The organism is Pseudomonas sp. F-14 TE3482 (assembly GCF_053629455.1).
On record NZ_JBRJII010000001.1, the window covers coordinates 1236065 to 1293019 of the forward strand.

The window sequence follows — 56955 nt, forward strand, 5'->3', positions numbered from 1 at the left end:
CGGAGCGTGGCCATCGAATCCAGTATCTGAAGCAGTGGTATTGGGAAGGCGTCCAGGATCTTTTATCGGACACTTTGCGTTCACGGCTGGCCAGGTACCTGCCGGGCGTGGCGGGTCCGCTGCCTATACCTGCACCGCCAGCTCTCGATTTGCCGGACCTCGGCCAGCGGGCCGAAACCCGGGTCGATGGCGTGGTGTATATCAGCGTGTTCGACCCCAAGGATGGCCGCAGCAATTGGCCGCGATTGATCTCGGCGTTTTGTTGGGCGTTTCGTGAGACGTCGGACGCCACGCTGGTGTTGAGAATCACCCAGGCCGATCTTGCGGCTTATTACGTCGAAGTACTCACCGTGCTCAGGCAGCTCTCACCGTTTGCCTGTCGAGTGCTGGTATTGCATGGCGAACTGGATGAGTCGCAATCGGCACGGCTTTACCAGGCTGCGAGCTTCTACGTGAATGCCTCACATTGCGAGGGGGTGTGTCTTCCAGTGATGGAGTTCATGGCCCGCGGCACGCCGGCCATCGCGCCGGATCACAGTGCCATGGAGGACTACATCGACGAAACCGTGGCGTTTGTGGTCAAGTCCAGTGCCGAGCCTGCGGCCTGGCCTCAGGATGTCCGCACGCTTTATCGCACCCGGCAATATCGGCCGGATTGGGGCTCGCTGAAAATCGCGTTCCAGCAAAGTTACGCGATGGCCAAGGAACACCCACAGGCCTACGAGGCCATGTCGGGCGCTGCCATCGCGCGCATGCACGATTACTGTCTGGTCACTTCCTGGCAACCACGCCTTCTGGCATTTCTCGGACGGCCGATGGTGGGCGAGGTAGAAACGGCCTCGGCCGTCAACGTGGCGGATAACGCATCATGCTGATCCTGATTTATTCGGAAACCAATCAGAGCACCATCACCCAGAATCTTGGTCGTGCTGAATACAGTTACTATTTCGTACTCAAGGAATTTCGCCCGGTGCTCGAACGACTGGGCACGGTGCTGGAAGTCACCAACCCCGATGAGGAGGTCGACCGCCTTTACGGTGAATGCCTGGCCCGGAATGAAGAATGTGTGTTTCTGTCGTTCTCGCCTCCCCACCGCACTGCCACTCACTATGCGTGCCCGACCGTTCCGGTGTTTGCATGGGAATTCAGCACCATTCCGGACGAAAGCTGGTACGACGATCCGCGCAACGATTGGCGCAATGTTCTGGCGTCGACAGGTGCGGCGATCACCCATTCCAGCTACACGGTCAATGCGGTGCGCAATGCCATGGGCGCCGATTACCCCATCACTGCGATACCGTCTCCGGTGTGGGACCGGTTCTGTGCGCGGGGACGGCAATTGGAGCGACGGCCGCTGGCGGGTCAGGTCAGACTCAAGCTCAAGGGGCTGTTGGTCGATAGCCGGGCAGTCGATCTGCGGGCTTATGCTCCAGCGCCGTTGCGCACAGGCAGGGGCATTGATTTCAAGGCTCCGGCTGGCGAGCGAGAGCTGATGCTCGACGGCGTTGTCTACACGTCGGTGTTCAACCCCTGCGATGGCCGTAAAAATTGGGAGGATATGCTCAGCGCTTTTTGCGCCACATTCCGTGATGTGGAAGACGCGACGCTGGTTTTGAAGCTGACCCATTTCGATGCCGAGCAGGCGCTGAGCGGTCTGCTGCCCAAGCTGTACCAGAATCAGCCCTATCGTTGCCGGATCGTGTTGATCTACGGGTATCTGGCGGACCCCGATTACGAGCAGTTGGTGCAGGCAACCCGCTATGTGGTGAACACGTCGTATGGTGAGGGGCAGTGTCTGCCGCTGATGGAGTTCATGTCCTGCGGCAAACCCGCGGTGGCACCGTCGAACACGGCGATGGGTGACTACGTCGATGCCGATAACACCTTCATCATCGAGTCGACAGAAGAGCTGACCAACTGGCCTCATGATCCACGCTCTGCTTACCGCACGTTACGCTATACCGCCAATTGGGAGTCGCTGTGCCAGGCCTATCAGGCCAGTTATGACGTGGCCCGACACGACGACGACCGCTACGCGACCATGTCGGCCCATGCCATAGACCGGCTGGAGGCATTCTGCAGCCAGGACCGTACTTACACGCGGTTGAAAGCATTCATCGCCGATGTACTGGAACGCCACAAAGTTCACGGCAAACCTGTTGATCGCGTGGCGGCCCAACTCCAGCGCAAGGATGAGATTGCCGTGCAAGCGGCGAACGTCTTCGAAGGCGCTGCCTCGCCCCGCGACTGCGGCTTGCGCGATGCGGTACTTGATGGTTGGTTTCTCAACGACAGCGGTGAGCTGCTCAAGGGCTTCGCTATCACGGCGCACGACACGTTCCTGGATGTGGGGTGTGGCGAGGGTGGTTCAACGCTGTTTGCCGTGCGTCAGGGCGCTTCAGTGATATTCACCGACAGCGAGCTGGACAAGGTCCAGGACCTTGCCCGACGCGTCAGGGCGGAATCTGGCATAGCCAGCCTTGGATTGGTCAGTAACAGTCTGCCGCTACCGTTGCGCGACGGCTGCGCGAGCAAGATTGTCTGCACTGAAGTGCTTGAGCATGTCGATGAGCCCGAGCAGTTCATGGCTGAGCTGGTGCGCATGGGACGCCCGGGTGCGCAATATTTGATCAGTGTTCCGGATCCGGTGGGTGAGCACTTGCAAAAAGGCATCGCGCCGCCGAGTTACTACCAGTCGCCCAACCATATCCAGATCTTTTCCCGTGAGCGCTTTACCGAGCTTGTCGAGAACGCAGGACTGGTCATCGAGCACCGTCAATCCAGCGGTTTTTTCTGGGTCATGGGCATGATTTTTTTCTGGGCCAGCGAACGCGCCGGGGGCAACGATCTCAGTGGTGCCGTTCGTGACCGGATTCACGCGCCATACCCCCCTCTGATGGAGAGCTGGGCGAGAACCTGGCAAGACCTGCTGGCGCAACCCAACGGTCTGGCGATCAAGCAGATGCTTGATCAGTTCATGCCCAAGAGTCAGGTGATCATCGCCCGCAAACCGGTGGAGGCTGAGGCAACGTCCAGGAGGACGGCATGAGCAACAAACGGATCATGGATATCGAGTTGTTGCGGGGCATTGCGGTGCTTGGTGTGTTGTTCCATCACCTGCAAATCAACTTGTTCCCGTCGCCACTGCTGCAGACCATCAATGTCTATGGGCAATTGTGGTGGGGCGTGGATCTGTTTTTTGCCATCTCTGGATTCGTCATCGCGCGCAATCTGATACCGGCGTTGCAAGGCTGCAATACGCGCCAGGATTACTGGTGGCAGATTCGCAACTTCTGGCTGCGCCGAGCTTTTCGTTTGTTGCCTTCAGCGTGGTTGTGGTTGACGTTGACGCTGCTGGCCTGTGTGTTTCTCAACCGCTCCGGCGCGTTCGGTTCGCTCCATGCCAATGTGCAGGCCACCCTGGCCGGGCTGGCGCAATACGCTAATTTCCGTTTCGCCGACAGTTTCCTTCACTACGAATACGGTGCCAGTTTCGTTTACTGGAGCCTGTCTCTGGAGGAGCAGTTCTACCTATTGTTTCCGTTGATGATTCTGCTCTGCCGCAAGTACCTGGCTTGGGCGCTGTTGGCGCTGGTGGCGGTGCAGCTATTAACGTCGCGCACGCCGATGTTGATGGTGGTGCGAACCGATGCACTGGCCCTCGGCGTGTTGTTGGCCATGTGGAGTGTGCAACCTGGATATCGGCGCTGGGAACCGACGTTCTTGCGTCGGCCGTGGGTTGGCGTCTCGGTGCTGGCGGTCATTGTCGCGCTGCTGAGTATGCTGGCGACCGATCGTTTTCAACCTACCCATTACCGTGTCGGCGTTATCGCGGTGTTCAGTGCGGTGCTGGTTTGGGTAGCGTCCTACAACCGTGATTACCTGATACCCCGTGGATTGCTGAAAAATCTGATGACTTGGGTCGGCAGCCGTTCCTACGGGATTTACCTGATCCACATCCCGGCCTACTTTCTGGTGCGCGAATTTACCTTTCGCTTGCAGGCGGCCGGTCTGCCCAGCCCGGCCGGCGAGCCGATCCTGATGTTGCTCATCGCTTGCGGGCTGATCGTCCTATTGAGTGAATTCAACTACCGCTTCATTGAAATGCCCCTGCGTAATCGCGGCGCCTCGCTGGTGCAACATTTGGGCGCGTCCCGAACCGCCATCCCATCCTCTGGAGCCACCTCATGCTGAGCCTTTTGAAGAAACTCACGGGCACCTCCGCTGCTGCACAGCCGCTGACGCCAGTACCGTCGGTCCCGGACAAAGTCGACCCGTTCATGCTCGGCCTGCACGACGCGACGCTCAGCGGCTGGTTCAACCAGCAAACTAACGAGCTGTTTACCGGTTTCCCGGTCAGCCCCGAGGACACGCTGCTGGATGTGGGCTGTGGTGACGGGGGCAACGTGCATTTCTGCGGCATGCGCGGGGCGAAGATCATCATTGCCGACATCGACGCCGCCAAGGTCGAAGCGACTCGTCAGCGCCTGAGCGACACGCCGGCACGGGGCGTCGAGTGCCACGTCACGGACTGCAATCCGCTGCCGATTGCCGACGCGACCGCGACCCGGGTGGTGTCCACCGAGGTTATCGAGCACGTCGACGATCCGGCGCAGTTCCTCGCCGAACTGGTGCGGGTCGGCAAGCCCGGGGCGCTGTATTTGCTCAGTGTTCCGCACCCCAGTTCCGAAGATCTGCAAAAAGACATCGCCGCGCCGGAGTATTTCCAGAAGCCCAACCACATCCGCATCATCAGCGAAGAGCAGTTCAAGGCGATGGTCAGCGATGCCGGCCTGGAAGTCATCAGCCACAGCCAGTACGGGTTCTATTGGTCGATGTGGATGTTGTTGTTCTGGGAGGCCAAGGTCGATTTCAGCAACGCCGACCATCCGCTGCTCAACCATTGGGCCGACACCTGGCAAGCCGTTCTGTCCTCGCCACGGGGAGCGCAGATTAAACAGGCGCTGGATGCGGTAGTGGCGAAAAGTCAGGTGATCATTGCCCGCAAGCCAATGGCTGAGTAGGCTGCCGGGAATTCGTATTCGATCAATTGTGGCGAGGGAGCTTGCTCCCGTTGGGCTGCGAAGCAGCCCCTTCATTTCATCAGACACACCTATGGGCTGCATTTGCGACTGCTGCGCAGCCGAGCGGGAGCAAGCTCCCTCGCCACAGAGGATGAGGGCTCATTGTGTTTTTCATTCGCCTGTCGGCCTTGCTTGCCGCATTGCTGTTGCTCAACGGTTGCGAGCGACCGGACGCGCCGCCGCTCGATCAGCAACTCTACGTCTGGCAACGCCAATGGACGCCGGCCCATGACGCCGCGTTGCGCGACAGCCGCGCCGAATTCTCGACCTTGCGTGTACTGGCCTTGCAGGCGTTTGCGCAGGCCGGCTGGAGCCGGGCGCGGATCGATCCGGCGCTGCTCAAGCGTGATGGTCGACCGCTGATAGCGGTGATTCGTCTGGATGGCCAGCTCAAGGGGCTGGATCAGGACGAGGTCACGGCGCACATCCAGCAGGTGCTCAGCGATTGGCAAGGGCAGGGGTTGATCCTCTCCGGCGTGGAAATCGACCACGATGCGGGCAACGCTCGGCTACCGGCCTACCGCGAATTCCTCACGCATTTGCGCGCCGCTCTGCCCGCTTCCTTGCCACTGAGCATCACCGCGTTGCCGGCCTGGCTCGACAGCCCTGAATTGCCGGCGCTGCTGGCGACGGTCGACAGCAGCGTCTTGCAGGTGCACGCGGTGAGCGATCCACGGCGTGGCTTGTTCGACCCGGATCAGGCACGGCAGTGGGCCAAAGCCTGGAGCAGTATCACCTCGAAACCGTTTTATCTGGCGCTACCGGCTTATGGCGTGGCGTTGTTGCCAGGGGCCAGTGGCGCGCCGGTCGTGGAAAGCGAAGTGCCCATCGAGCGGGGCGGCAAACGCCGGGAGTTACTGGCGGATCCGCTGCAACTGAGCAAACTCGGCGCCGAGTTGCGCGCCGATCCACCGGCTCATCTGGCCGGGCTGATCTGGTTTCGCCTGCCGCTGGCCAATGATCGCAGGGCCTGGAGCCTGACGACGCTCATCGCCGTGGCGCGCGGCGATACGCTCGACAGCCGCGTGGGGCTGAAGCTCTCGGCGCAGGACGGCCTCTACGACATCAGCGTCAGCAACCAAGGCAACCTCGACAGCGCCTGGCCCGAACGCCTGACATTGGCGGTGCAGGGCTGCGATGGCGCCGATGCATTGGCCGGTTATGCATTGCAACAGCGCCCGGATCTGCTTACCTTCACCCGCCTGCGCGAGGGGCGAATCCCGGCCGGCGGGCAGCGCGCCATTGGTTGGGCACGCTGCGCAACTATTGATCAAGGAGGTTCGAATGTTCACCCGTAACTGGCCCCGCCATGTGCTTTGCCTGAGCCTCAGCCTGCCGTTGGGTTCGGCGTTGGCCTGCGGGCCGGACTTCCCCATGCGCCTGCTGGACAACCGTGGCCAGTCGCTGGCGGAACTGCCGGAAGGCAACTTCAACTTCGAGATCAGTCGCCTCGGGCATGCCATCGCGGGACTGAAAAATGTCACGGCTGCCACCAATATTCCGGGGGACGGTTACGGCGATGGACCGGATTACACGGGTCAGCGCAACACCGCCGAACAGGCCGGTTTGACACCTGAGCAGCAAGCGCTGGTGCAACAGCTGCGTAGCCTGACCGATGCCCGTCAGGTTGAAGAGCAAGGCGCGAGCCTGCCGGCCGAGCACATGTTCTATCTGGCGGGCGCGGTGGCGTTCAACGCGGGTGACCATGGTTTGGCCGCTGAATATTTTCAGAAAGTGCTGGCGCTGCCGGCGGATCAACGCGCGTTGCGCAGTACCTGGGCGGCTTACTCGTTGGGGCGGACACTGTTTGCCATGAGTTCAGAGGCGGGCGCAGGTCCTGACCTGTTGGCTCAATCCCGAAAGGCTTTCGAGCAAACTCGTCAGCTGAGTATCGACGGCTTCAGCGACCCGCTGGAACTGGGTGTTGCCAGCCTCGGCGAAGAAGCGCGAGTGGCCCGCACCGCTGGCGATTGGGACAGCGCCATCGAACTCTACGCCACGCAGAACCTCCACGGTTCGGCGGTGGGCTACAGCTCGTTGAAGTTGTTGATGGCTGATCTGATGGTAATGCCCGACGATCAACTGGCCGTGTTGCTCAAGGGCAAAGCGGTGCAGCAACTGGTGACGGCGTCGTTGATCAGTCGACTGGGCTGGTCATTCGGTGATCAGCCGCCAAGCGAACAGAAACTGATCAAGCTGCTGCAAAACAGCACCCGTGGCAGCCTGGATAACGCGGATCGCCTGGCGGCGATGAACTATCAGCAGGGCGATTACGCCAGTGCCAAGGCCTTCCTCGAACAGGCCGGTGACGGCGGCCTCGCATGGTGGCTGCGGGCGAAACTCGCGTTGCGTGATGGCGACAAAGGCGCTGCTGCTGCGGCCTACGCCAAGGCCGCCCAGGCCTTCCCGCAGAACGAGTCTTGGGGCGAGCGACGGACCCCGGACTGGGATTACGAAACGGTGCAGCCCAAGTGCCGGGTCGACGGCGAAAGCGCAATCCTGGCCCTGCAACGCGGCGATTATCTGCAAGCCTTTGATCAGCTCTATCGCAGCCAGAACATTTACTGGTACGACGCGGCCACCGTTGCCGAGCGGGTGCTGACCCTCGATGAACTCAAGCAGTACGTCGACACTCAGGTGCCCGCACCGCCACCGCTCAGCCAGCAGGATCGCGACAATTATGTGCCGTTGTCGGTAGCCGCGAACCTGCGCAATTTGCTCGGGCGGCGCCTGTTGCGTGAAGGGCGTTATGACGAAGCGCCGGAGTATTTTGATAACTCAGATTTGCAGGCCAAAGCCAGGTGGTATGGGCAGCTGCGCGAGGAGGCTGAATCCAAATGGTGGCCGACCAAACGGGCATTCGCTTACTACTACGCCGCGACAGTGGCCCGCTACGATGGGATGGAGTTATTGGGCTACGAAATGTCCCCGGATTACGCGACCTTCGGCGGCAATTACAGTCTGGAGGCTCCCGATCTCAAGGTCGGGCCGCTGATAGCCGAGGGTGAGGTGCAGCGTCGGCAAGCCACGGTGGCGCAACCGGATGAACGTTTCCATTACCGTTATATCGCCACAGCCTTGGCGAGTAAGGCCGCTGATCACCTTCCCCATACCAGTCAGGCGTTTGCTTCAGTGCTGTGCAAGGCTTCAACGTGGGGTACCAGCCTGCAAGAGCAAAGCGCGTTCTACCGCCGTTACGTAGAGGAGGGACCGTATGTGATCTGGGCCGGTGATTTCGGTCATCAATGCCAAGATCCAGACTTCCAGAGCGCTGATAAGCGTTATGTGACTCAAGCCACCGATGCTGCGCGATCTGTTCTGCGGCCCTACAAAAAACCATTGCAGATCGGCGCAGTGTTAGCGATTACGGCAGCGGCGCTGTTATTGATCAGTCGCCGCCGTCGCAGAGCGCGATAACCTTCAAGCCTCAAGCCTCAAGCCTCAAGCCTGCTGCACAAAGGTCAGCCGCACCGCGAAGCCGATCAGCAGGCTGCCGAACAACCACTGTTGCACCCGTTGGGCCGATGGACTGCGTTGCAGCCAGCGGCCCAGTGCGGCGCCGACCAGCGCGTAGGCGCTGTCGAACAACAAACCGACACCGACCAGCATCACGCCCAGCGTTGCAAATTGCGCGAGCACTGGCCCGGCGTGAGGTTCGATGAACTGCGGCAACAGCACCGAACAGAACAGCAGCGCCTTGGGGTTGAGCAGATTGGTCAGCAAACCGCGCCGGATCGCCTCGCGCCAATGCGATTTTTCAGTCGTGGAACCTGCACTGTTCAAGCTCGGCAGCATCGTGGTTCGCACGCACTGAATGCCGATCCACAGCAGGTACGCGGCCCCGACCAGGCGCACCACGTCGAAGGTCCAGGGTGCCGTCTTGAACAGTGCCGCCAAACCCAGCGCCGCCAAGGCCACATGACAACCACGCGCTATGCCCAGCCCCAACGCGGTGGCCAGCGCTGCGCTTTTGCCCTGACGCGCGCCGGTCTGCAACAGCAGAATCATGTCCGGGCCCGGCAACAGGTACACCACCGCCAGCGCCATGAAAAACAGCCAGAGTCCTGCCATGTTGCACCCCATTCGGTGTCGATTTGGTGAGGTCAGTCTATGGCTGAAGAGCAGGGCAGGTGGTTGCGTAGTCAGCTTCTAAAGCTTCGATATTTGGCATAACCTGCCCTTTTGTGATGATCGAACCATCGGGATCTGCCAAACCATGAAACTGGACGCCTACGACCGCAAGATTCTCGCGGCGCTGCAACGGGACGGTCGCCTGAGCAACGTGCAATTGGCCGACGAGATTGGCCTGTCTGCCTCGCCTTGTTTGCGTCGGGTACGGATGCTGGAAGAGGCGGGAGTGATTCGCGGCTATCAGGCCAATCTGGATCGAGATGAAGTGGGCCTTGGGCTGACGGTGTTTGTCGGGGTCAAAGTCGAACGCCACAACGATGAACAGGCCGAAGCCTTTCGCCTGGCCGTGACGGCATTGCCTGAGGTGATTTCGGCGTTCCTGGTGTCAGGGGAATCGGATTTTCTGCTGCAAGTAGTGGTGCCGGATTTGCGCGCCTATGACCGTTTTCTCACCGGGCGATTGCTGAAACTGCCGGGTGTGAGCGACATTCGCAGCAACTTTGCGATTCACACGGTGAAGACCCCGGGGGCGTTGCCGCTGGGGCATTTGCCGCTTTAGATCGCGTCGACTGCATCGCGAGCAGGCTCGCTCCCACATTGGTTTTGTGAACGCCACAGATCAAATGTGGGAGCGAGCCTGCTCGCGATAGCGGTAGTTCAGTCTCCATCAACCTCCAGGCTTACATCTGTGTCGCCATCCCCTCCACATCCATTGCCGCCTGGCGCAATGCCTCGGAGCGGGTCGGGTGTGGGTGACAAGTCAGGGCGATGTCTTCGGCCGAGGCGCTGAACTCCATGGCAACGCAATATTCGCCAATCATTTCACTGACGCTCGGGCCCACAAGGTGCACGCCGAGGACTTCGTCGGTGCGCTCATCGGCCAGTACTTTGGCGAAGCCTTCGGTTTCGTGGTTGATCTTCGCCCGGCTGTTGGCGGTGAAGGGAAACTTGCCGACCTTATAGGCGCGACCTTCGGCTTTCAGCTGTTCTTCGGTCTTGCCGACGCTGGCCAGCTCCGGTTTGGTGTAGATCACGCTGGGGATCAGGTCGTAGTTGACCTCACCGGCCTTGCCGACGATTTGCTCGATGCAGGCCATGGCTTCGTCTTCGGCCTTGTGGGCGAGCATCGGCCCAGACGTGACATCACCGATCACCCAGACGCCAGCTGCCTCGGTGCGGTGGCCCTTATTGGCGAGCATGCCGCGTTTGTCGGTGGCGAGACCGACGTTTTCCAGCCCCAGGCCTTGGGTATAAGGGCGTCGACCAATGGCCACTAACACGTAATCGGCTTCAAGTAACTCGGCGGTGCCACCCGCGGCCGGTTCGACGCTGAGCTGAACACCACTCGCCGATGTCGTGGCGCTGGTGACTTTCGAACTCAACTTGAAGCTGATGCCTTGCTTGCTCAATGAGCGCTGAAGGGTCTTGCCCGCTTCGCCATCTACACCGGGGCAGATCCGATCGAGAAATTCGACCACCGTCACTTGGGCACCCAGGCGCCGCCATACCGAGCCCAGCTCCAGGCCGATCACCCCGGCACCGATCACCACCAAGTGCTTCGGTACTTCGGCCAGCGACAGTGCGCCGGTGGAGTCGAGGATGCGTTTGTTATCGATGTCCACGCCGGGCAGGGGAGTGGGTTCGGAACCGGTGGCGATAATGATGTCCTTGGCGCTCAGCTCGGTCTTGGTGCCCTGGCTGTCGGTCACCGTGACTTTGCCCGGCCCGTCGATGTGGCCCCAGCCCTTGATCCAGTCGACTTTGTTTTTGCGAAACAGAAACTCGATGCCCTTGGTCAGCCCGGTAACGCTTTCATCTTTCTGTTTCATCATTTGAACAAGGTTGAGGACAGGTTTGACCTCAATCCCCAGGTTGGCAAATTCCGCCCCCATGGCCGCGTCGTAGAGTTCGGAGGCATGCAGCAGGGCTTTGGACGGCATGCAGCCGACATTCAGGCAGGTCCCGCCCAGGGTGGCGCGGCCTTCCACGCAGGCTGCTTTCAGACCCAGCTGGCCGGCGCGGATCGCTGCGTTATAACCGCCGGGGCCTGCGCCCAGAATCACGACGTCATAGGTGCTCATGGTGGTACTCCTGGTGAAAGGGGCAGGATCGATAAAAGTAGTCTTTGATAAAAATTACGAACGTAATATGTGCGTTTCGAGCCATTTCGGTCAAGGCTTCAGCTTAGCGACAGGTCCGGCGCTTTTAGATAGAGCGATTTACGACGAATATTTCACCACTTTCGTTATATCGTAACGAATTGTGATGTGAGCGATGGCTGGGGTGGTATGCAAGTCGATCTCGATGGCGATGGGGCACAAATAGCAGCGCTGCCGCGCTTTCAGCAGGCGGTCGTTCAAGGGCGTCGATTGCGGCAATTCGCAATGGGTTTGGGAGCCTTGGCGGCGATCGGGCTGGTACTGGCGTTTTTTGTCGGGCTATTTGCACCGCAGTCGCTCTGGCCGGTGTTGTTGGTCAATCAGAGCGCCGGTTTGCTGGTGCTGGTCGCCGGCCTGCAATCGGCCTGGTGGGTAACGCAGTGGCGCGCACGGGCGATGAATCCGGCATTGTCGGTGCCGGTGGTTGTCGCTGAGGAAGTCGTTGCCGCTGAAGGCTGGTACGAGCGGTTGCTGGACCGGATCAGCCAACGTTGGTTGCGCTTGCTGGGGCAGATCGGTGCGCCGACGCTATGGTTGGCTGGCTGGGCGTTATTGACGTTGTACAGCATCGAGCAAGTCTGGAATCTGACCTTGCCGCCCGCCGCGCTGGGATTGTCGGCCAGTGTCGGCGCCACGCTATCGTTGCTGCTGGCTTTCGGTTTGCTGGTGCTGGAGCGGCAACTGGCACAGGAAAACGTCGTCCAGTGGCCCGAAGCAGGGCCGTTGGCGCAGCTCACGCGGGTCGCGATTATTTGCCTGGTGCTCAGCGCACTGTGTTTGTTGTTCGGCAGCGAAACATCGGTCTGGCCGGCGCGTCTGGCGGTGCTGATCGGCTTGCTGCCGGGGCTGGTCGCCGTCGAGTTGCTGCTGCGGGCCGTGTTGTCGTTGTTCAGTCCCCGTCGTGAACAGCTGGAACCGGCCTTGCTGGCTCGAAGCTTTGTCGCCGACATGCTGCGCTGGCCACCGCAGCCTTTGCTCGCATTGCAGCATGAGTTGCACAACCGCTTCGGTATCGACCTGCGGCAAATCTGGGCCTTTACCTACATGCGCCGGGCGTTTTTGCCGGTGCTGGCAGTGGTGGCTATCGTCGGTTGGTCGCTCACCGGCATTCACGAAATTCCCCTGCAAGGGCGCGGTATCTACGAGCGTTTCGGCAAACCGGTGGAGGTGTTTGGTCCCGGTTTGCACGCCGGTTTGCCGTGGCCGTTGGGCCGCGTGCTGAGCGTCGAGAACGGCGTGGTTCACGAGTTGGCCACCAGCGTGGGCGAAACGTCGGCACCGGTCGCGGCCGAACCTGCTGAAGGCCCGGCACCGGCGATTGCCAATCGATTGTGGGACGCCAGCCATGTGAACGATAAATCCCAGGTCATCGCCAGCAGCCGCGCCGACAAGCAGAGCTTCCAGATCGTCAACATGGACGTGCGCTTCGTCTATCGCATCGGCCTGAGCGATCAGGCGGCGCTGGCAGCAACGTACCACAGCGCCGATGTGCCAACGTTGATCCGCAGCACCGCCAGCCGGATTCTGGTGCACGATTTCGCCTCGCGAACCCTCGATGGTTTGCTCGGCGAGGACAGGGTAGGGCTGGCCGAAGAGATCGGCCGTGCCGTGCAGGCTGACCTGCAAAAACTCGACAGCGGCGTGGAAATTCTCGCCACGGTGGTCGAGGCCATCCACCCGCCAGCGGGGGCGGCCAACGCTTATCATGGCGTGCAAGCGGCGCAGATTGCAGCTCAGGCGTTGATCTCCCGCGAGCGCGGAGCAGCGGCGGAGGCGACCAACCAGGCGCAATTGCAGGCCAGCCTCGCTCACGATCAAGCCACGGCCAGTGCTCATGAAATCAACTCGACCGCTCAGGCCGCCGACCTGAAATTTACCGCCGAGCGAAAGGCTTATTCCAGCGCCGGCCAGGCCTTCGTGCTGGAGCAATACCTCAGCCAACTGACCCAAGGTTTGGCCAACGCCAAGCTGCTGGTTCTCGATCATCGTCTGGGCGGCAGCGGTAATGCGCCGACCATCGACCTACGTACATTCACGCTGCCGGCTGATCCTGCGCCGCCGCGTAATACCGTTCAGCCAGGAGCCGTCCATTGAGCCAGCCGACGCCTACACACAATCGCGATCACGATGACAACGCTGGCCACGATCACGGCCATGGCGGACATCACCACGGCCATCACCATCATCACCACGGTGATCCACACGAAGCTGGCCCTTTCCCGTGGCGGCGAATGGGTTGGGCGGCGTTGCTGGTGGCGTTTGCCATTGCGGCGGCGAGCCTGGTGCAAGTGCGCTCGGGGGAGGCCACGGTCATCACTCGCTTCGGCAATCCATCACGGGTGTTGCTGGAACCCGGTCTTGGCTGGCGCTGGCCGGCACCGTTCGAAGCGGCGATCCCGGTGGATCTGCGGCTGCGCACCACCTCCAGCGGTTTGCAGGATGTGGGCACGCGCGATGGTTTGCGCATCATCGTGCAAGCTTACGTGGCCTGGCAGGTGCAAGGTGATCCGGACAACGTGCAACGCTTTATGCGCGCCGTACAGAACCAGCCGGACGAAGCCGCGCGGCAGATCCGCACCTTTGTCGGTTCGGCGCTGGAAACCACCGCCAGCAGTTTCGATCTGGCCAATTTGGTGAACACCGATGCCAACCAAGTGCGCATCGCCGATTTTGAAGCGCAACTGCGTCAACAGATCGATCAACAGTTGCTCACCACCTATGGCGTGCGAGTGCTGCAAGTCGGCATCGAGCGTTTGACCTTGCCGTCGGTGACGCTCACCGCGACGGTCGATCGCATGCGCGCCGAGCGTGAAACAATCGCCACTGAACGCACGGCCATCGGCAAGCGTGAAGCTGCGCAAATTCGCTCGGCGGCCGAGCGTGATGCGCGAATCGTGCAAGCCGATGCGACGGTGAAAGCTGCGGACATCGAAGCCCAATCCCGCGTCGAAGCGGCGCAGATATACGGCCGTGCCTATGCCGGTTCGCCGCAGCTCTACAACTTGCTGCGCTCTCTCGACACCTTGGGCACTATCGTCACGCCGGGCACCAAACTGATTTTGCGTACCGATGCGGCGCCATTTCGGGTGTTGGTTGACGGTCCGCCGACGCTCGATAACAAGTCCGGGTCGCAGCCATGAGTTTAGTTCCACGTGGAACAAATGAGTTGAGCAGCCCCTGGATTCAGGCCGGGCGCTTGGCTTTTCTGGCGCTGTACGCCGTGACCGTGCTGGCTGCGCTGGCGTGGGCATTCTCCAATGTGCGGCAAATCGACCCGCAAAATCGTGCCGTGGTGCTGCACTTCGGCGCACTGGATCGGATTCAAAATGCCGGTTTGCTGTTGGCATGGCCGCGCCCGTTTGAGCAGGTAATCTTGTTGCCTGCGGCGGATCGGGTGATCGAGCGTCGGGTAGAAAGTCTGCTGCGCTCGGATGCTGCATTGCAGGCGGATCGAGTCGCGAGTTTCGCCACGCCCATCAGCGATGCGCTTGCCGGCTCCGGTTATCTGCTGACCGGTGATGCGGGCGTCGTGCAACTGGATGTGCGGGTGTTTTACAAAGTCACCGAACCCTATGCCTTCGTTCTTCAGGGTGAGCATGTGCTGCCGGCGCTGGATCGGCTGGTGACGCGCAGTGCCGTGGCGCTCACCGCCGCGCGCGACCTGGACACCATTCTGGTGGCTCGACCGGAACTGATCGGCGCCGACAATCAGGCCGCTGAGCGCCGCGAACGTCTACGTGGCGATCTGGTGCGGGGCATCAATCAACGCTTGGCCGAACTAACAGCAACCGGGCAGGGGATGGGCATTGAAGTGGCGCGGGTCGATGTACAATCGAGTCTGCCCGGCCCGGCGGTGAACGCGTTCAACGCAGTGTTGACCGCCAGCCAGCAGGCCGACAAAGCCGTGGCCAACGCGCGCACTGAAGCCGAGAAGCTGACTCAAAGCGCCAACGAACAAGCCGACCGCACGCTGCAAGTGGCTCACGCCCAAGCCAGCGAGCGCCTGGCCAAAGCCTCCGCCGACACCGCCACGGTACTGAGCTTGGCCAAGGCGCAACAGCAGGGCACTGACCCGCAAATGCTGCTGCGTATTTACCGTGAGCGGATGCCGAAGATTCTCGGGCAGGCCGGTTCGGTGACCACGGTTGATCCGAAAGACGATTCCCGCCTGATCATTCAGGGAGCTGCGCAATGACTGCCCAAACCGCCGCCGCGCCGAGCATGTTGTCCTCGGCTGAACAACGTAACGCCGCGCGCCAGTTGACCTTGGCCATGCTTGCTCTGGGCTTGCTTGCGCTAGGCTTGATCTGGCGCTGGTTGTCGCCGGAGCAGACCGGAGTCAGCCAATTGCTATTGGGTTTTGCGTCCTTGCTGGTAGCCGTGCCGGTCATGCGCTCGGCGTGGTACAGCCTGCGTTATCCGAGCTTGCACGGGATCACCGATCAACTGATCGCCCTGGCCATGCTCGGTGCCTGGGCCACAGGCGATCTACTCACTGCGGCGTTGCTGCCGATCATCATGATCTTCGGCCACGTGCTGGAAGAGCGCAGCGTGATCGGTTCCCAGGAAGCGATTCATGCCCTCGGCAAACTGACTCGCAGCCATGCACGCAAGATTCAGGCTGACGGTTCCGTCGTTGAAGTCGACAACGGCACCCTCAAGGCCGGTGACCTCGTGGAGGTGCGTGCTGGTGATCGCGTGCCGGCCGATGGCCGGGTGTTGTCCGGCCAGGCAAGCCTCGATACCGCATCGATTACCGGTGAGTCGGTGCCAATGGAGGCCGATGTGGGCATGTCGGTGTTCGGCGGGGCGATCAATCTCGATGGCCTGCTGCGCATTGAAGTGACCCGCACCGGTCACGAATCGACCTTGGGTAAAGTCATTGCGCTGATGCAAAGTGCCGAACGTTCCAAGCCGCCGATCACCCGTTTGCTCGAACGCTACGCCGGAAGCTACATGGTGCTGGTGTTGCTGCTGGCCGCCGTGACCTGGTTCGTCACCAACGATGCCCAAGCGATGCTCGCAGTGTTGGTCGCGGCTTGCCCTTGCGCGCTGGTGTTGTCGGCACCGGCCACGGCCATTGCCGGGGTGGCAGTGGCGGCTCGACACGGGATTCTGATTCGCAGCTCGGCGTTCCTCGAAGAGTTGGCTGACCTGACGTCGTTGGTGGTCGACAAGACCGGAACCCTGACATTCGGCACCTTGCGCCTGCAATCCATCGACAGTCCGCTGGAAGATCGCAGTCACGTACTGAAACTCGCCGCCAGCCTCGGTTCCGCCAGCAGTCACCCGGTCAGCCGCGCCTTGGCCGGGTTGGTCACTCAGGAACACTTTCTGCTGCTCTCTGACATTCATGAGCGTCAGGGGCTGGGTGTCGTGGCGATGACCGAGCAGGGCGAAGCGGCCCTCGGTCGTCCGGAGCTGTTCGCACAATTGGGCATCGCCACATCCGCTGTGCCCGAACACGACGGCCCGATTGCCGGGCTGGCACTCAACGGTGAATTTCTCGCCTGGCTGTTGCTCGCTGACAGTATCAAACCCGAGGCACGGTTTGCCCTGAGTGAGTTGCGTGAATTGGGTTTGGGTCGTCAGCTGTTGCTCACCGGGGATCGGCAAAGCGTTGCGCACACGCTGGCCCGGGATGTGGGCATCAGCGATGTCGAAGCCCAAGCCTTGCCCGAGGACAAACTCAATCGTGTGCTGAAAGAAATCGGCAGCGGATTCCGGCCGATGGTGGTGGGAGACGGTATCAACGATTCCCTGGCGCTCAAGGCTGGTGTGGTCGGCGTGGCCATGGGTGCAGGCGGTGCGGACATCGCGCTGGCCTCGGCCGATATCGTACTGATTGGTAGCGACCTGCGTCGACTCGGGACCTGCGTGCGCTTGAGTCGCCAATGCCGCCAGACCTTGCAAGTCAACGTGATTATCGGGTTGGGCTGGACCCTGGCCATCGTCGCGTTCGCCGCATTCGGCTGGCTTGGGGCGGCAGGGGCGATGATTGCCGCGCTGTTACACAACTTGAGCACGTTATTAGTGCTCGGGAATGCCGGGCGTTTGCTACGCTTTCAGGAACCCCTACTCAAGCTTAAGGATGAGGTGTGAGCGTCTACAACTTTTCAGAACTGTGTACCGGATTTGTAGTCATCTAGGGTAAGGCGGTCATTTTCAACGATCGCCCGTTGGATGGTTTCAGTGTTGCAGGCAACACCGGGAATAGAAAAAGGCTATTAATTCGATAGCCTGCTATTTTTCAAGGATGGTCTACCCTCAGATTTGACGTCTGAAACAAGGGGGACTTTTCATGCTCGCGCAACTTCCACCGGCCTTACAGAATCTGCAATTACCGCTTCGCTTGCGACTCTGGGACGGCCATGAGTTCAATCTGGGGCCGACGCCCAGCGTCACCATTGTGGTCAAGGATCCCCACATGGTTACCCAGTTCACCCATCCCAGCCTCGACGCGTTGGGGGCGGCGTTCGTCGAGGGCAAGCTGGAACTGGAAGGCTCCATCAGCGACGTGATTCGTGTCTGCGATGAGTGGAGTCAGGCGCTGATCAACGAAGATCAAGATGCACAACCGGTGCGCACGGTTCATGACAAAGAGACCGATGCCAAAGCCATCTCCTACCACTACGACCTCTCCAACGCGTTTTACCAACTGTGGCTCGACAGCGACATGGCGTATTCCTGCGCCTATTTCGAGACCGGCAGTGAAACCCTCGAGCAAGCCCAACAAGCCAAGTTTCGCCACCTTTGCCGCAAGCTGCGGTTGCAGCCAGGCGAATATCTGCTGGATGTCGGTTGCGGCTGGGGCGGGTTGGCGCGGTATGCGGCTCGTGAGTTCGGCGCCAAGGTGTTCGGGATCACACTGAGTAAGGAGCAATTGGCGCTGGCCCGTGAACGGGTGAAAGCCGAAGGCCTGGAGGATCAGATCGAATTGCAACTGCTCGACTACCGCGATTTGCCTCAGGACGGGCGCTTCGACAAGGTGGTCAGCGTCGGCATGTTCGAACACGTTGGCCATGCGAATCTTGCCGAGTACTGCAAAACCTTGTTCGGCGCGGTGAAAGAGGGTGGCCTGGTGATGAACCATGGGATCACCGCCAAGCACACCGATGGTCGTCCGGTTGGGCGTGGTGCTGGTGAATTCATTGAGAAGTACGTGTTCCCCAACGGCGAGCTGCCGCATCTGTCGATGATCTCGGCCGAGATCAGCGAAGCGGGGCTGGAGATTGTCGATGTCGAGAGCCTGCGCCTGCATTACGCGCGAACCCTGGACCACTGGAGCGAACGCCTGGAAGATAATCTGGAAGCCGCCGGCAAATTGGTGCCGGAGCAGGCTTTACGGATCTGGCGGTTGTACCTGGCAGGGTGCGCCTATGCCTTTGCCAGAGGCTGGATCAACCTGCATCAAATTCTCGCGGTGAAAACCCATCCCGATGGCAGCCATGAACTGCCCTGGACCCGCGACGACATTTACAACCCTTAAAGAATCGGTGAAATAAGCCGGGCGATCCGCATGCCGATCTGTTGCAGACGGTGGGTCTCCCGGCTTTCTTCTTTGGCGATTTCATGAGCCTGGGCGAAGTCATCGTTGAGCATCTGTTCCACTTCGGCAGCAAACGCACTGTCGACCGTCAGCAACATCACTTCGAAATTCAGCCGGAACGAACGGTTGTCCATGTTGGCGCTGCCAATGGCGCTGATTTCGCTGTCGATCAGCACCACTTTCTGATGCATGAACCCCGGCTGGTAACGGAACAGGCGTACGCCAGCACGTACGGCTTCGAAGGCGTAAAGGCTGGACGCGGCGTAGACGATCCGGTGATCCGCCCGCGACGGCAACAAAATCCGTACATCCACACCACGCAATACTGCCAGTCGTAACGCGGCGAACACCGCTTCGTCGGGGATGAAGTAAGGGGTGGTGATCCACACCCGTTCCATCGCCGCATGGATGGCTTCGACGAAGAATAGCGAACAGGTTTCGTAGGAATCCGCCGGGCCGGTGGCCAGCAATTGGCAGAGCACGCCGTCATCCGGATAAACCTCCGGCAGGATCAATGGTGGAAGCGAACGGGCTGCCCAGAACCAGTCTTCGGCAAAGGACTCCTGCATGCAGGCCACCACCGGCCCGCGCACTTGCACGTGGGTGTCGCGCCATGGCGCCAGGGGTGGTTTCTCGCCCATGTATTCGTCGCCGACGTTGAGCCCGCCGACAAAACCGACAATCCCGTCGACCACGACGATCTTGCGGTGGTTGCGGAAATTGACCTGAAAGCGGTTGAGCCAGCCGCTGCGGGTGGCGAAGGCTTTGACCTCGATACCGGCGTCGCGCAACGGTTGTACATAACCATGGGGCAGGGAGTGGCTGCCGATGCGGTCGTAGAGCAAGTAAATCGCCACGCCTTCGGCAGCTTTCTTGGTCAGCAAGGTGTGCAAGCGTTGGCCGAGGCGATCGTCGTGGATGATGAAGAACTGGATCAATACCGCTTGCCGGGCGTTACTGATGGCGTCGAAAATCGCATCGAAGGTGGCTTGGCCATCAATCAATAGGTGTACTTCGTTATTCGCCAGACACGGCATGCGCCCCAGTTTCGGCATGGCCCTCAACGACGCGTAGGCGCTGGAGGCACGAGCAGCCAGCGCCTCTTCTACCCAGGGGCGCCAGTTCAGCTCGGAGATTGCCTTGCGCATTTCCTCGTTGGCTTGCCGCCGGGCCTTGATATAGCCATCGAAGGTGCTGCGGCCGAAGACCAGATAAGGGATAAGCGTGAGGTAGGGAATGAACAGCAGTGACAGAGCCCAGGCGATCGAGCCCTGAGCGGTCCGAACGGTCAATACGGCATGGATGGCGGCAATCGAGCCCAGCGCGTGCAGCAGAGCGATCAGATAACCGAAAACATGCGGTCCAAAGTAATCCATGGGGCAGCCTTGCTCCTGAAGATTCAATGCTTAACAGACCATGTTCCGGGCAGAATGTCGCTATTTAATTGGCCCATGAACCGAAGCCCGTGGCTGACGTCTAACGGCCACTAATGATCAGGAGTTACTCGATGAACGTTCGTCTGCTGGGTTTGGCCATTGCGTTTGGTTTGACACTTCCTGTGGCTGCTCAGGCGCAGATGTTGCAGCCGGGCTTGTGGGAAATGACTTCAAGCAACATGAAGGTCGATGACCAGAACCTGCCCGATCTGCAACTGATCCTCGGCCAGATACAGAGTCAGATGACTCCTGAACAGCGTGCGCAGCTGGAGAAGCAGGGCATCACCATGGGCGGTAAAGGGATTCGGGCGTGTCTGACGCCTGAGCAGGTGAAGACCGACAACATTCCACTGACGGACCCACAATCGGGCTGCAAGCAGCAAATCACCGAACGTACCGGCAACCAGTGGAAATTCCGTTTCAGCTGCCCGAAAGCGCAAGGTGCGGGTGTCGCCACATTCCTCAGCGATCGTGAGTTCACCACCAAGGTCAACGGCACCTTCAACGCCACCGGCATTCAGCAGAAGGGTAGCCTCGATACTCGCGCTGTGTGGTTGGGCCAGGATTGCGGCACAGTGAAGCCAAGAGCCTAAAAGCATCGCGGGCAAGCCCGCTCCCACAAGGTCATACGCGATCCCTGTGGGAGCGGGCTTGCCCGCGATGACGTCCGTTTAGTCACCTTGAATCTTGGGCGGATTCAACAATTCACACACCGCCTCAATCCCTTTCTCCCCGAAATCCTCTCCACTGCCGCTGCGCAGGCTGACAAACCCGCCTTCCTTTTCCTTCTCTCCCACTACCAGCAGATACGGCACTTTCTGGCTGTGCTGGCGAATCTTGTGGCTGATTTTCTCGTTACGCAGGTCCGAGTTAGCGCGCAATCCGCGGCGGCGCAGTGTCTCGGTCACCGAGTGTGCATAAGCGCTCTGACGTTCATCGATGTTCACGACCATCACCTGCGACGGGGCTCGCCAGGTGTCCAGTTCCTGTTGGCTGGACCAGCATGTACCGTAGATCCGTTGCTCAGAGGTGCCGCCAATATGATCCAGCGCAAAGGCCTGCAACACTTTGGTGGTGGGAACATGCGGACCTGCAGCAAAACTTTCAAAATCTCCCAAGCGATACAGCGATAACCGTTCGGTTGGTGTCGCCCGGGTAGCTGTTTCCCGTCGGATCGAATGGTTGGTCGCCGCTAATGCATGCATGCGCGCTTCAATCAGGGGCAGCTCGGCCAAGGTTAAAGAGCGCCGGAAAGCAAACTCATAAAAGAAACCGTCACCCAGCGACGATCCGGCCCGCAATTGCGCGTGCGGATGGAGCTGTTTGACGGCCATGGCCAGCATCAGCGCACAGGAACGGCGAAGGATCTCCAGGCCATCGGGCTCCTGAGGCGTGACGATACTCACCCGGGCATCGCCCTTGATCAGGAATCCACAATCCACCAACACGCCGTCGACCCGACCGGCCACCGCCGCGTTGGCCAACCCGAGACTGATACTCGCAGCGACTTCATACACAGTCAGCGGCTGATCGTACTCACGCAATGAACCATCGGGCAGGGTGATGTGGATCATGATCGTGTTCTCGAATGTTTTCGATAACGCGCGCTAGCGCATAAACCGTAGGGCTAAACCCTGGCAGCTGTCATTAAGACGTTGGTCGTGCCAGGCAATTTGCCCCGACACGACCGTAGTGGTGACGCTGTGGCGAAAACAATGGTGGGTGAAGGGCGTCCAGCCACATTGCGAAAGGATCGGCTGCCGGGAAACCGCAACGCCATCGGGCTCGGGTTTGATCAATACCAGGTCGGCCCAGTAGCCTTCGCGCAGGTAGCCGCGGTCGGGGATGGCAAACAAATCGGCGACCCGATGACTGGTCTTGGCCACGAGGGTGGTAATTGGCAAAACTTCATCGGCCACCAGTTCCAGCAGCGCGGGCAGGGCGTGTTGCACCAATGGCAAACCGGACGGCGCCTGGCTGTAGGGTCGCTGTTTTTCGGCCCAGGTATGAGGCGCGTGATCGCTGCCGATCACGTCCAGTCGATTGCTCAACAATGCTTTGCGCAAGGCATCGCGGTCGGCCTGAGTCTTGATCGCCGGGTTGCACTTGATCAGGTTGCCAAGGCTTGGGTAGTCGCGATCATCGAACAGCAAGTGATGCAGACAGACTTCGGCGGTAATGCGCTTCTGTGCCAGCGGCTGGTCTTCGAACAGCGCCAGCTCACGGGCAGTGCTCAAGTGTAAAACGTGAAGTCGGGTGCTGTGTCGCCTGGCCAGATCAACGGCCATTGAGGAGGAGCGAAAGCACGCTTCGGCGTTGCGGATCAGCGGGTGAGCGGCGGGCGGAAGGTGCTCGCCGAACAGCTCCCGCAGGTTCGCGGCATTGGTTTCGATGCTGGGTGTGTGTTCGCAGTGGGCCAACAAAATGGTCGGCACTTCGGCGAAGAGCCGCTCGAGAATCCGTGGATCGTCCACCAGCATGTTGCCGGTGGAGGCGCCCATGAACACTTTGACTCCGGCCACCTCACAAGGATTGAGCGCGGCGACGGTATCGAGATTGTCGTTGCTCACGCCGAAATGAAAACCGTAATTGGCCACTGAGCTGGTCGCCGCTCGACGCTTCTTGTCGGCCAGCGCGGCGAGGGTCAGGGTGGCCGGGGAGGTGTTGGGCATGTCCATGAAGCTGGTAATGCCGCCGGCAACTGCCGCCCTGGATTCGGTATGGAAGCTGCCCTTGTCCGGCGCTCCGGGGTCGCGGAAATGTACTTGGTCATCGATCATGCCCGGCAGTAGCCATTGGCCGTTGGCGTCGATTTCCACGGCGGCCGTTTCACCTTCGATACTGCTGGCGATCTTGACGATGCGGCCGTGGCTTACCAGCAAATCACCGTCGAATTCACGACCTTCATTGACCAGCCGGGCGTTGCGAATCAGCACACTGCTCATGGTCAGAACTCGTTCTGCAGGGCTTTGTAGCCCCGCACCAAATCAACGTTGGTGCGCGCCACATCCTCGGAAAACTCCGAGGCACTGATGCTCACCGGTGGGAACTGCGACAGGTCAGTGTTGGGGCCGATGCGCGTGGTGGAGGGCACGTAGAAGTCTTCAGGCAAGTCACGACCATCGACCACCGAGTTGTGCCGCACCACGCAACCGTCGCCCACCGCGCAGTTGAACAGCACGCTGTTGAACCCGATGAACACGCGATTACCAACGGTGCAGGGGCCATGCACGATGGAGCGGTGGGCGATGGAGCTGAACTCGCCAATGGTCACCGCCGCCCCCGACTTGGAGTGAATCACCACGCCGTCCTGGATGTTCGAATTGGCGCCGATGGTGATTGGCTCCATCTCGCCCGAATCATCCACTTCATCGGCGCGAATCACCGCGTAGGGGCCGACGAAGACGTTCTCGCCGATCACCACTTTGCCGCAGATGATGGCGGTTTTATCCACGTACGCGGACTCCGCAATCAGCGGCAGATCGCCGGAAGGATTCTTGCGGATCATGGCTTGCTCAACGCCTCGTACAAGGTGTTGAGGTTGTATTCGAACAACCCGGCGAATGTGCTGGCCGGACCGGTCGCCGCGAGGGCATCGGAGTACAGCGTGCCGCCGATATGTGCGCCGCTTTCATCGGCGATTTGCTTGAGCAGGCGTGCGTCCTTGATGTTTTCCATGAACACCGCTTTGACTTTGGCCTGACGGATCCGCGTGATCAGCGCAGCGACTTCGGCGGCCGACGGTTCACGTTCGGTAGACAGTCCTTGAGGTGCCATGAAGTCGATGCCGTAAGCCTGACCGAGATAGCCGAAGGCGTCATGGGAGGTCACGATTTTGCGATTACCCGACGGCAGCGAACCGAGCTTGGCTTTGGCCTCGGCGAGCAAGGCATAGATCTTTTTCAGGTAGGCCTGGCTGTTGTGTTCGTAGTCGGTTTTGTTGGCAGGGTCGGCGGCGATCAGCGCTTTGGTGATGTTGCTGATGTACAGCTCGCTGTTTGCCAGGTTGTGCCAGGCGTGTGGATCGGAAATGGTTTCGCCATCTTCATTCAGCGAGCGTGGAATGACACCGTGGCTGGCGCTGATGACCGCAGCTTTGGTCTCGGTGCTGGTCACCAGACGGTCCAGCCACGGCTCGAAACCTAGCCCGTTCTTGATGATCAGTCTGGCCTTGAGCAATGCCTTGGCATCGTCCGGGGTCGGCTCATAGGTGTGGGCATCGGCGTCCGGCCCGACCATATTGGTGATCTGGATATGGTCGCCGCCGACCTGATGGGTCATGTCGGCGAGGATGCTAAAGCTGGTGACTACCTGGAGTTTTTCCGCGGCAGACAGCGACATCGACAGCATCAGACTGAACAGCACGAGTAAAGCGCGCATCGGGTAACACCTCATTGGGATGTGAGCAAAGGCGGGCGGCGCAGCAAACCGTGCACCGGACCGAACACCACGGACAGCAGATACAAACCGCCAGCCACCAGCACGATCGCCGGGCCGCTGGGTAGCGAGTAGTAGAACGACAGCAACAAGCCGAACCAGACCGATAGGCAACCGAGCAGCGCGGCGATGGCGATCAGTACCGGCAAGCGACGACTCCAGAAGCGAGAAGCCGCGGCCGGCAACATCATCAAACCGACCACCATCAAGGCACCGATAGCCTGGAAGCCGATCACCAGATTCAGCACCACCAGGGTCAGAAATACCCCGTGAGCCAGTGGCCCGAGGCGGCTGACGGTTTGCAGAAAGAGTGGGTCGAGGGTGTCCAGCAACAGGGGTTTGTAGATGAGGGCCATGGCGATCAGGCTAAAGCCCGAGACCCAAATCATGCCGGTCAACGTCGGCCCGTCGACCGCGAGCGCCGAGCCAAACAACAGGTGCAACAGGTCCAGCCGCTTACCGGCGATACCGAGGATCAGCACGCCGCTGGCCAGCGATATCGGGTAGATCGCGGCCAGGCTCGCGTCTTCCCGCAGGCCGGTGCGGCGGGTGATCCAGGCCGCCAGTCCGGCCATGCTCAGGCCAGCGCCGAGGCCACCGATGGTCAACGCGGGCAAACTCAAACCGGCGAACCAGAAGCCCAATGCGGCGCCCGGCAAGATGCCGTGAGCCACCGCGTCGCCGATCAGGCTCATGCGCCGCAGGATCAAAAACACCCCAAGCGGTGCTGTACTGCACGCCAGAACGAGACCACCAAGCAACGCCCGGCGCATGAATACGAATTCGTGGAACGGTTGCCAAAGCTGAGCGACAGCGATCATCAAGCCACCTGCGTTTGGGGTTGTTGGCGAATCAGATCGGTACTGAGGCCGAGGACGCAGCCGCTGCTTTTGATCAATAGGGCTTGGGGGATTTGTTGGCGTACGGCGGCCAGGTCATGACACACCACCACCAGCGTTCGACCTTCGGCATGCCAGGCGTGGATGTGTTTCCAGAGCAGCGCCTGGCCGAGTTCGTCGAGCGCGGCGTGGGGTTCGTCGAGCAACAACAAGGGGGCTTCGGCGAGACTCAACCGGGCGAGCAGGGTACGCTGCAATTCGCCCCCGGAGAGGGCCATCAATGGTCGATGTTCCAGGCCGGTCAGGCACCAGTCTTCCAGCGCAGACTTGAGGCGTTGGCTGCGAATCTCCGGAGCTTGCTTGCTACCCCAGAAACCTGCGGCCACCAACTCTTGCAGGCTGATGGGGAACTGCCGATCCAGATGTTGTTGCTGAGGCAGGAACGAAAGGCCGCCTTTGCGTGGAACATCAATGATGACTTTTCCAGCCAGAGGCTTTTGCAGACCGGCGATGACTTTCAGCAGGCTGGTTTTACCCGAACCGTTGGCACCGATGACAGCGGTCAGACTTCCTTTGGGTAACTGGAAATCCACCGATGGAGTGAGCGGTTGACCGGGAGCGCCCCAGCGCAAGGCTTGGCATTGGATCATGCGGCCTCCCAATTCCAGCGACTTTCGGCGACAGCGTCGTGGGCGTGAAGACTTTCGGCGTGAACGACTCGCACATGAAAGGCGTTGATGCCCGGGGAGCGTTTCAGGGCCAGGTTCAAGCGTCGGGCAGCGTCTTCGCAGAACATCAGGTTCTGGCCGTTGGCGAGGGCGAAAGCTTGTTCGTCGGCGCGTTTCACGGCGGTTTGCACAGCGGTGCCGAGGGCTGCTTCCGCATCGTTGATCGCGGCGATCAGCGGCAGGTCATCCAGATAGTCATCCAGACGAAGCTGCAATTGCGCATTGCTGCGTTGGCTATGCGGCGTGGCGACGATGCCTTTCGTGGAACCGAGCCAAGTCAGAACGTCAGCGTGTTGCAGCGACTTGTTGGCAAAGTCATCAACGAATTGTTGCTGAATCAACTGCCGCGAAAGGGCTGCTGAGCACGGACAGGTTGAGGAATAAGGCACATCGATTTTTAGTTCCACGTGGAACATCGCGCTTTTCAAACTGGCTTCGATGCTCACCGGATAAGTTTTCCAACCGGCCAGTGGACTGACGAGCGCAGGTCTTTTGAGCAATAGTTCGGTGTGAATTTTTAGGTAAGCGTTGTGGGAAAGCCCTTCATGGGTTTCGAGAAAATTCTGCAAGACTCGCCGCAATAACGCGGGCGAAAGGCTTTCCTGCTCAAGCATTTCCAACGCCAGATACAGCCGCGACATATGGATGCCACGCGCCTCTCCATCGTCGAGGCTAACGCCAGCGTCGGCCTTTGCGCTCAGTCGTTGGCCATCGAGTAAAACAGGAAGAGCAATGCCGCACATGCCCACCCAATCGAGTGGCAGGGCTTGGCGTGAGGCCTGCGCGGCGATATCCGGCAGAGTCAGCGCATTCATGAGCAGGTCCATCGTGGGAGTTGATTTGGCATGTTATATTATAACAATAAAATCGACGATGCCTTTTTCGTCAGCAGGCTTTCACCCTGCACAGACGTCAGTTGCTCATGCGGACGCGGCGCCGCGTCTCACTCGGACAGTATCGGGGCCTAGCAGCCGGTCATCCGGCTACACGTGAACTTGCCGCTGCTGCCACCGGAGCTGGAAAACCGATTGATGGTTGTCCATCCAACTCGTCGGTTGTAGCCGACCCAGGCTTCGCCATCGGACGCGATGCCTGTGAAGAATGTCAGTTGCCCGTAGCGGCTGTTGGTTTGCGCCCATTGGCGGTTGCCGGCTACTTCGAAGCCGCGCAGATAGATCGTGCTACCGACGGTGTTAACGCTGTAGGCATTGCCGTCGGCATCCACGCAAGCCAGCAGATTAGCGCTACGGGTGCAATTGGCCAGGCTCGGGATTTGTCCCCAGGCATCGGCCGCGATCAGCAGCGAAAGGCTCAACAGCGAGAATTTCAGCGCGTTTCCCATGGCATTTCTCAAGGGGGCGGACGGGCTAAAGCATCGTGCCCTTTGTCGTGAGGAACAAGAGGGGAGTGGCTTATTTGTGTTGTTATGCTATAACATAAAATACACCCGCTCTGATGATCCATCTCCATGACTGAACAAGAACTCCTCGCTCAACCCGCCGCCGATTACATGAACGACGCCCAGCAAGGCTTCTTTCGCGAGCTGTTGCTGGCTCAGCGCAGCGAGCTGCAGGAGCGCATTGCCGGCGAGTTCGACGCGTTACGCGATCAGGAACCCCACAGCGATCCCGCCGATATCGGCAGTGCCGAAGAACAACGCCAGTGGCAGCTGCGCCTGCTGGAGCGGGAAAAGAAGCTCCTGGACAAGATCGACGAAGCCCTCGAACACGTGGCTCGCGGTGAGTACGGCTGGTGTCGCGAAACCGGTGAAGCGATTGGCCTCAAGCGCCTGCTGCTGCGGCCCACCGCCACTCTGTGCATTGAAGCCAAAGAACGTGAAGAGCTGCGCGAACGCCATCAACGGGCGATTTGACCGGCCACATCCTGATGAGGAATACCTGATGCCCAATCGTCTCCCCGTGACCGTCCTGTCGGGCTTTCTCGGCGCCGGAAAAAGTACACTTCTTAATTACGTACTACGTAATCGCGAAAATTTGCGTGTCGCGGTGATCGTCAATGACATGAGTGAGATCAACATTGATGGCAGCGAAGTTCAGCGCGATGTCAGCCTGAACCGCGCCGAAGAAAAACTTGTGGAAATGAGTAACGGCTGCATCTGCTGCACCTTGAGGGAAGATTTGCTCGAAGAAGTCAGCAAACTCGCCAAGGAGGGTCGTTTCGATTATCTGTTGATCGAGTCCACGGGCATTTCCGAGCCTCTGCCCGTAGCGGAAACCTTCACGTTTCGCGATGAAGAAGGGCAGAGCCTGGCGGACATCGCGCGGCTCGACACCATGGTCACTGTGGTCGACGGCATGAACTTCCTGCTCGACTATCAGGCCGCCGAAAGCCTCGCTTCCCGTGGCGAAACCTTGGGCGAGGAGGACGAACGCTCGATCACTGACCTGTTGATCGAGCAGATCGAATTCGCCGACGTGATCCTGATCAGCAAGATCGACTTGATCAGCAGTAGCGAGCGCCAGGAGTTGATCGCGATCCTCGAACGGCTAAATTCCCAGGCCGAAATCATTCCGATGGTCATGGGCGAAGTGCCGCTCAAGAAAATCCTCAACACCGGGCGCTTCGACTTCGAAAAGGCTGCTCAGGCGCCGGGATGGTTGCAGGAATTGCGCGGTGAACACGTGCCGGAAACCGAGGAGTACGGTATCGCCTCCACGGCCTATCGGGCGCGGCGACCGTTTCATCCGCAACGCTTCTTCAGCTTCATCGACCGTCCATGGGTGAACGGCAAATTGCTGCGTTCCAAAGGCTTTTTCTGGCTGGCCAGCAAACACAGGGATGCTGGCAGCTGGTCCCAGGCCGGCGGCTTGATGCGGCACGGTTTTGCCGGGCGCTGGTGGCGTTTCGTGCCGAAAAACCAGTGGCCGCAAGACGAAGAAAGCACCGCCGGGATCATGGAAAACTGGACGGCGGCCACCGGTGATTGCCGCCAGGAACTGGTGTTCATCGGCCAGAACATCGACTTCGCGCAACTTGCCGCCGAACTCGATAACTGCCTGCTGACGGACGATGAAATGGCCTTGGGTGTCGAGGGTTGGCAGTTACTGCCCGATCCGTTCGGTCCTTGGCACGAAGAGGCGGCCGCCTGATGTTGGCGCCCAGTCTTAAGCTGCGACCGGTCATTCGTCAGGTTCAAGGTGATACGCCAAAAGCGCTGACCGGAATTCTGGACGACGGCGTAAACCTGGCCCTCTGGCAACGCCAACTCCCGGCGCACATTACCGATTTCGGTCGCTTGTTGTTGTCCCTGAATGAGCCGCTGGCCGAGTCGTTGTCCCTGGAAATGCCCGGCGAGGACGCCGAACCCAATCTCCACGGTTTAGCCTCAGGCTTCAGCGATCTGGAAGGCTACGAAGGCTTTATTGCCGATGTTTCCTGGCTGGTCAGCGCTTTCACCTGCCTGTTGGGCGCCCAGCGTATCGGCCTGCGCCTGCGGGTTCTGGACAAAGCCATGTGCCCGCGTTTCCACGTCGATCACGTGCCGGTGCGGTTGATCACCACCTACGCAGGTATCGGCAGCCAATGGCTGAAAGAAGGGGCGATGGATCGCCGGCAATTAGGCAAACCTGAGGCCGAACCGCAGGACGAGTCGCTGATCCAGCAAATTTCCAGTGGCGAAGTGGCGTTGCTTAAAGGGGAGAAGTGGCACGGCAACGAAGGCTTCGGTTTGATCCACCGCTCGCCGCAGCCGGCGTCGGGCGAGCGTCGTTTGATACTGACCCTTGACTGGCTGAGCTAGCCGCTCAAGGTTTGAGCCAGGTTCCCTGGCTCTGGGCTTCGCAAAACGGCTTCAAATACGCCGCATCGGTGGCCACGCCGTAATAGTGAATATCCTGCCGGTAAGGCATATTGGCGACTTGAGCGTTGCTGCACACCCCGAACGCGCCGGTAGGGCATTGATCGACGTACTGCACCTCGACTTTCTGCCCAGACAGGTTCGGCTGGCAGAATCCGTCGGCGAACAGTTTTTCCGGGATGTTGCGGTTTTGCTGGCAGACCTTCACGTCGAGCCGCTCAGCCGTGCTGTGCACCACGCAAGCCTGGGCCAGCGCTTCGCCCGATGTGAGCGCCAGCAGCAACGACCATCCCATCAACCGCATTCTTTACCTCCTCAGAAAACCTCGACCATGTTGCAGAACATTCCCACCCACGTCATTGCTGGCCCACTAGGTGCCGGCAAGACCAGCCTGATCAAGCACCTGTTGGCACAGCGGCCCGCGGGTGAGCGCTGGGCGGTGTTGATCAACGAGTTCGGCCAGATCGGTCTGGATGCCGCGCTGTTGACCCAGGATGCCGATGGTATCGCACTGGGGGAAGTGGCCGGGGGCTGTTTGTGTTGCGTCAATGGTGCACCGTTTCAGATCGGCCTCGGGCGGTTGCTGCGCAAGGCACGACCGGATCGACTGTTCATCGAACCCTCCGGGCTAGGGCATCCGGCGCAGTTACTCCGGCAATTGAGTGAGGTTCCGTGGCAAGGCGTCCTGGCGGTGCAGCCGTGCGTGCTGGTGCTGGATGCACAGGCGCTCGCGGCCGGAAAACCGCTGCCTGCGGCGCAACAGCAAGCCTTGGACAGTGCCGGGTTGCTGTTGCTGAACAAGGCAGAAAACCTCAACGACAGCGATCGCCAACGAATCGCCGCACAGTTGCCGATGCGTCCTTTGTACTGGACGCAGCAAGCCGTCTTGCCGTTGAGCGAATTACCGGGGCTCGGGGCTCAGGCTTTCACGGGTGTGGATAACTTTGTTGTGCCCAAGGGATTGGCGCAGATGCCGGCTATCTGGACTGACCCCAAGCTGCCGATTTGCTTGAGTCAGGTGCAGGAGGGTGGCTGGAGCGTTGGATGGCGGTGGCATCCGAGTCAGATTTTCGATGCCGTATTGATCGGGAGATGGCTTGAGCGCCTTGAATGGCGGCGGGCGAAGCTGGTTATCCACAGCACCGAGGGGTGGGTGTCGGCGAATGCGCTGGATAACTCGTTACTGGATTGGCAGGTCAGCGAATGGCGTCGGGATTCGCGTATTGAGTTGATTTTCAGTGAGCCGCAGGCTGTCCCAGAACTGCAGGAAGGTTTGGCGGGGTGCCGCACTTAGGCAAATTAGCGAGTTTTTGTGTCGTTTTTGAAGGCCTCATCGCGGGCAAGCCCGCTCCCACAGGTACAGTGTGAACCTTGTGGGAGCGGGCTTGCCCGCGATTGGTTTTAACTGACTGACATCCGACTCACGGACGCCACTTTGTGTGTTCTTGCCGCCACTGACTCAGTTCAATCACCTCGGCTCTGGGCTTCGCGATATCAACCACCGGCGGTGTGTCGTCGAACGGCATCGGGTAGGGCGCCAGCTCGATTTGTGCGCTATGGGCGCCGAATTGGGTGATGGTGCCGGTGTGGCGGGTTTCGCCGGTCACGGTGAATTCGAAGTTATACACACGGGCCAGGCGCCGACGGCCATTGGCGTCTTTAATGAAGGCGATCTTCTTCAAAGCTACGTTGCCGTCCAGCAGCTCGATCCGAAGCTTGGCGCAATGCTGCATGACCCGCTCCAGCGCACGTTCGCGCAAGCCGTGGTTGTGCCACAACCACGCGCCACCGGTGGCGAGCAGCATCAACACGAGGATATTTCCGAGGGTCAGCATCAACAGGGTGCTCCAACAAGATAGTGCCAGCTTAACTGTGTCGCCGGTCTGTCGTACAGGCTGCGTTTAGTCGCATACTGCGCGGCTCGAATTTCAATCGTTTGACGGAAAACTCACCGCATGAAACGTACGCCCCATGTGCTCGCCATCCAGTCCCACGTGGTGTTCGGCCACGCAGGCAACAGCGCCGCGGTTTTCCCGATGCAGCGGGTCGGGGTGAACGTGTGGCCGCTCAATACCGTGCAGTTCTCCAACCATACGCAATATGGCCAGTGGGCCGGGGAAGTGCTGGCTCCGCATCAGATTCCGGAATTGGTAGAAGGAATCGCTGCAATTGGTGAGCTGGGCAATTGCGATGCCGTGTTGTCCGGCTACCTCGGTAGCGCGGCCCAGGGCCGGGCGATTCTCGCGGGCGTGGAACGAATCAAATCGATCAATCCAAAAGCGGTATACCTCTGCGATCCGGTGATGGGCCATCCGGAGAAAGGCTGCACCGTTCCAGCCGAGGTCAGCGATTTTCTGCTGAAAGAGGCGGCAGCGGTGGCCGACTTCATGTGCCCGAACCAGTTGGAGCTGAATAGCTTCTCGGGGCGCAAGGCGCAGTCATTGTTCGATTGCCTGGCCATGGCGCGAGCGCTGCTGGCTCGCGGTCCGAAGGCGGTGCTGGTCAAGCATCTGGACTATCCCGGCAAATTGGCGGATGGCTTCGAGATGTTGCTGGTGACCGCTGAAGGCAGCTGGCACCTGCGTCGGCCGCTGCTGGCGTTTCCGCGTCAGCCGGTGGGCGTTGGCGATCTGACTGCCGGGTTGTTCCTGGCGCGCGTGCTGCAAGGTGACAATCTGCTGAGTGCCTTCGAATTCACTGCGGCGGCGGTGCATGAAGTGATGCTGGAAACCCAGGCCTGCGCCAGCTATGAGCTGGAACTGGTGCGGGCGCAGGACCGGATCGCCCATCCGCGGGTGCGGTTCGAGGCGACAGCGATCAGCCTCTGAGCTTCGCGTCGACCCCATTAGCGAGCAAGCCCACTCCCACACTGGTTCTCTGTCGTACACGAAATCTGTGTGCACTGAAGATCCATTGTGGGAGCGGGCTTGCTTGCGAAAACGATCTAGTGAGCACCGTCAAACTGACTGAACACCTCAGGCGTCGCCCTTGATGTCCTGATAACGCTTTTCCAGTTCCTGACGAATCTGCCGACGCTGCTGCGCCTGCATGTACCGACGCTTGTCTTCACTGTTCTGCGGTTGCAGCGGTGGGACTGCGGCCGGTTTGCGTTGGTCATCCACTGCGACCATGGTGAAGAAACAGCTATTGGTGTGACGCACCGAGCGCTCGCGGATGTTCTCGGTCACGACCTTGATGCCCACCTCCATCGAGGTGTTGCCGGTGTAGTTGACCGAGGCCAGAAAAGTCACCAGTTCACCGACGTGAATCGGCTCGCGGAAGATCACCTGATCCACCGACAGGGTCACCACATAGCGACCGGCATAGCGGCTGGCGCAGGCATAAGCCACTTCATCGAGGTATTTGAGCAGGGTCCCGCCGTGGACATTGCCAGAGAAGTTGGCCATGTCGGGGGTCATCAATACCGTCATCGACAGCTGGGCGTTTCCGGGTTCCATAACGTACTCACGGGTCAAGGCAGGATTTCTGGGTTGCACCTCTGTGGGTGCTTGGTTTTTCAAACCAACAGTTATCGGGACGCCGGGCGGGGGGCTGCCGTCACGCCCGAATCTATCTGTTTCCATATATTGCACCGTCTTCCCGTCGGAAGTCGCGATGTTACCCTTCAAAAGCCCACCCAAGGAGCCACATGCCATGCACGCCATCAGTTTCATTCAGGATCTGGCAGTGATCATGTTGATCGCGGGTGTGGTGACCGTGCTCTTTCATCGTCTCAAACAACCAGTGGTGCTCGGCTACATCGTCGCCGGCTTCATCATCGGCCCGCACACGCCGCCGTTCAGCCTGATCCACGATGAAGCCACCATCAAAACCCTCGCCGAGCTCGGAGTGATTTTCCTGATGTTCTGCCTGGGCCTGGAGTTCAGCCTGCGCAAGCTGTTCAAGGTTGGCGCCACGGCGTTCATCGCAGCGTTCCTGGAAATCGTCCTGATGATCTGGATCGGCTACGAAATCGGCCGCTGGTTCGACTGGAATACCATGGACTCGCTGTTCCTCGGCGCGATCCTGGCGATTTCCTCGACCACCATCATCGTCAAGGCGCTCAACGACCTGAAGATGAAGAAAGAACGTTTTGCCCAATTGATCTTCGGCGTGCTGATCGTCGAAGACATCCTCGGCATTGGCATCATCGCGTTGCTGTCGAGCATCGCGGTCAGTGGAACAGTCAGTTCCGGCGAAGTGTTTTCCACGGTCGGCAAGCTGTCACTGTTCATGATTGTCGCACTGGTTATTGGCATTCTGCTGGTACCGCGACTGCTGGCCTACGTGGCCAAATTCGAAAGCAACGAGATGCTGCTGATCACTGTGCTGGGCCTGTGTTTCGGCTTCTGCCTGCTGGTGGTCAAACTTGAATACAGCATGGTCCTCGGCGCGTTCCTGATTGGCGCGATCATGGCTGAATCGCGGCAACTGCTGAAGATCGAGCAATTGATCGAGCCGGTTCGCGACTTGTTCAGTGCCATTTTCTTCGTCGCCATCGGCCTGATGCTCGACCCGATGATCCTGCTGCAATACGCCTGGCCGATCGCGGTGATCACCGTAGCAGTGGTACTGGGCAAGATGCTGTCCTGCGGCCTCGGTGCTTTTATCGCTGGTAATGACGGACGCACCTCACTGCGCGTGGGGATGGGGCTCTCACAGATTGGCGAATTTTCTTTCATCATCGCGGCGTTGGGCATGACGCTGCAGGTCACCAGCAACTTTCTCTACCCGGTGGCGGTGGCTGTTTCGGTCATCACCACGCTGTTGACGCCGTATCTGATCCGCGCGGCCGATCCGCTCTCGATCAAGCTTGCTGCAGTGATGCCGCAGCGTCTGGGCCGTGTGCTCGGGATGTATGGCGAATGGCTGCGCAGCATTCAGCCTCAGGGCGAGGGTGCACTGTTGGCGTCGATGATCCGGCGGATTCTGTTGCAGGTAGGGGTTAATCTGGCGTTGGTGATTGCGATCTTTTTCTCGGGCGCGTTCTTCGCCGAGCGCATGTCCGTTTACCTGCAAGCCTGGATCAGCGACCCGAGCTGGCAGAAAGCGTTGATCTGGGGTGGGGCGTTGCTGTTGTCACTGCCGTTCCTGATCGCCGCCTATCGCAAGCTCAAGGCGCTGTCGATGCTGCTGGCAGAAATGGGTGTGAAGCCGGACATGGCCGGCCGCCACACACAGCGAGTGCGTCGGGTGATCGCTGAAGTGATTCCGATCCTCTCGCTGTTAGTGATTTTCCTGCTGCTGGCAGCCTTGTCGGCCAGTATTCTGCCGACCAACAAGTTGCTGGTGCTGATCGTCATAGTCGCGGCCGCGGTGGCGGCGCTGCTCTGGCGCTGGTTCATCCGTGTGCATACGCGAATGCAGGTGGCCTTGCTGGAAACGCTGGATAACCACAACGATTCGGCCGGGCATTGATTACAGCGGGCAGACGGCTCAGCTTTCCAGCCAGACGTCCCGCGCCCAGTGCCATACCGATTCCCAGGTTTCTTCGGCGAGCAACTCTTCTTCAGCCAGCCACAGCACCACGGTGCCGTCTTCTTCGACCAGGTAGTAATTGTCACCGTCCTGGCAGATCGGAATCATGCTGCGATCGACGCCAGCGTCCCAGGCGTTGGCGGCAACGTCCGGCAGGTAGGTGTGGGACTGCGGATCGGTGACAGTCACTGGCTCCAGGCTGCCGTAGATAACATCGCTGACGGTCAGCAAAAACTCTCTGAAGACGAACGGGATGTCGATGAACAGTTGCTCTTCGATTTCCACAATCTGATCTTCGTCAGGCAATTCCAAGGGGACCGGTACCGGTTCGTTGGCTTCACGCAGTTGTTCGATGATTTCTTCCACGTCCGGGATCCTCTTGCTTGATGGCGCGGTTTAGTTGGGGCGGTTTATACAGTAGCTCGCTATAGATGCAACCGCGAAATAGAAAACCCCGGCCGAGGCCGGGGTTTTATTACAACAGGTGAAACGCGGGAATTGATCAGCCGTTCTGGCGGATACCGGCCACCAGCCAAGGCTGGTTTTCGCCCTGTGGACGTTCCATGTTCCAGCTTTCGCTGAACACTTCGCCCTGATCAAAGCGCGAGGACTTCGATACACCGCTGAAGGTCAGGGTGGCGATAGTCTTGTCCGCACGGTCATCAACGCCATCCAGTTGTACCTGGAGGTTATCGATGTAGGTCGACTGGAAGCCGTCGCCCAGATCGGCACGTTCGCGCTTGAGGAACTCCAGCAGTTGCGGAGTCACGAACTCGGCGATCTTGTCCATTTCGTTGGCATCCCAATGCTGCTGCAGGGACTGGAAGTGGTTGCGGGCCGCTTCAATGAAGTTGTGTTCATTGAACCAGGCTGGCGCGTTGATCACCGGACGAGCGGCAGCAGGTGCTGCCGAACCGCCGAAGATCGAACCCATGGCTGTTGGTTTCTGTTCGAACACTTCACGCTGCATTGGCGCTCCGGCTGGAGCCATGTGCTCCTGCTGCTTGCGACGACGGGCGGCGATGAAACGGAAGACCAGGAAGGCGATGACCGCCATGATCAGGATGTCGAAGATCTGCATGCCCTGGAAGCCGTCGCCCATGAACATGGAGGCCAACAGGCCACCGGCGGCGATACCGGCCAGAGGGCCGAGCCAGCGCGAAGCACCGCTGGCCTTGGTGGCGGCGCCAGCAGCACCGGCCGCTCCCGCAGTGGCAGCAGCGCCGCCGGCAGGAGAAGAAGGAGCCATCTGGCTGGTCTGGTGAGTCGGCGCAGCGCCGGAGCTCTTGCCACCACCAAAGCGCTTGGCGGCATTGGCGTCGAGGCTCATCGTCAGGCCAATGCACAACGCCATGGCGATGCTAAGAAAACGTTTCATAAAGGGAATTCCCAATTTGTGGAAGGCACGCGCGCCATGTTGCACAGCTGAAGTGTTGCTGGCTAGCGGCAGAGTGTTTCGGGCTTTTGCTTGACAGGTTGTGTTCAGCTTCCGGTCACGCAATAAGACTTGTTAACTTTGGTCTGTAGGACGGGTAGATAAGTTCTGTAGGAAGGATGCCTAGTCGGCCTTGGAAAAAGATCGCAGCTTTCAGCAGCTCCTACAGGGTATGCGAATCCTTGTAGGAGCTGGCGAAGCCTGCGATCTTTTCAGTTTTTAAACGGCTTCCAGCTTGGCGTAACCCAGCATCAACCACTTGCTGCCTTCGCTGAAGTTCACCTGCACCCGCGCCTGAGCGCCGGCGCCTTCGAAATTCAGGATCACACCATCGCCGAACACCGAATGCCGCACGGTCTGGCCGAGGCTGAACCCGGTGTCCGGGATCTCGCTGCCGCCGAACAGGCTGCTGGAGCTCTGCTGCTGGCCACCGCCGAACGGACGGCTGACGCTGTTGGACAGCCGCACTTCCTGGATCAGGCCTTTCGGCACTTCACGTACGAAACGCGACACCTTGTTGTAGGTCTCGCTGCCGTACAGGCGGCGGGTTTCAGCATAGGTCAGCACCAGATTCTGCATCGCCCGGGTGATACCGACGTAGGCCAGACGGCGTTCCTCTTCAAGACGGCCGGGTTCTTCCAGGCTCATCTTGTGCGGAAACAGGCCTTCTTCCATGCCCACCAGGAACACGTAAGGGAATTCCAGGCCCTTGGCGCTGTGCAGGGTCATCAACTGAATGCTGTCTTCGTGTTCGTCGGCCTGGGTGTCTCCGGCCTCCAGCGAGGCGTGACCGAGGAACGCTGACAGTGGAGACTGTTCTTCATCCTCTTCCGGGTTTTCGAAGTTACGTGCGGCGCTGACCAGTTCCTCAAGGTTTTCGACCCGGGCCTGTCCTTTCTCGCCTTTTTCCGCCTGGTGGTAGGCGATTAACCCCGACTGCTCGATGACGGTTTGAGTCATCAGGTGCAGCGGCATTTCCAGGCACTTGGCGGCGAGGTCCTCGATCAGCTCGATAAACGCGCCAAGAGCGCCGGCAGCACGACCGGTCAGCCCCTTGTTGGCCACCAGCTGACGCATGGCCTCCCACATCGACACGTCGCTATGGCGCGCATGATCGCGGATCGCTTCAACGGTTTTTTCGCCGATGCCACGGGCCGGAACGTTGATTACCCGCTCAAGGGCCGCATCGTTGCCACGGCCTTCCAGCAAACGCAGGTACGCCATGGCGTTCTTGATTTCTGCCCGTTCGAAGAAGCGCTGACCGCCATAAATGCGATACGGAATGCGCTCACGCAACAAGGCTTCTTCCAAAACGCGCGATTGGGCGTTGGAGCGGTACAAAATCGCGATATCGCTACGAGCCAGGCCGGTTTTCAGCGCGCTTTCAATGGTTTCGACCACGTAGCGTGCTTCATCGTGTTCGTTGAAGGCGGCGTACAGATTGATCGCTTCGCCTTCGCCGCCATCGGTCCACAACTCTTTGCCCATGCGCCCGGTATTGTTGGCGATCAGGGCGTTGGCGGCTTTGAGGATCCCGGCGGTAGAGCGGTAGTTTTGCTCCAGACGAATGATCTGGGCATCGGGGAAGTCGTCGGAATACTGATAAATGTTCTCGATTTTCGCGCCGCGCCAGCCATAGATCGACTGATCGTCGTCGCCGACCACCATCAGACTGTCGCCACCCTTGGCCAGCAGACGCAACCAGGCGTATTGCACGGCGTTGGTGTCCTGGAACTCGTCCACCAGAATGTGCCGGAAGCGCTTCTGATAATGGGCGAGCAGGCCCGGGTTATCGCGCCACAGATCGAGGGCGCGCAACAGCAGTTCAGAGAAATCGATGACGCCGGCCCGCAGGCACGCGGCCTCGTAGGCTTCATAAATGCTGCGCATGGTCGCCAGGAACAGATCGCCGCTGGCTTGAATATGTTGCGGACGCAGACCTTCGTCTTTCTGCCCGTTGATGAACCACTGGGCCTGTCGGACCGGCCAGCGTTGCTCGTCCAGACCCAGCTCGCGGATCACCCGCTTGACCAGCCGTTGCTGGTCGTCGCTGTCGAGAATCTGGAAAGTCTGGCTCAGGCCGGCTTCCTGCCAGTGCGCCCGCAGCAAGCGGTGCGCCAGGCCGTGGAAGGTGCCGACCCACATGCCGGCCGGGTTGATACCCATCAGCTGCTCGATGCGATGACGCATCTCGGCAGCGGCCTTGTTGGTGAAGGTCACCGACAGAATGGAGTGGGGCGAGGCGTTTTCGACCTGGATCAACCAGGCGATACGGTGCACCAGCACTCGGGTTTTACCGGAGCCAGCACCGGCCAGGACCAACTGACGACCCACAGAGGCAGCTACGGCCTGACGTTGGGCATCGTTGAGGGAGTTCAGCAGAAGGGAGAGATCATCGCGCATCGGGGCATTCTAGGGTGCGCCGTCACACCGGGCAAACCGAGCTTTGCATTAGCCGATGAAAGAAGCACCGATGACGACCGGTCGGTCACCGGCTGCAAGCATTGGCGGAGCTCGTCTGGCGGCTTTTTTACCAAGGTGGACGGCTCAAACTTTCGTCTATTTTGTGACCTTGGGCTGTTTGGTCCGGGCATTTGCTTGTGTATGCTCCGTCCACAATTCGGGCTCGCATGCTCACTATAAGAACAAGAACATTGCCTATGACCCTCAGCTCCGACCTGTCGGGCCCCTCTGTGGAGCCCCGGGTTATCCGCAAACAGTACGCTATGGAAATGGCGGTCGAACGCACGCGCCTGCTGTACCAGGGCTCGCTTTTGCCTACGCTGTTCATGCTGATCAACGGTCTGGTGTGCGCCGGCCTGCTCTGGAGCCCGCAGCGCTACTTCGTTGTGAGCGTCTGGCTGATCTGGTTATTGTCGCTGGTGGCGTTGCGGGTGATTCAAGTCGCGGCTTTCGATTCGGCGATTCCCAACCGTCAGGCCCATCCGGTCTGGCGTCGCATGTTCATGCTCGGCTCTGCCATGACTGGCCTGACCCTGGCCGGTGCCGGCATCGCGTTGGTGCCCGCGGACAATTTCATGCAGCAAGCCTGGGTATTCGGGCTGATCGGCGCCGCGGCACTCTCGGCCAGCGTTGCTTATGCCGTCAGCCTGCCGGCTTTTCTGTCCTTTACCTTGCCCTGTCTGCTGCCAGCCATCGGCTATCTGTTCTGGGGCGGGGATGAGCAGGAACAGGGCTGGGGCTGGTTCGGGCTGATTTTGCTGGGTTCGTTGAGCGTGGTCGCCTGGCAGGTCAATCGGCTGATCAACCAAGGGTTGTTGCGGCGCTTTCAAAATCAGGCCCTGATCGAGCACCTGCAGCAGGCGCAAAGTCGCAGCGATCAGCTCAACCACGAACTGGCCAAGGAAATCGACCAGCGCCGCCGAGCCGAAGACGAATTGCGCGAAACTCAGGTCGATCTCGAAAATCGCGTTGCCCAACGCAGTCTGGAGCTGGACGCCGCCAACCAGGCCTTGAGCAAGAGCGAAGCGCGACTGGCGCTGGCGTTGAAGGCCAGCGAACTCGGGTTGTGGGACTGGAACCTGCAGACAGACGAAGTCCATCACACTCAGCTTCAGGAGCTGTTTGGTCTGGAGCCGGAATACGTGACGGCGATGCTCAGCCACCTCAAGCCACGTCTGCACCCCGAAGACTTGCCATCGCTCAGGCGCGCCCTGGTCGAGCATTTGAAGGGTCGCAGCGAGGATTATCAGATCGAGTATCGGGTACGGCATGGCGATGGCCATTGGGTCTGGATCGAGGACCGCGGGCGAGCAGTTGAGCGCAGCGAAAACGGCCGGGTGATCCGCATGGTCGGCACCCGCCGCGACATCAGTGCCAGCAAGGGCCTGGAAGAACAGCGCCAACTGGCGGCGACGGTGTTCGAGGCCGCTAGCGAGGGCATCGTCATTCTTGACCCTAATTACGCGCTGATCGCCGCCAATCAAGCCTTCAGTCGAGTGACTGGCTATGACATCGACGACATGCTCGGGCGCAATGTGGTCGAGTTACCCTGCAGTCGCGACGCCCGCCGGCATTACGCGGCGATTCGTCAGGCGCTGGAGCAGCACGGTAGCTGGCAGGGCGAGTTGGTCGAAACGCGCAAGAATGGCGAGTTGTATCCGCAATGGCTGCAACTGAACGCCGTGCGCGATTCACGGGGAAAGGTTAGTCATATTGTCGGCTTCTTCGCCGATCTGTCTGCTCGGCGTGAGTCCGAAGAGCGCATGCGTTATCTCGCTCATTACGACGAACTCACGGGATTGGCCAACCGATCGTTGTTCCGCGAACGGCTGCACGAAGCTCATCAGCGGGTGCGTCAGGGTGGTCGGCGCAGCCTGGCTTTGCTGCACATCAATCTGGATCGATTCAAGCTGCTCAACGACAGCCTCGGCCACGAAATCGCTGATCAGTTATTGCAGAAAATGTCCCGGCGCCTGGTCAATGCGCTGCCGGAAGCGGACACCATCGCCCGGTTGTCCGGTGATGAATTTGCAGTGCTGTTCGATGCCTACGGCAATCTGTCGAGTCTGGCGCGCATGGCAACTCGTTTGTCGACCAAACTGTGTTTGCCGATCACTGTCGACGGGCATGAGCTGGTGATGAGCGCGTCCATGGGCATCAGCCTGTTACCGGACACCGCGCGGGAGATTTCTGCGTTGGTGAGCCAGTCGAACATGGCCATGCAGCATGCCAAACACTTGGGCGGCAACAACTTCCAGTTTTATACCGAGAGCCTGCAAGCCAGCACGCTCGAGCGTTTGCAGCTCGAGAACCAGCTGCGCAAAGCCATCGAAGAAAAGCAGTTGAAAGTGTTTTATCAACCGAAACTCTGCCTCGCCACCGGCCGGCTGAATGGCGCCGAGGCATTGGTACGCTGGCATCACCCGACCCTGGGCCAAGTGCCGCCGGGGGATTTCATCGGCTTGGCCGAGGAAACCGGGTTGATCGGCGCTATTGGCGAGTTCGTTTTACGCCAGGCCTGTTGGCAAGCCTGCGAGTGGCAGCGTCAGGGGCTGGAGCCGATTCGGGTGTCGGTCAATCTGTCGGTGCATCAATTGCGTTCAGGGAAACTGGTCAGCCTGGTGCGTCAGGTGCTGGAGGAAACCGGCCTGGCGCCGCACTACCTGGAACTGGAACTCACCGAAAGCCAGTTGCTGGACAGCGTCGAGCACATCATTGCGACCTTCCAGCAACTGCGTGATCTGGGGGTGAAGCTGGCGATCGACGATTTTGGCACTGGCTATTCGTCGTTGAGTTACCTCAAGCGCATTCCGGTGGATTACGTGAAGATTGATCAGGCGTTTATCCGCGGTCTGGGGGAGAGCAGCGAGGATGCGGCGATTACCCGGGCGATCATCGCCATGGCCCATGGCCTGTCGCTGAAAGTGGTGGCTGAAGGGGTGGAGCGGCCGGAACAGCTGGAGTTTCTGAAAGTCGAGCGTTGCGATGAAGTGCAGGGGTATTTGATCAGTCGGCCGGTCGAGGCCGCCAACCTGGCCGAGCTTTTACGTCGCGACGCCAACCCTTTGTAGAAGCTGGGCTTCGCCAGCTGCTACAAGGACCGAGAGGGCTACATGGAGCGCATGGCGCATGAAATGGGGACATTGAGTTACGCATTGAGCAGGCAAAAAGCCGATTCATGTAGTATAACTACAAGCGTGCTACATCCCCGGCACCTGCCAATAACAAAGAGTCCAGCCCCTTGAATCTGCTGCAACACATCGCCCAGTCCCGCCACCTGTTACGCAAGTCGGAGCTCAAAGTCGCCGACCACGTGCTGCTTGACCCTGCGGCGGTGATGCACAGCTCCATGGCCGACCTGGCCCACAGCGTGGGCATCAGCGAGCCGACCATCGTGCGGTTTTGCCGCGCCATCGGTTGCTCCGGGTTTCAGGATTTGAAGCTGAAACTGGCACAGAGCCTGGCGGCCGGCGCGAGCTTCGGGCAGTTCGCGATCCATGAAGACGATTCAGTCGCCGATTACAGCCTGAAAATCTTCGACACCACCCTGCATACGCTGATGGAGGTTCGCGAGAAGCTCGATCCGGTGGAATTGCAGAGGGCTGTGTCGCTCATGTCTCAGGCCCAGCGTGTCGAGTTTTATGGCTTCGGTGCCTCGGGCGCGGTGGCGGCGGATGCCCAGCACAAGTTCTTCCGTTTACTGCTGACTGCAGCGGCGTATTCCGACCCGCACATGCAGGCGATGTCGGCGGTCACTTTGAAGCCGAGCGACGTGGCGATTTGTATTTCCCAATCCGGGCGTTCCAAGGACCTGTTGATCACGGCCAATCTGGTGCGCGAGAGCGGCGCTTCGTTGATCACGTTGTGCCCGAGCCAGACACCGTTGGCCGAGTTGTCGACCGTCAATCTGGCGATCGATGTGCATGAAGACACCGAAATCTATACGCCGTTGACGTCGCGCATTGCGCATCTGGTAGTGATCGATGTGCTGGCGATGGGCGTGGCCATGGCCCGCGGTCCGAGCCTGGTCAATCACCTGAAAAGCGTCAAACGCAGCCTTCGCAGTTTGCGGCTGTCGCCCAAATCGGTGAAAGCGCTGGACGATTGATTCATCGGGAAATGCTGGATTTGTGGCGAGGGAGCTTGCTCCCGCTGGGCTGCGAAGCGGCCCCACAACCATCTTGCTGCAGTATTTCTGATAAGCCGCATCAAACGATTTACGACTGCTGCGCAGTCGAGCGGGAGCAAGCTCCCTCGCCACAGATAAGCGCTAAGCCAGTTGATTTCATCAGTCTGTAACTTACCCGCCGCCAAACCGTCATCCCTCGCACCTATCTTGTAACTCCCGTACTCGCCTTGGGAGACTCGAAATGGCTCAGCCCTACGAAGAACGCAACAGCGCCGTCAAAACCCGTCGTCAGCAAGAAGATCAGCGCCGCATGGAATTTCGCCGCGCGATCGAAGATCGCAGCGAGCGCCGCCAGCTTCTGGCCGAAATTGGCGAATTTCCTGACGAACTCGAACTCAATTACTGGCAGGCGGCTCCCGCAACTTCCCGTCGAAACGCTCAACCAGCGCGCTGATCTGCATCCGCTCGCTGCGGATAAACGCAAGGAATGCATGGGCCACCGGTGACAGCCGTTTGGCCTTGGCCTGCACCAGGCACCAACTGCGGTACAGCGGCAGCTCTTCGACTGGCAATTCGATCAATCCGCCGGTTGCCAACTCAAGGTTCAGGGCGTGGCGCGTCAACAGCGCCAGGCCCAGACCCGCCAATACGCATTCACGCTGCGCTTCGGCCGACGCCACCTCCTGGGTTTGGGTGAAGTGCACACGTTTCTCTTTGAAGTACTCTTCGCAAGCCAGTCGCGTGCCGGAACCGTGTTCGCGCAACAGCAACGTGTAGGGCTCAAGATCCTGCAAGCGCAGCGGGCCCATGTGACACAGTGGATGATCCGGCGGCGCCACGGCGACAATCGGGTTGTTGAGGAACGGTAGAAACTCCAGCCCCATGTCCTGTGGAACCATCGACATGATCACCAGATCATCACGGTTATCCGACAGGCGCCGAATGACCTGGCCACGGTTGACCACCGTCAGTTGCAGGTTCACCTCCGGGTGCTGGCGCTTGAACGCGGCAAACAGGTGCGGCACGAAATACTTGGCGCTGGATTCCACCGCCAGTTTCAGCTGACCCTGCAATGAGCCTTGCATGTCCGACAGCTGCATATCGAGGTTTTCCAGGCGCCCGAAAATATCCCGGCTGGCGCGCTGCAGTGCTTCGGCCGCCTCGGTCATGTAGAGTTTTTTGCCGACATAATCGAATAACGGTTGGCCGATCAGCTCTTCGAGTTGACGAATCTGTAGGCTCACGGCAGGTTGTGTGAGAGACATTTCGTCGGCTGCACGGCTGTAGGACCTTAAGTCGCACACCTCATTGAAGATCTGCAATTGACGCAACGTCATACGCATCAATGACTTACGCATTTTCTAGAGACCCTGAGCGGAGGCTGATGCCTCAACTATAAGTCTTTGCTTATGTGTAACCCAATTATTATTCATTTTTGTTAATCCCTTGCGAAGGCTAGTGTGGAGCTGCGACTGAATTGAAACATTTGGTCACGCGTCGACCTGGTGTGACAGGTCGTGGGTACCACCGGCTCAAGGGAACCTCCAAGTGATAAAAAAGATCCTGATCGCCAACCGTGGTGAGATTGCCGTACGAATCGTGCGTGCCTGCGCCGAGATGGGCATTCGCTCCGTCGCGATCTATTCCGACGCCGATCGCCATGCCTTGCATGTGAAGCGTGCGGACGAGGCCCACAGCATCGGTGCCGAGCCACTGGCCGGCTACCTCAACCCGCGCAAGCTGGTGAACCTGGCGGTGGAAACCGGTTGTGATGCATTGCACCCCGGCTACGGCTTCCTTTCGGAGAATGCCGAGCTGGCAGACATCTGCGCCGAACGCGGTATCAAATTCATTGGTCCATCGGCTGAAGTGATTCGCCGTATGGGTGACAAGACCGAAGCGCGCCGCAGCATGATCAAGGCTGGCGTACCGGTGACCCCGGGCACCGAAGGCAACGTGTCGGGCATCGAAGAAGCCCTGACCGAAGGCGATCGCATCGGTTACCCGGTGATGCTCAAGGCCACCTCCGGTGGTGGCGGCCGCGGGATTCGTCGTTGCAACAGTCGCGAAGAACTCGAACAAGCCTTTCCGCGGGTCATTTCCGAAGCCACCAAGGCTTTCGGTTCGGCGGAAGTGTTCCTGGAAAAATGCATCGTCAATCCGAAACACATCGAAGCACAGATTCTCGGTGACAGCTTTGGCAACGTGGTGCACCTGTTCGAGCGTGATTGCTCGATCCAGCGTCGCAACCAGAAGCTGATCGAGATCGCTCCGAGCCCGCAACTGACCCCGGAACAGCGCGCCTACATCGGCGACCTGTCGGTGCGTGCGGCCAAGGCTGTGGGTTACGAGAACGCCGGTACCGTGGAGTTCCTGCTCGCCGAGGGCGAGGTGTACTTCATGGAGATGAACACCCGGGTGCAGGTGGAACACACCATCACCGAAGAAATCACCGGCATCGACATTGTGCGCGAACAGATCCGCATCGCGTCCGGCCTGCCGCTTTCGGTGAAACAGGAAGACATCCAGCACCGCGGTTTCGCGTTGCAGTTCCGGATCAACGCCGAAGACCCGAAAAACAACTTCCTGCCGAGCTTCGGCAAGATTACCCGTTACTACGCGCCCGGCGGTCCTGGCGTGCGCACCGACACAGCGATCTATACCGGCTACACCATTCCGCCGTTCTACGATTCCATGTGTCTGAAACTGGTGGTCTGGGCGCTGACCTGGGAAGAAGCGATGGACCGTGGCTTGCGAGCTTTGGACGACATGCGTCTGCAAGGGGTCAAGACCACCGCCGCGTATTACCAGGAAATCCTGCGTAACCCGGAATTCCGTAGCGGCCAGTTCAATACCAGCTTCGTTGAAAGCCACCCTGAACTGACCAACTACTCGATCAAGCGCAAACCCGAAGAGCTGGCCCTGGCCATCGCCGCCGCCATCGCCGCCCACGCAGGCCTGTGAGGAATAGAACAATGAGCAAACAAATCCACGTTACCGACACAATCCTGCGCGACGCCCACCAATCGCTGCTCGCCACCCGCATGCGCACCGAAGACATGCTGCCGATCTGCGACAAGCTCGACAAAGTCGGCTACTGGTCGCTGGAATGCTGGGGCGGCGCGACCTTCGACGCCTGCGTCCGCTTCCTCAAAGAAGACCCGTGGGAGCGTCTGCGCCAACTGCGCGCGGCCTTGCCTAACACGCGTCTGCAAATGCTCCTGCGTGGCCAGAACCTGCTGGGCTACCGCCATTACAGCGACGACGTGGTCAAAGCCTTCGTCGCCAAGGCGGCAGTCAACGGCATCGACGTGTTCCGCATTTTCGACGCGATGAACGACGTGCGTAATCTGCGAGTCGCCATCGAAGCGGTGAAAGCCGCCGGCAAACACGCCCAGGGCACCATCGCCTACACCACCAGCCCGGTGCACACCATTGAGGCCTTCGTGGCGCAAGCCAAGCAAATGGAAGCCATGGGTTGCGACTCGGTGGCGATCAAGGACATGGCTGGCCTGTTGACCCCGTACGCCACAGGCGAATTGGTCAAGGCATTGAAATCCGAACAGTCGCTGCCAGTGTTTATTCACTCGCATGACACGGCTGGCCTGGCTGCAATGTGCCAACTCAAAGCCATCGAAAACGGCGCCGACCACATCGACACCGCGATCTCCAGCTTCGCCTGGGGCACCAGCCATCCAGGCACTGAATCGATGGTTGCTGCCCTTAAAGGCAGCGAATTCGACACCGGCCTGAACCTGGAGCTGCTGCAAGAGATCGGCCTGTACTTCTACGCCGTGCGCAAGAAGTACCACCAGTTCGAAAGCGAATTCACCACCGTAGACACTCGCGTTCAAGTGAACCAGGTACCGGGCGGGATGATTTCCAACCTCGCCAACCAGTTGAAAGAGCAAGGCGCGCTGAACCGCATGAGCGAAGTGCTGGCGGAGATCCCTCGCGTTCGCGAAGACCTCGGCTTCCCGCCGCTGGTAACGCCGACCTCGCAGATCGTTGGCACCCAGGCGTTCTTCAACGTGCTGGCCGGCGAGCGCTACAAAACCATCACTAATGAAGTGAAGCTCTACCTGCAAGGCGGCTACGGCAAAGCGCCGGGCACCGTGAACGAAAAACTGCGTCGTCAGGCGATCGGCAGCGAAGAAGTGATCGACGTGCGTCCGGCCGATCTGCTCAAGCCGGAAATGACCAAGCTGCGTGCCGAAATCGGCACCGTGGCCAAGTCTGAAGAAGACGTTCTGACCTACGCCATGTTCCCGGACATCGGCCGCAAATTCCTCGAAGAACGTGCAGCCGGCACCCTCGTACCGGAGGTGCTGTTGCCAATTCCGGAAGCGGGCGGCGTGACGTCGGCCGGCGGCGAAGGCGTGCCGACCGAGTTCGTCATCGACGTTCACGGCGAAACCTACCGCGTCGACATCACCGGTGTCGGCGTCAAATCGGAAGGCAAGCGCCACTTCTATCTGTCCATCGACGGCATGCCGGAAGAAGTGGTGTTCGAACCGCTCAACGAATTCGTCAGCGGCGGTAGCAGCAAGCGCAAGCAAGCCACTGCACCGGGCCACGTCAGCACCACCATGCCGGGCAATATCGTCGATGTCCTGGTCAAGGAAGGCGACACCGTGAAAGCCGGCCAGGCCGTGCTGATCACCGAAGCGATGAAGATGGAAACCGAAGTCCAATCGGCCATCGCCGGCAAAGTCACCGCCATCCACGTGGCCAAGGGCGACCGGGTGAACCCGGGCGAGATTCTGATCGAGATCGAAGGCTGAGTTAACAGCCTCGATATACCGCTTTAAACCTCGGGGGGGCATGTGCTCCCCTTTTTTTTCGCCCGGTATTTGGGAGTGCCACAATCCTTGTGTCGGAGCGAGCAAGCAGGATCGCCGCACCGCCGCTCCCACAAGGCTTACTGTGCTGAATCAGTGAGGACAAGGCGAGTGAATCCCGAGTAGGCGCTGCCGAAGGCTGCGATCTTTTCGCTAACCCCGCTTCAAATACGCCTTCCCATAATGCCGCTCCATCCGCGCCTGAATCAGCTCCAGTCCAATCGACATCAGCCAATAAATAATCGCCGCGGTCGTGAGCATTTCGATATAGCGATAGCTCGAGCGCCCATACGATTGGGCCAGGAACATCACTTCCCAAACCCCCATCACCGAAATCAGTGACGAGTCTTTGAGCATGGAGATGAACTGGTTGGTGGTGGGCGGGATGATGGTGCGCATGGCCTGGGGCAGGGTAACGCGCCAGAAAATCACGGTTTCGCGCATGCCTAGCGCCAGCGATGCTTCGCGTTGGCCATGGGGAACGCCGAGGATGCCGGCGCGGAAGATTTCGCTCAGGTAAGCCCCGTAGTTCAGCGACAGGGCGATGATGCCAGCGGCGATCGCACCGGGCACGATGCCAAGTTGTGGCAGGCCGAGGTAGATCAGCAGAATTTGAATCAGCAGCGGCGTGCCGCGAAAGAACGAGGCATAGAAGCTCGCAATGCCGAACGCCACCGCGCTTTTCGACAACCGAGCCAAAGCCGTGATGAAGCCCAGCAGTGATGACGCCACGATCGAGCACAGGCACAAGAACAACGTCAGCGCTGCGCCTTGCAGAAAGCCGTTGGGCGCCAGGTGCAGGCCGATCAGGTTCGGCAGTTTGTCGAGGATGATCGAGAACTTCAGGTCGAAGCTCAGGAAGAAACTCGCGAACAAGCCGAACATCGCTGCCCAGGTCAGGTACAGCCGCGTGCGAAAACCGAAAATCCGTTGCAGCAGCGACTCAGCCACCGGTTGCGGCGGCTGAGGTGGTTTGGGGAAAGAAGTCATTTGCTGATGTCGGCGCCGATCCATTTTTGCGACAGCTTGCTCAAGGTGCCGTCCTGTTTCAACTGGGCAAACACATCACGCACTTTGGCGTCCCACTGGGCGTCGCCTTTTTCGATGGCCACCGAGTTCGGCTCCGAGTAAAGCGGCTCGCCGGCGAGCTTGAAACGCTTGTCTTCGTTCAGGCGCGGTTGCGCGGTCACCAGGTTGGTGAGAATCGCGTCCAGACGAACGCCAGCGCCCAGGCCCAAATCCTGGAACGCGACGTTATCGGTGTCATAGGGGGCGATCTGCACATTCTCGAACGGGTATTGCAGTTGGGTGTCTTCGGCGCCTTCGATCACCAGGTTTTTGTTCAGGTAGCTTTCATAGCTGGAAGCGCTGGTGAGGCCGACTTTTTTGCCGCTCAGGTCCTTGGCACTGTGAATGCTGTCGTCCTTGGCGTTGACCACGATCACGGCAGGGGAGGCGTAGTACTCCACCGGGAAGTCGAAGACTTCGGCGCGGGCCTTGCTCGGGGTCATGGAGCAGATGCAGATGTCGTAACGCCCGCTCCAGCGCCCGGCGGCGATCACGTCCCAGGACGGCGTTTCGAGGCGCAGCTTGACGCCCAGTTTGTCCGCCACGGCCTTGGCCACGTCGACGTCGAAACCGTCGAGCTGGTTTTGATCATTGAGAAACGAGAAGGGTGGATAGCTTTCCATCAGCACGCCCACCAGTTCTTTCTTTTGCTCGATGCGGTCCAGTGTGGCGCCCGCAAAGGCTTGAGTGGAGGCAGCCAGAATCGTCAGGCCCAGGGCCAGCAGTGGTTGAAATTTCACAGTTGATCCCTGAAAAAAAAGAGGTTGTTATTAACCGTACGGTGCGTATTAAATAGTTATAAGAACGACTCTGATAGTGAGTTATTTTCATAAGCTTATGAGTGAAAAGCATATGGGCGCAGGCAGCACGGTAATTCTGGATGGCGGCATGGGTCGTGAGCTGCAACGCCGAGGGGCGCCGTTCAGGCAACCCGAGTGGTCGGCGCTGGCTTTGAGCGAAGCACCGCAAGCGGTGGAGGCGGTGCATGCGGCTTATATCGAAAGCGGTGCCAACGTGATCACCAGCAACAGTTACGCGGTGGTGCCGTTCCATATTGGTGAAGAGCGTTTTGCCGCTGAGGGTCAGGCGCTCGCGGCGTTGGCCGGTGAGCTGGCCCGGCGTGCGGTCGATGCGGCGGGCAAGCCCGTGCGAGTGGCCGGGTCATTGCCGCCATTGTTCGGCTCCTATCGCCCGGACTTGTTCGATGCCCCGCGGGTGACTGAACTGCTGACGCCTCTGGTCAATGGCCTGGCGCCGCATGTCGACTTGTGGCTGGCTGAAACCCAGAGCTCGATCGTCGAGGCGCGAGCGATCCATGCCGGTTTGCCAAAGGACGGCAAACCGTTCTGGCTGTCGTTTACCTTGAAGGATGAAGACACCGACGAAGTGCCGCGTCTGCGTTCCGGTGAACCTGTGGCTGAGGCTGCCGCGGTGGCGGCGGAGTTGGGCGTCGAGACCTTGCTGTTCAACTGCAGCCAGCCAGAAGTGATCGGCGCTGCGATTGATGCGGCACGGGAAACCTTCGAACGCTTGGGGGTGAAGATTCACATTGGCGCGTACGCCAATGCCTTCCCGCCGCAGCCGAAAGAGGCCACGGCCAACGACGGTCTGGACCCGTTGCGCGACGATCTCGACCCGCCGGGGTATCTGCAATGGGCGGCCGATTGGCAGAAGCGCGGGGCCAGCCATTTGGGTGGGTGCTGCGGGATCGGGCCGGAGCATATTGCGGTGTTGGCCCAGAAATTAGCGTGATGCCATTCGCGGGCAAGCCTCGCTCCTACAGGTTTTCGATTGACCATAAAATGGTGATCGACGCAAAACCCCTGTAGGAGCGAGGCTTGCCCGCGAAGGCGTCCTGCCAGACGCCGAGGATTACTGGCGGCACTCCACCAACGTTTTCACCTGCCCCGATTCCGTCTGGTTCTCATCAGACAGCCACCGCTCGAACCCCGCGCCAATCGCCGGCCATTCCGAATCCAGAATCGAATACCACGCCGTGTCACGGTTCTGCCCCTTGACCACCATGTGCTGACGGAACACCCCTTCAAAACTGAACCCCAACCGCTCCGCTGCATATTTGGAGCGGGCATTGCCGTTGTTGCACTTCCACTCCAGACGCCGGTAACCCAGGGCAAAGGATTCCCTGGCCAGCAGGTAAACCGCCTCGGTACTTTTTGGTGAACGCTGCATCGCTGCGCCGAAGGTCACATGGCCGATCTCGATGCGGCCCTGAGCAGGGACAATCGACATCAGGCTGAGGATGCCCTGGACGTCGCCGCTGGCACGGTCGATCACCGTGAAGAAGTACGGATCGCTGTTGGCCGCGTGATTGTTCAGCCAATCGTTGAAAGCGCTGCGTTCCGGGAAAGGCCCATAAGGCAAATAATCCCAGAGTTTCGGATCCGAGCCCGGGCCTTCGAGGGCTTTCCACAAGCCGTCGGTGTGACGGGCCGGGTCAAGTTTTTCCAGGCGGATGAAACGCCCTTCGATCAGTTGAACCGAGGGTGGCGGAACACCTTTCCAGTCCGCGAGTGAAGTCGACATGCTGCTCTCCTTGAACCTTATAGGGCGTGGCGAAACTGGATGAAACCGGGGCGTTCGGCGATGCGCTCATAGAGCTGGATCGCGGTGGCGTTGGTTTCGTGGGTCAGCCAATGAACCTTGCAGCAGCCATCGGCCTTGGCCGTGGTGTAGACGAATTCGATCAGTTGCCGACCGACACCGGTGCCGCGGGTTTCTGGCGTCACCAGCAAGTCTTGCAGGTAGCAGGAGTTTTCGATGCTCCAGTTCGAGCGGTGGTAGATGAAATGCACCATGCCCACCGCTTTGCCATCGGCCCAGGCCAGCGCCCCGTGAGTCGGTTCGCTCGGGTCGAGCAGGCGCTGCCAAGTGCTTTGGGTCACCGCCTCAGGCAGTTCGGTGTTGTAGAAGCGCAGGTAGGCTTGCCACAGCGGCAGCCAGGCCGCGTGATCGTCGGCGGTGACCTGGCGAATGTCGATCTGACTCATATTGATTCCTTAACGCATCAAGTGGGCGAGGGCCTGGTCATGCACATCAGGGCTGGCGGTCAGCCCCTCGCGCACACCGGCGATGTCTGCGGCACTACGGTTCTGGCTGAGCTTGCGTTTGCCCTCCAGCCGCTGGATCGGCAAGGCAAAACCGACGATGGCCTTGAGCATGCCGTCGATATAGTCGGCGGGGGCATCGGCAACCTTCCACGGCTGGGCGCGACCGGCTTCATGGCGCTCGGTCAATGCGCTGACCAGATCGCGCAGGCGATCGGTATCGGTGAACACTTCGCCAGTGCCATAAGCGTGTACGGCCACGTAGTTCCAGGTCGGCACGACTTTCCCGTGCTCGGCTTTGCTCGGGTAAAACCCCGGGCTGACGTAAGCATCCGCACCAGCAAAAATCACCAACGCCTCGGCGCCGTTCTGCAATTCTCGCCATTGTGGATTGGCCCGGGCGAGGTGCCCGTAGAGAGTGCCATTCGGGCCGTGGTCGACATTTAGCAGCAGCGGCAAATGACTGGCTTGCAGGCCCTGTTCACCGTGGGTGACCAAAACACCAAGACGGGCGCCGAGGATGTGCTGATGCAGCTCATTCAAATCATTGATGGCGAAATTGCTGGGCGTATACATGGAAATATTCCTTGGCGAATGCCTGCATCCTAGGCAGGCTATTGGTCTGTTGTAAGAGCCATTAATGACCAATTTCATAGGTCCATTACCATGTCGAACACGCCGCTTCCTTCGTCGTTCAATCCGGCGGGTATCGAACTCGACCGCCGCCAGGGCCTGAGTCGTCAGCTCTATCAAGCGCTGCGGGTGCGAGTGCTTGATGGACGCCTGGCCAGCGGCACACGACTGCCAGCCAGTCGCGATCTGGCGGCGGCTTTATCGATTTCCCGTAACAGCGTGGTTCGTGCCTACGATCAGCTTTACGCTGAGGGCTTCATCGAGGGGCGTGTTGGCGACGGGACTTATGTCGCGCAATTGCCTCAAGCTGCGATGTCAGTGAAAAAATTATCCACAAAAGTATCCACAGGGTTTTCAACAGGGTTACCCACAGCCTTATCCACAAATTGGCTGGATTTACCTGTGGTTTCATCCAGTAAAGTTATCCACAGCGGTGCTTTGGGCCGGGTTGAAAAGAACCATTTGACCTTGCCTCCCAGTGGTCCACCTCGGGCATTTCGTGTCGGCGTTCCAGCCTTCGATCTGTTTCCTTTCGAGGTCTGGGCCAAGCTGAATGCGGCTTTCTGGCGTAAGCCGGATTTAGAGCAACTGTGTTACGGCGACCCAGCGGGTGATGCGCGATTACGTGGGTTAATTGCTGCGTATTTGCGCAGTTCGCGGGGCATGCAGTGCTCGGCTGAGCAAATAGTGATCACCAGTGGCGCACAACAGGGGATTAGCCTTTGTGCACAGTTGCTGGTGGAGCCTGGCGATGGGGTGGGCATTGAAAATCCGGGGTATCGAGCGGCGGGTCATGCGTTCGCTGTAGCCGGCGCGCGATTGCACGGGATAGCGGTGGGCAGTGAGGGTATTGATTGCACCGAATTGGCGGCGCTCAGCGATTGTCGATTGGCTTACGTCACGCCGTCGCATCAGTACCCGACCGGGGTGGTCATGAGTCTGGCGCGACGTCTTGAATTGTTGGCCTGGGCCGAACGCACCCAAGGGTGGATCGTCGAGGACGACTACGATGGCGAATACCGTTACAGCGGCGCACCGCTGGCGCCGTTGGCTGCACTGGATCGACAGGGGCGGGTGCTGTATGTCGGAACCTTCGGCAAGGTCGCATTCCCGGCATTAAGACTGGGTTATCTGGTGTTGCCGCCCGGATTGGTTGAGGCGTTCTCCCAGCGTCGTGCGGTGGACGTACGGCACTCGGAGGTCAGCACCCAGGCGGTAATGGCCGAGTTCATGGCCGCCGGGCATTTCCAGCGGCATATCCGGCGTATGCGCCGCGCTGCGTTGAGTCGGCGTAACGTGTTGCTCAATGGCTGGCCTGTGGATGTCCCGGGCGTCGGTAAGCTGCCCAGTGTGGCGGCCGGTTTGCACGTGACGGTACGTGTCGACAGCGTGACTCGTGAGCGCGAGTTGATTGAACAAGCCACCAGCGTCGGGGTGGAGATCAATGGTTTGAGCAGTTACTGGCTGCCAGACACGACGCTTCCCGAAGACCAGCGAGCGGGGCTGGTCCTGGGGTTCGCCGCAGTGCCGGAGACGGCTATCGAATCGGCACTGGCGAAGCTCAAAAAGATCTGGCGCCCGGTGTGAGTCGCGCCGCCCGGATCAGGTGCCGGACTTGATCTTGGTCCAGGCCCGGGTCCGCGCCCGCTCGGCATCACGCGGCAGCGGTTGCAGGGTGTAGAGCGTGCTCATCGCCGCTTCGGTCGGGTACAGGTTCGGGTTGTTGCGGATCGCCGGGTCGACCATTTCCGTGGCGTCTTTGTTCGGGTTCGGGTAGCCGACGAAGTCGCTGACCGGTGCAATGACCTGAGGTTGCAGCAGGTAGTTGATGAAGGTATAGGCGTCTTCCGGGTTCTTCGCGCCTTTGGGGATCGCCAGCATGTCGAACCAGATCGGCGCGCCTTCTTTGGGCAGGCGCATATCGACAATCACGCCATTCTTGGCTTCCTTGGCACGGTTGGCGGCCTGGGAGAAGCTGCCGGAGTAACCGACCGCCACGCAGATGTCACCGTTGGCGATGTCGGCCATGTACTTGGATGAATGGAAGTAGGTGATGTACGGACGAATCTTCATCAGCAGCGCTTCAGCCTTGGCGTAGTCCGCCGGCTTCTTGCTGTTGGGCTCCAGGCCCAAGTGTTGCAGGGCCAGCGGCAGGATCTCTGACGGTGAGTCGAGCAGGGCCACGCCGCACTGCTTGAGCTTGCTGATGTTCTCTTCCTTGAAGATCAGGTCCCAGCTGTCCACCGGTGCGTTATCGCCCAAAGCCGCCTTGATCTTGTCCGGGTTGAAGCCGATCAGAATGGTCCCGTACATGTAGGGCACGGCGAATTTATTGCCCGGGTCGTTGGCTTCGATCAGCTTCATCAGCTTGGGGTCGAGGTGGTTCCAGTTCGGCAGTTTGCTGCGGTCCAGCGGCTGGAACACCCCGGCCTCGATCTGCTTGGCGAGGAACACATTGGACGGCACCACCACGTCGTAACCGGAGTTGCCGGTCAGCAGCTTGGCCTCCAGTGCTTCGTTGGTGTCGAAGATGTCGTAGACCAGTTTGGTCTGGGGGGTCTGGGTCTTGAAATCTTCCAGCGCTTTGGGGGTGATGTAGTCGAACCAGTTGTACACCCGCAACGTGCGCTCTTCGGCGTGAACAGCACCACTGAATGCGGTGGCGCATAACACTGGAGCGATAAGACGCATGAGTCGATTCATTTGTTCTAATTCCTCATTGGGCGCTTTCAAAACCTTCGAGAACGTTCACGGCATTGATGCCGATTTCTTCTACCGCGTAACCGCCTTCCATCACGAACAGCGTCGGCTTGCCGAGGCCCGCGATGCGCGCGCCCATCGCCAGGTAATCCGGGCTGTCGAGTTTGAACTGGGAAATCGGGTCGTCCTTGAATGTATCGACGCCCAGGGACACGACGATGATGTCGGCGCCATACTTTTCAATCTCTTTGCAGGCCTGCTCCAGGGCTGCGCTCCAGCGGTCCCAGCCTGAGCCGGCGGGCAAGGGGTAGTTGAAGTTGAACCCTTCGCCCGGGCCTTCACCGTGTTCTTCTTCATAACCGAGGAAGAACGGAAACTCGGCTTCCGGATGACCATGGATCGAGGTGAACAGCACGTCGCTGCGCTCGTAGAAAATCGATTGGGTGCCGTTGCCATGGTGGTAATCGACATCGAGGATCGCGACCTTTTTATGGCCTTGATCGAGGAATGCCTGAGCGGCGATGGCGGCGTTGTTGAGGTAGCAATAACCGCCCATCAAATCGCTGGCGGCATGGTGTCCCGGTGGACGGCACAAGGCGAAGGCACTGCGGGCACCGCGCTGGATTTGCGCCTGCGCGGTCAACGCCACTTGCGCCGCGCTATACGCCGCTTGCCAGGTGCCGGCGGTAATCGGTGCGCCGCCGTCGAAGCTGTAATAGCCGAGCTGGCCGTGCAGGCTGGCAGGCATGATCCGGCGCAGGGTGCGGGCAGGCCAGGTGTAGGGCAGCAAGTCGCCGTCGGTATTGAATTCGGTCCAGCGCGCCCAGGCCCCTTTGAAGAAGTCGAGGTAGTCGCGGCTGTGGATACGCTCGATCGGCCCGAGACCGAAATCCTGCGGCGCCTCGACCGGGCCCAGATGGCGGGACTGTACGCGTGCCAGCACATGGTCGGCCCGCGAGGGCA

At 59.8% G+C, this 56955-nt stretch carries 51 protein-coding genes and 1 pseudogene (2 of these 52 only partly in view); 27 read left to right on the plus strand and 25 right to left on the minus strand.

Annotated features, from left to right (window positions below; all coding sequences use genetic code 11):
- From AB7M26_RS05430 to AB7M26_RS05460, 7 genes and pseudogenes are all read left to right on the plus strand, one after another.
- On the plus strand, positions 1-875 hold the 3' portion of the coding sequence (locus AB7M26_RS05430; RefSeq protein ID WP_123495630.1) for a glycosyltransferase. 727 nt of this gene lie to the left of the window's left edge; 875 of the gene's 1602 nt are visible here — the last part of the coding sequence; the start codon falls outside the window, past its left edge; its stop codon occupies positions 873-875.
- Positions 869-2146, plus strand: a pseudogene (locus AB7M26_RS05435) (glycosyltransferase); the annotation flags it as partial. The gene AB7M26_RS05430 and the pseudogene AB7M26_RS05435, both read left to right, overlap by 7 nt.
- 51 nt (positions 2147-2197) lie before the next feature.
- Positions 2198-3049: a class I SAM-dependent methyltransferase gene (locus AB7M26_RS05440; RefSeq protein ID WP_259698684.1), complete on the plus strand. Its 852-nt coding sequence runs from the start codon at positions 2198-2200 to the stop codon at positions 3047-3049.
- Positions 3046-4194, plus strand: coding sequence for an acyltransferase family protein (locus AB7M26_RS05445; protein ID WP_123495632.1), 1149 nt, complete (start codon positions 3046-3048; stop codon positions 4192-4194). Before AB7M26_RS05440 ends, AB7M26_RS05445 begins: the two co-directional genes overlap by 4 nt.
- Positions 4188-5024, plus strand: a complete 837-nt coding sequence (locus AB7M26_RS05450; protein WP_123495634.1) for a class I SAM-dependent methyltransferase — start codon at positions 4188-4190, stop codon at positions 5022-5024. The genes AB7M26_RS05445 and AB7M26_RS05450 overlap by 7 nt, the downstream gene beginning before the upstream one ends.
- Before the next feature lie 161 nt (positions 5025-5185).
- Entirely contained in the window at positions 5186-6382 is a 1197-nt protein-coding gene (locus tag AB7M26_RS05455) for a DUF3142 domain-containing protein (RefSeq protein ID WP_123495636.1), read from the plus strand.
- A complete protein-coding gene (locus AB7M26_RS05460) occupies positions 6369-8501 on the plus strand; it encodes a hypothetical protein (RefSeq protein WP_123495639.1) in 2133 nt (710 codons plus the stop codon). Before AB7M26_RS05455 ends, AB7M26_RS05460 begins: the two co-directional genes overlap by 14 nt.
- Positions 8502-8525: 24 nt before the next feature.
- On the opposite strand, the gene AB7M26_RS05465 is transcribed toward AB7M26_RS05460, so the two are convergent.
- Positions 8526-9155: a LysE family translocator gene (locus tag AB7M26_RS05465; RefSeq protein WP_123495641.1), complete on the minus strand. Its 630-nt coding sequence runs from the start codon at positions 9153-9155 to the stop codon at positions 8526-8528.
- Between the two features lie 145 nt (positions 9156-9300).
- On the opposite strand from AB7M26_RS05465, the gene AB7M26_RS05470 reads away from it, so the two are divergent.
- The gene (locus AB7M26_RS05470) at positions 9301-9774 is read left to right on the plus strand and encodes an Lrp/AsnC family transcriptional regulator (protein WP_007896573.1); all 474 of its coding nucleotides are present in this window, start codon (positions 9301-9303) and stop codon (positions 9772-9774) included.
- Between the two features lie 121 nt (positions 9775-9895).
- Here AB7M26_RS05470 and lpdA read toward each other — a convergent pair whose 3' ends face one another.
- Positions 9896-11296, minus strand: a complete 1401-nt coding sequence (gene lpdA, locus AB7M26_RS05475) for a dihydrolipoyl dehydrogenase (RefSeq protein ID WP_123495643.1) — start codon at positions 11294-11296, stop codon at positions 9896-9898.
- 207 nt (positions 11297-11503) lie between these two features.
- On the opposite strand from lpdA, the gene hflK (AB7M26_RS05480) reads away from it, so the two are divergent.
- From hflK (AB7M26_RS05480) to cfaB, 5 genes are all read left to right on the plus strand, one after another.
- On the plus strand, positions 11504-13468 hold the full coding sequence (gene hflK / locus AB7M26_RS05480; RefSeq protein WP_123495723.1) for a protease modulator HflK: 1965 nt from the start codon (positions 11504-11506) through the stop codon (positions 13466-13468).
- A complete protein-coding gene (gene hflC, locus AB7M26_RS05485) occupies positions 13465-14514 on the plus strand; it encodes a protease modulator HflC (protein ID WP_123495645.1) in 1050 nt (349 codons plus the stop codon). The genes hflK (AB7M26_RS05480) and hflC overlap by 4 nt, the downstream gene beginning before the upstream one ends.
- Positions 14511-15569 carry a protease modulator HflK gene (gene hflK / locus AB7M26_RS05490; protein WP_123495647.1) on the plus strand — a complete coding sequence of 353 codons (1059 nt, stop codon included), beginning with the start codon at positions 14511-14513 and terminating at the stop codon, positions 15567-15569. The genes hflC and hflK (AB7M26_RS05490) overlap by 4 nt, the downstream gene beginning before the upstream one ends.
- The gene (locus AB7M26_RS05495) at positions 15566-17476 is read left to right on the plus strand and encodes a cation-translocating P-type ATPase (RefSeq protein ID WP_123495649.1); all 1911 of its coding nucleotides are present in this window, start codon (positions 15566-15568) and stop codon (positions 17474-17476) included. The genes hflK (AB7M26_RS05490) and AB7M26_RS05495 overlap by 4 nt, the downstream gene beginning before the upstream one ends.
- 199 nt (positions 17477-17675) lie before the next feature.
- Positions 17676-18863 carry a C17 cyclopropane fatty acid synthase CfaB gene (gene cfaB, locus AB7M26_RS05500; protein WP_123495651.1) on the plus strand — a complete coding sequence of 396 codons (1188 nt, stop codon included), beginning with the start codon at positions 17676-17678 and terminating at the stop codon, positions 18861-18863.
- Here cfaB and cls read toward each other — a convergent pair.
- Entirely contained in the window at positions 18860-20299 is a 1440-nt protein-coding gene (cls, locus tag AB7M26_RS05505; protein WP_123495653.1) for a cardiolipin synthase, read from the minus strand. The two genes, cfaB and cls, sit on opposite strands and share 4 nt — an antisense overlap.
- A 131-nt stretch (positions 20300-20430) precedes the next feature.
- Here cls and AB7M26_RS05510 point away from each other — a divergent pair, with 131 nt between their 5' ends.
- The gene (locus AB7M26_RS05510) at positions 20431-20952 is read left to right on the plus strand and encodes a DUF3617 domain-containing protein (protein WP_008007839.1); all 522 of its coding nucleotides are present in this window, start codon (positions 20431-20433) and stop codon (positions 20950-20952) included.
- Positions 20953-21030: 78 nt separating this feature from the next.
- On the opposite strand, the gene AB7M26_RS05515 is transcribed toward AB7M26_RS05510, so the two are convergent.
- The 8 genes from AB7M26_RS05515 to AB7M26_RS05550 all read right to left on the minus strand — a co-directional run bounded on the left by AB7M26_RS05515 (position 21031) and on the right by AB7M26_RS05550 (position 27705).
- Complete coding sequence (locus tag AB7M26_RS05515) at positions 21031-21933, minus strand: His/Gly/Thr/Pro-type tRNA ligase C-terminal domain-containing protein (protein ID WP_123495655.1); 903 nt, start codon at positions 21931-21933, stop codon at positions 21031-21033.
- 33 nt (positions 21934-21966) lie between these two features.
- Positions 21967-23304 carry a dihydroorotase gene (locus AB7M26_RS05520; protein WP_123495657.1) on the minus strand — a complete coding sequence of 446 codons (1338 nt, stop codon included), beginning with the start codon at positions 23302-23304 and terminating at the stop codon, positions 21967-21969.
- Between the two features lie 2 nt (positions 23305-23306).
- Positions 23307-23867, minus strand: a complete 561-nt coding sequence (locus AB7M26_RS05525) for a gamma carbonic anhydrase family protein (protein ID WP_123495660.1) — start codon at positions 23865-23867, stop codon at positions 23307-23309.
- Positions 23864-24739, minus strand: a complete 876-nt coding sequence (locus AB7M26_RS05530) for a metal ABC transporter substrate-binding protein (protein WP_123495662.1) — start codon at positions 24737-24739, stop codon at positions 23864-23866. The genes AB7M26_RS05525 and AB7M26_RS05530 overlap by 4 nt, the downstream gene beginning before the upstream one ends.
- Before the next feature lie 11 nt (positions 24740-24750).
- Positions 24751-25617, minus strand: coding sequence for a metal ABC transporter permease (locus tag AB7M26_RS05535; protein WP_123495664.1), 867 nt, complete (start codon positions 25615-25617; stop codon positions 24751-24753).
- Positions 25617-26285, minus strand: a complete 669-nt coding sequence (locus AB7M26_RS05540; RefSeq protein WP_123495667.1) for a metal ABC transporter ATP-binding protein — start codon at positions 26283-26285, stop codon at positions 25617-25619. Before AB7M26_RS05540 ends, AB7M26_RS05535 begins: the two co-directional genes overlap by 1 nt.
- Complete coding sequence (gene folE2, locus AB7M26_RS05545) at positions 26282-27178, minus strand: GTP cyclohydrolase FolE2 (protein ID WP_429388256.1); 897 nt, start codon at positions 27176-27178, stop codon at positions 26282-26284. Before folE2 ends, AB7M26_RS05540 begins: the two co-directional genes overlap by 4 nt.
- A 149-nt stretch (positions 27179-27327) precedes the next feature.
- Complete coding sequence (locus AB7M26_RS05550; protein WP_123495670.1) at positions 27328-27705, minus strand: glutamine synthetase; 378 nt, start codon at positions 27703-27705, stop codon at positions 27328-27330.
- A 126-nt stretch (positions 27706-27831) separates the two neighbouring features.
- Here AB7M26_RS05550 and dksA point away from each other — a divergent pair, with 126 nt between their 5' ends.
- Genes dksA through AB7M26_RS05565 form a run of 3 tightly spaced genes read left to right on the plus strand, consistent with a single transcriptional unit; the run spans position 27832 to position 30123 of the window.
- Positions 27832-28236 carry an RNA polymerase-binding protein DksA gene (gene dksA, locus AB7M26_RS05555; protein WP_123495672.1) on the plus strand — a complete coding sequence of 135 codons (405 nt, stop codon included), beginning with the start codon at positions 27832-27834 and terminating at the stop codon, positions 28234-28236.
- A 28-nt stretch (positions 28237-28264) separates the two neighbouring features.
- Positions 28265-29473, plus strand: a complete 1209-nt coding sequence (zigA, locus tag AB7M26_RS05560; protein WP_123495674.1) for a zinc metallochaperone GTPase ZigA — start codon at positions 28265-28267, stop codon at positions 29471-29473.
- Entirely contained in the window at positions 29473-30123 is a 651-nt protein-coding gene (locus tag AB7M26_RS05565; protein WP_123495676.1) for a DUF1826 domain-containing protein, read from the plus strand. Before zigA ends, AB7M26_RS05565 begins: the two co-directional genes overlap by 1 nt.
- A 4-nt stretch (positions 30124-30127) precedes the next feature.
- Here AB7M26_RS05565 and AB7M26_RS05570 read toward each other — a convergent pair whose 3' ends face one another.
- Complete coding sequence (locus tag AB7M26_RS05570; protein ID WP_123495678.1) at positions 30128-30484, minus strand: NADH:ubiquinone oxidoreductase; 357 nt, start codon at positions 30482-30484, stop codon at positions 30128-30130.
- 27 nt (positions 30485-30511) lie between these two features.
- Here AB7M26_RS05570 and AB7M26_RS05575 point away from each other — a divergent pair, with 27 nt between their 5' ends.
- A complete protein-coding gene (locus tag AB7M26_RS05575; protein WP_123495680.1) occupies positions 30512-31474 on the plus strand; it encodes a CobW family GTP-binding protein in 963 nt (320 codons plus the stop codon).
- A gap of 127 nt (positions 31475-31601) precedes the next feature.
- Here the strand turns inward: AB7M26_RS05575 and AB7M26_RS05580 are convergent, their stop codons facing one another.
- Entirely contained in the window at positions 31602-32015 is a 414-nt protein-coding gene (locus AB7M26_RS05580; RefSeq protein ID WP_095052328.1) for a DUF3301 domain-containing protein, read from the minus strand.
- A 120-nt stretch (positions 32016-32135) separates the two neighbouring features.
- Between AB7M26_RS05580 and pdxY the strand changes: the two genes are divergently transcribed.
- Positions 32136-33008: a pyridoxal kinase PdxY gene (gene pdxY / locus AB7M26_RS05585; protein ID WP_123495682.1), complete on the plus strand. Its 873-nt coding sequence runs from the start codon at positions 32136-32138 to the stop codon at positions 33006-33008.
- A gap of 147 nt (positions 33009-33155) precedes the next feature.
- On the opposite strand, the gene AB7M26_RS05590 is transcribed toward pdxY, so the two are convergent.
- The gene (locus tag AB7M26_RS05590; RefSeq protein WP_007896533.1) at positions 33156-33638 is read right to left on the minus strand and encodes an acyl-CoA thioesterase; all 483 of its coding nucleotides are present in this window, start codon (positions 33636-33638) and stop codon (positions 33156-33158) included.
- Positions 33639-33834: 196 nt separating this feature from the next.
- Here AB7M26_RS05590 and AB7M26_RS05595 point away from each other — a divergent pair, with 196 nt between their 5' ends.
- On the plus strand, positions 33835-35598 hold the full coding sequence (locus AB7M26_RS05595; protein WP_123495684.1) for a cation:proton antiporter: 1764 nt from the start codon (positions 33835-33837) through the stop codon (positions 35596-35598).
- An 18-nt stretch (positions 35599-35616) separates the two neighbouring features.
- Here AB7M26_RS05595 and AB7M26_RS05600 read toward each other — a convergent pair whose 3' ends face one another.
- The 3 genes from AB7M26_RS05600 to uvrD all read right to left on the minus strand — a co-directional run bounded on the left by AB7M26_RS05600 (position 35617) and on the right by uvrD (position 39496).
- Positions 35617-36024, minus strand: a complete 408-nt coding sequence (locus AB7M26_RS05600) for an SMI1/KNR4 family protein (RefSeq protein ID WP_123495686.1) — start codon at positions 36022-36024, stop codon at positions 35617-35619.
- 136 nt (positions 36025-36160) lie between these two features.
- Complete coding sequence (locus tag AB7M26_RS05605) at positions 36161-37036, minus strand: Tim44 domain-containing protein (RefSeq protein ID WP_123495688.1); 876 nt, start codon at positions 37034-37036, stop codon at positions 36161-36163.
- Positions 37037-37312: 276 nt separating this feature from the next.
- Positions 37313-39496, minus strand: a complete 2184-nt coding sequence (uvrD, locus tag AB7M26_RS05610; RefSeq protein WP_123495690.1) for a DNA helicase II — start codon at positions 39494-39496, stop codon at positions 37313-37315.
- 257 nt (positions 39497-39753) lie between these two features.
- On the opposite strand from uvrD, the gene AB7M26_RS05615 reads away from it, so the two are divergent.
- From AB7M26_RS05615 to AB7M26_RS05625, 3 genes are all read left to right on the plus strand, one after another.
- On the plus strand, positions 39754-42627 hold the full coding sequence (locus AB7M26_RS05615; protein ID WP_429388267.1) for an EAL domain-containing protein: 2874 nt from the start codon (positions 39754-39756) through the stop codon (positions 42625-42627).
- Between the two features lie 170 nt (positions 42628-42797).
- Entirely contained in the window at positions 42798-43664 is an 867-nt protein-coding gene (hexR, locus tag AB7M26_RS05620; RefSeq protein ID WP_007896526.1) for a transcriptional regulator HexR, read from the plus strand.
- A 262-nt stretch (positions 43665-43926) separates the two neighbouring features.
- Positions 43927-44139, plus strand: a complete 213-nt coding sequence (locus tag AB7M26_RS05625) for a PA3496 family putative envelope integrity protein (RefSeq protein ID WP_123495694.1) — start codon at positions 43927-43929, stop codon at positions 44137-44139.
- Here AB7M26_RS05625 and AB7M26_RS05630 read toward each other — a convergent pair.
- Positions 44081-45043, minus strand: a complete 963-nt coding sequence (locus AB7M26_RS05630; RefSeq protein ID WP_123495696.1) for a LysR family transcriptional regulator — start codon at positions 45041-45043, stop codon at positions 44081-44083. The two genes, AB7M26_RS05625 and AB7M26_RS05630, sit on opposite strands and share 59 nt — an antisense overlap.
- 190 nt (positions 45044-45233) lie before the next feature.
- On the opposite strand from AB7M26_RS05630, the gene AB7M26_RS05635 reads away from it, so the two are divergent.
- Positions 45234-46649, plus strand: a complete 1416-nt coding sequence (locus AB7M26_RS05635) for an acetyl-CoA carboxylase biotin carboxylase subunit (RefSeq protein ID WP_007896523.1) — start codon at positions 45234-45236, stop codon at positions 46647-46649.
- Positions 46650-46660: 11 nt separating this feature from the next.
- Positions 46661-48469 carry a sodium-extruding oxaloacetate decarboxylase subunit alpha gene (gene oadA / locus AB7M26_RS05640; RefSeq protein ID WP_123495698.1) on the plus strand — a complete coding sequence of 603 codons (1809 nt, stop codon included), beginning with the start codon at positions 46661-46663 and terminating at the stop codon, positions 48467-48469.
- Positions 48470-48679: 210 nt separating this feature from the next.
- Here the strand turns inward: oadA and AB7M26_RS05645 are convergent, their stop codons facing one another.
- Positions 48680-49516 carry an amino acid ABC transporter permease gene (locus AB7M26_RS05645; RefSeq protein ID WP_123495700.1) on the minus strand — a complete coding sequence of 279 codons (837 nt, stop codon included), beginning with the start codon at positions 49514-49516 and terminating at the stop codon, positions 48680-48682.
- Entirely contained in the window at positions 49513-50334 is an 822-nt protein-coding gene (locus tag AB7M26_RS05650) for an ABC transporter substrate-binding protein (protein ID WP_123495702.1), read from the minus strand. Before AB7M26_RS05650 ends, AB7M26_RS05645 begins: the two co-directional genes overlap by 4 nt.
- Positions 50335-50446: 112 nt before the next feature.
- Between AB7M26_RS05650 and AB7M26_RS05655 the strand changes: the two genes are divergently transcribed.
- Entirely contained in the window at positions 50447-51346 is a 900-nt protein-coding gene (locus tag AB7M26_RS05655) for a homocysteine S-methyltransferase family protein (RefSeq protein ID WP_123495703.1), read from the plus strand.
- Positions 51347-51466: 120 nt separating this feature from the next.
- Here the strand turns inward: AB7M26_RS05655 and AB7M26_RS05660 are convergent, their stop codons facing one another.
- Genes AB7M26_RS05660 through AB7M26_RS05670 form a run of 3 tightly spaced genes read right to left on the minus strand, consistent with a single transcriptional unit; the run spans position 51467 to position 53235 of the window.
- Complete coding sequence (locus AB7M26_RS05660; protein ID WP_123495705.1) at positions 51467-52138, minus strand: GNAT family N-acetyltransferase; 672 nt, start codon at positions 52136-52138, stop codon at positions 51467-51469.
- A 17-nt stretch (positions 52139-52155) separates the two neighbouring features.
- Positions 52156-52602: a GNAT family N-acetyltransferase gene (locus AB7M26_RS05665; RefSeq protein ID WP_123495707.1), complete on the minus strand. Its 447-nt coding sequence runs from the start codon at positions 52600-52602 to the stop codon at positions 52156-52158.
- Between the two features lie 9 nt (positions 52603-52611).
- The gene (locus AB7M26_RS05670; protein ID WP_123495709.1) at positions 52612-53235 is read right to left on the minus strand and encodes an FMN-binding negative transcriptional regulator; all 624 of its coding nucleotides are present in this window, start codon (positions 53233-53235) and stop codon (positions 52612-52614) included.
- 90 nt (positions 53236-53325) lie between these two features.
- On the opposite strand from AB7M26_RS05670, the gene pdxR reads away from it, so the two are divergent.
- The gene (pdxR, locus tag AB7M26_RS05675; RefSeq protein WP_429511339.1) at positions 53326-54879 is read left to right on the plus strand and encodes a MocR-like pyridoxine biosynthesis transcription factor PdxR; all 1554 of its coding nucleotides are present in this window, start codon (positions 53326-53328) and stop codon (positions 54877-54879) included.
- Positions 54880-54894: 15 nt separating this feature from the next.
- Here pdxR and AB7M26_RS05680 read toward each other — a convergent pair whose 3' ends face one another.
- Together AB7M26_RS05680 and AB7M26_RS05685 are read right to left on the minus strand one after the other, a co-directional pair.
- Positions 54895-55995: a polyamine ABC transporter substrate-binding protein gene (locus AB7M26_RS05680; protein ID WP_123495713.1), complete on the minus strand. Its 1101-nt coding sequence runs from the start codon at positions 55993-55995 to the stop codon at positions 54895-54897.
- A 13-nt stretch (positions 55996-56008) separates the two neighbouring features.
- Positions 56009-56955, minus strand: the 3' portion of a protein-coding gene (locus tag AB7M26_RS05685; RefSeq protein WP_123495715.1) for a histone deacetylase family protein. It continues 85 nt past the right edge of the window; only the last 947 of its 1032 coding nucleotides appear in the window; the start codon falls outside the window, past its right edge — the gene reads right to left on this strand; it ends in the stop codon at positions 56009-56011.

Excerpts from the sequence above, each read along its gene's own strand:
- lpdA (WP_123495643.1), bottom strand. The coding sequence starts at position 11,296 with ATGAGCACCTATGACGTCGTGATTCTGGGCGCAGGCCCCGGCGGTTAT.
- AB7M26_RS05655 (WP_123495703.1), top strand. The coding sequence starts at position 50,447 with ATGGGCGCAGGCAGCACGGTAATTCTGGATGGCGGCATGGGTCGTGAG.
- dksA (WP_123495672.1), top strand. The coding sequence starts at position 27,832 with ATGACTGAACAAGAACTCCTCGCTCAACCCGCCGCCGATTACATGAAC.
- AB7M26_RS05630 (WP_123495696.1), bottom strand. The coding sequence starts at position 45,043 with ATGCGTAAGTCATTGATGCGTATGACGTTGCGTCAATTGCAGATCTTC.
- AB7M26_RS05465 (WP_123495641.1), bottom strand. The coding sequence starts at position 9,155 with ATGGCAGGACTCTGGCTGTTTTTCATGGCGCTGGCGGTGGTGTACCTG.
- cls (WP_123495653.1), bottom strand. The coding sequence starts at position 20,299 with ATGGATTACTTTGGACCGCATGTTTTCGGTTATCTGATCGCTCTGCTG.
- AB7M26_RS05535 (WP_123495664.1), bottom strand. The coding sequence starts at position 25,617 with ATGATCGCTGTCGCTCAGCTTTGGCAACCGTTCCACGAATTCGTATTC.
- uvrD (WP_123495690.1), bottom strand. The coding sequence starts at position 39,496 with ATGCGCGATGATCTCTCCCTTCTGCTGAACTCCCTCAACGATGCCCAA.
- AB7M26_RS05570 (WP_123495678.1), bottom strand. The coding sequence starts at position 30,484 with ATGCGGTTGATGGGATGGTCGTTGCTGCTGGCGCTCACATCGGGCGAA.
- AB7M26_RS05680 (WP_123495713.1), bottom strand. The coding sequence starts at position 55,995 with ATGAATCGACTCATGCGTCTTATCGCTCCAGTGTTATGCGCCACCGCA.
- AB7M26_RS05665 (WP_123495707.1), bottom strand. The coding sequence starts at position 52,602 with ATGAGTCAGATCGACATTCGCCAGGTCACCGCCGACGATCACGCGGCC.
- AB7M26_RS05615 (WP_429388267.1), top strand. The coding sequence starts at position 39,754 with ATGACCCTCAGCTCCGACCTGTCGGGCCCCTCTGTGGAGCCCCGGGTT.
- oadA (WP_123495698.1), top strand. The coding sequence starts at position 46,661 with ATGAGCAAACAAATCCACGTTACCGACACAATCCTGCGCGACGCCCAC.
- AB7M26_RS05580 (WP_095052328.1), bottom strand. The coding sequence starts at position 32,015 with ATGCTGACCCTCGGAAATATCCTCGTGTTGATGCTGCTCGCCACCGGT.
- zigA (WP_123495674.1), top strand. The coding sequence starts at position 28,265 with ATGCCCAATCGTCTCCCCGTGACCGTCCTGTCGGGCTTTCTCGGCGCC.
- AB7M26_RS05540 (WP_123495667.1), bottom strand. The coding sequence starts at position 26,285 with ATGATCCAATGCCAAGCCTTGCGCTGGGGCGCTCCCGGTCAACCGCTC.
- AB7M26_RS05530 (WP_123495662.1), bottom strand. The coding sequence starts at position 24,739 with ATGCGCGCTTTACTCGTGCTGTTCAGTCTGATGCTGTCGATGTCGCTG.
- AB7M26_RS05660 (WP_123495705.1), bottom strand. The coding sequence starts at position 52,138 with ATGTCGACTTCACTCGCGGACTGGAAAGGTGTTCCGCCACCCTCGGTT.
- hflK (WP_123495647.1), top strand. The coding sequence starts at position 14,511 with ATGAGTTTAGTTCCACGTGGAACAAATGAGTTGAGCAGCCCCTGGATT.
- pdxY (WP_123495682.1), top strand. The coding sequence starts at position 32,136 with ATGAAACGTACGCCCCATGTGCTCGCCATCCAGTCCCACGTGGTGTTC.
- AB7M26_RS05515 (WP_123495655.1), bottom strand. The coding sequence starts at position 21,933 with ATGATCCACATCACCCTGCCCGATGGTTCATTGCGTGAGTACGATCAG.
- AB7M26_RS05520 (WP_123495657.1), bottom strand. The coding sequence starts at position 23,304 with ATGAGCAGTGTGCTGATTCGCAACGCCCGGCTGGTCAATGAAGGTCGT.
- folE2 (WP_429388256.1), bottom strand. The coding sequence starts at position 27,178 with ATGAATGCGCTGACTCTGCCGGATATCGCCGCGCAGGCCTCACGCCAA.
- AB7M26_RS05495 (WP_123495649.1), top strand. The coding sequence starts at position 15,566 with ATGACTGCCCAAACCGCCGCCGCGCCGAGCATGTTGTCCTCGGCTGAA.
- AB7M26_RS05625 (WP_123495694.1), top strand. The coding sequence starts at position 43,927 with ATGGCTCAGCCCTACGAAGAACGCAACAGCGCCGTCAAAACCCGTCGT.
- AB7M26_RS05595 (WP_123495684.1), top strand. The coding sequence starts at position 33,835 with ATGCACGCCATCAGTTTCATTCAGGATCTGGCAGTGATCATGTTGATC.
- AB7M26_RS05450 (WP_123495634.1), top strand. The coding sequence starts at position 4,188 with ATGCTGAGCCTTTTGAAGAAACTCACGGGCACCTCCGCTGCTGCACAG.
- AB7M26_RS05510 (WP_008007839.1), top strand. The coding sequence starts at position 20,431 with ATGAACGTTCGTCTGCTGGGTTTGGCCATTGCGTTTGGTTTGACACTT.
- pdxR (WP_429511339.1), top strand. The coding sequence starts at position 53,326 with ATGTCGAACACGCCGCTTCCTTCGTCGTTCAATCCGGCGGGTATCGAA.
- AB7M26_RS05460 (WP_123495639.1), top strand. The coding sequence starts at position 6,369 with ATGTTCACCCGTAACTGGCCCCGCCATGTGCTTTGCCTGAGCCTCAGC.
- AB7M26_RS05470 (WP_007896573.1), top strand. The coding sequence starts at position 9,301 with ATGAAACTGGACGCCTACGACCGCAAGATTCTCGCGGCGCTGCAACGG.
- AB7M26_RS05645 (WP_123495700.1), bottom strand. The coding sequence starts at position 49,516 with ATGACTTCTTTCCCCAAACCACCTCAGCCGCCGCAACCGGTGGCTGAG.
- AB7M26_RS05550 (WP_123495670.1), bottom strand. The coding sequence starts at position 27,705 with ATGGGAAACGCGCTGAAATTCTCGCTGTTGAGCCTTTCGCTGCTGATC.
- cfaB (WP_123495651.1), top strand. The coding sequence starts at position 17,676 with ATGCTCGCGCAACTTCCACCGGCCTTACAGAATCTGCAATTACCGCTT.
- AB7M26_RS05605 (WP_123495688.1), bottom strand. The coding sequence starts at position 37,036 with ATGAAACGTTTTCTTAGCATCGCCATGGCGTTGTGCATTGGCCTGACG.
- AB7M26_RS05670 (WP_123495709.1), bottom strand. The coding sequence starts at position 53,235 with ATGTATACGCCCAGCAATTTCGCCATCAATGATTTGAATGAGCTGCAT.
- AB7M26_RS05575 (WP_123495680.1), top strand. The coding sequence starts at position 30,512 with ATGTTGCAGAACATTCCCACCCACGTCATTGCTGGCCCACTAGGTGCC.
- AB7M26_RS05525 (WP_123495660.1), bottom strand. The coding sequence starts at position 23,867 with ATGATCCGCAAGAATCCTTCCGGCGATCTGCCGCTGATTGCGGAGTCC.
- AB7M26_RS05565 (WP_123495676.1), top strand. The coding sequence starts at position 29,473 with ATGTTGGCGCCCAGTCTTAAGCTGCGACCGGTCATTCGTCAGGTTCAA.
- AB7M26_RS05445 (WP_123495632.1), top strand. The coding sequence starts at position 3,046 with ATGAGCAACAAACGGATCATGGATATCGAGTTGTTGCGGGGCATTGCG.
- AB7M26_RS05590 (WP_007896533.1), bottom strand. The coding sequence starts at position 33,638 with ATGGAACCCGGAAACGCCCAGCTGTCGATGACGGTATTGATGACCCCC.
- hflK (WP_123495723.1), top strand. The coding sequence starts at position 11,504 with ATGCAAGTCGATCTCGATGGCGATGGGGCACAAATAGCAGCGCTGCCG.